This is a genomic window from Mumia sp. zg.B17, assembly GCF_019550915.1.
Classification (GTDB): domain Bacteria; phylum Actinomycetota; class Actinomycetes; order Propionibacteriales; family Nocardioidaceae; genus Mumia.
This window is the reverse complement of sequence record NZ_JAHWCI010000005.1, coordinates 112,732-168,745: the sequence shown is the minus strand read 5'-3', so window position 1 is coordinate 168,745 and position 56,014 is coordinate 112,732. Positions and strand designations below refer to the sequence as shown.

The following is a 56,014-nucleotide window of genomic DNA, read 5'->3' as shown; positions in this document are numbered from 1 at the left end:
GAAGTATGCGGACGTGGTCGCGGTGAGCGACGTGGTCGCTCACTTTCTCGCCCCATCCTTGTCCCGCACCTCAGAAGGAGCCGTACCGTGATCGAGCAGGATCTCTTCGACGATGCGCTGGAATGGGCGAGCTTCGCCCCTGCCGGTGCCGACCAGAAGGCGGAGATGGTGCTGCTGCACCAGTCCGCCGACGCCACCTCCCGCACCGTCCTCGTCCGTTTCCCCGCACGGTGGCAACGGGCCATGACCGGCAACCAGCCCGCCGGCGAGGAGATGCTGGTGCTCGAGGGAGCGCTGTCGATGTCGGGCAGCACGTGCCGTCCGGGGCAGATCCTCGTCGTGGAGCCGCGTGCGACCCGCTCCGAGACGGGCGTCGAGGACGAGACGCGTGCGCTCGTCTGGTTCAGCGGGGCGGCCGGCGGCTGGGTCGAGGGCGTCGCCCCTGAGCCCGGAACGATCGCCGTCACCGACCTCGCGCCGGGCGTCGTACGCCCTGGCGGAGGAGCGCTGTCCGGATCGGTGGAGCTGCGTGACGGCGCCGACCTCGGCGCTTTCCCGACGGACGCCGATGTCTACTGGCCCGCGCTGGGACGGTGGGCGCACCTCGCGGCCGGAGAAGCCGCTCCCTCGGGTGAAGGCACGGCGGTCGTCCGCCACTGGGCCTGACGACGTCCCGAAACGAGCGCGAGCCCCCCACCCGACATCGGGTGGGGGGCTCGTCTGTCGTGTCAGCGTCCTGACAGCGCTCGTGCCGCGTCCTTGTCGTACGTCCGAGCGGCCCACCGCAGGATCAGGACGCTGGTGAACAGCGGCGGCACCAACGCCAGGAACGCGGTGTTGATCGATCCGGTGGCGTCGGAGACGGCGCCGATGAGCAGCGGCCCGCCTGCGCCACCGAGGCTGAGCAGGAACTGCACGACGGCGAAACCGAGGCCTCGTCGTTCGGCGGGTACGACGTCGGCGGAGGCGGCTGTCAGGTTCGGGATGGCTCCCGAGAAGCCCACGCACGCCACCGCGACGAGAGCGATCCGAAGCCCGAGGCCCGGGAGCAGGACGACGCCGGTGATCGACACGGCGCCGACGAGCAGGAACCACATGCTCACGCGGATGCGCCACCCCGACCGCGTGCCGTGGTGCCGGTCGCCGATCCGGCTGCCGAGGACGATGCCGACCACGATGCCGACGCCGCCGATCCCTCCGGTGATGGCCGCCGCGGAGTCGTTCGCCAGTCCCTCGGTGCGCTCGAGCAGCGTCGGGAGCCAGTAGAAGAGGCCTCCCAGACCGAGGTAGAGGAACGCGAGGCTGATGGTGATCCCCCGCAGCGACGCGATGGCGAGGACCGCGCGCGCCTCCCTGAACATCGAGGTCGTGAGGCTCGGCGGCGACGCCTCACCGTCGGGATCGGCAGCCGCGCCCGCCACCGTCGCGGCGCGGAGGCGGTCGATGCGGTCGCCGATCCCGCGGATCGGCTCGCGGACCGTGAGGACGAGCGCCGCGACGAGGACCCCGGGGACCGCGACCAGGAAGAACACGGACCGCCAGTCGAGCGCCTCGGAGATCGCGCCACCGACGGCGACGCCGATGGGGAGGCCCATGTAGTAGCCGGCCCGCTCCAGGCCGAATGCCTTCCCGCGGGAGGTCCCCGGGTAGAAGTCGGCGAGGAGACTGGACGACGGGGGGTTGTAGAGCTGACCCGCGGCACCGAGCATGATGCGCGTCATGAAGAACAGCGCGAACGTCGTCGCGAGGCCGCTCAGCACGGAGCAGACCGCCCAGACGAGCACGACGAGAGCGACGATGCTCGTCCGGCGACCCTTGTCCGCGAGCCGACCGGCAGGGAGGAGGAGCACGACGCCGGCCAGGGCGGCTGCGGTCGGGATGGCGCCGGCCATGGTGTCGCTGAACCCGAACTCCTCCTGGATGGCGGGCAGGGCGCCGGCGATGAGGTTGACCTCCACGCGGTCGATGAACGCCACGAGGGCGATCACGATGGCCGGCCACCACCCGAAGGGAGCGGGACGGGCCAGGTCGACGTCGACCGGGGGGCGTCCCACGAACACGTCGAGCGGGACAGTGGTCTTCGCGCCGGCCGGGGGAGGCACCGCGTCCTGCTCGAGCGCCGGCGGCTCTTTCGGCTCGCTCACGTCCGGGTCCTCTCGTCGGCATTCAGGTTCGTGAAAGTCTAGGGGACGATCGTAGAAGGATATATGGTTTACGCATGACAGTCGTACGCGTCGCCGCGATCCAGCTGGCCGTGACCGAGGACACCCAGGCCAATCTCGCCGGTGCCGTCCGCCTCGTCGAGGCCGCCGCCGGCCAGGGCGCGCAGATCGTCGTGCTCCCGGAGTTCGGCAATCACGTCTCCTGGTACGCCGACCGTGACCACGCGCGCCGGATGGCGCAGACGCTGGACGGCCCCTTCGTCGGGACTCTCGCCGCGACCGCTGCCGAGCACGAGCTCTATCTCCTCGTCAACTGCACGCTCGCCCAGGAGGACGGCCGGACGACCGGCAGCAACGTCCTCCTCGGGCCCGACGGTTCGGTCCTCGCCACCAGCGACAAACAGGTCCTCATGGGGAGCGAGCGTGACCACCTCGACCCGGCCACCGAGGCGTCGCCGGTCGTCGAGACACCGCTCGGCAGGATCGGCCTCTACTCCTGCATGGACGGCGTCATCAACGAGACGCCGCGCATGCTCGCCGTCGGCGGGGCGCAGATCCTGCTCAACAGTCTCAACTCCTTCGCGCTCGACGAGGCGTCGTTGCACGTCCCGGTGCGCGCCGTCGAGAACCGGGTGTGGGTGGTCGCGGCCAACAAGGTCGGTCCGCTGGTGCCCGGGCACAGCATCGACGCGGTCGCGACCGCGGTGGGCGTGCCGACCGAGCTGCTCCACGGGGCGGGGGAGAGCCAGATCGTGGCCCCCGACGGGACCGTCGTCGCTCGCGGGCCCCGGACCGGTGAGGCGGTCGTGATCGCCGACATCGACGTCGCCGAGGCTGACGACAAGCGACGGCCCGACGGCACCGACCTCCTCGCCTCACGTCGGCCGGAGCTGTACGGCGCGATCGTCGAGGCGCCGCGAGGTCGTCGCGCGCCCGCCGGGAGGGCGACGCTCGAGGCCGCCGTGCTGGCCCCGCGCGAGGGCGACGACGTCCTCGCCCTCGTCCGCGAGGCGGCCTCCGGCGGCGCCGAGCTGGTGGTCCTCCCCGAGCTCGCCGGGTGGGCGCACGGTGTGGCCACTCCCGGTGCGTCTCCGCAGCTCACCACGGAGGCGCTCCGAGACGCCCTTGCCGGTACGACGACGCTGGCCGTCACCTCGGTCGTCGACGACGACCGGCACGTCGGCCTGGTGGTGGGTGCCGGTGGCGTGGTGCACTCGCAACCGCAGCTGCACACCTGCGCGCGGCACGCCGCCTGGGCGACAAGGCTCAGCGAGGGTCTCGACGTGATCGACCTCCCCTGGGGCCGACTGGCCGTGGTGGTGGGCGACGACGCCCTCTATCCCGAGACCTTCCGACTCGCGGCACTGCAGGATGCCGACGTGGTCGCGGTCCCGTTCACCACGGCTGCCGCGCACGACCTTGATCTCCTGCTGCTCGAGCGGGCCGCTGAGAACCGGCTCAATCTCGCTGTCGCCTCCCGACCGGGCACGCACGGTGCGGGCATGCTCGTCCCGCTGTCGGCCGACTTCACCCTGTGGAGCGGCGGATGGCAGTTCGACGGCGTCATCAGCAGGTCCGAGCCTGTCTTCTCGGCCGGCTCGGTGACGACCGCGACGTTGAGACCCGAGCAAGCGGTCAACCGCTTCGTCTCTCGCGGCACCGACGTCGTCGACGGTCGCCCGTGGGCCCTGGCCGACGCGCTCGTCCGCCCGCACGACCTGGCTGAGGCCTCCGCGTGAGCGGCGCGTCAGCCTGAGCGAGGACGCCGGCGCCAGATCGGGCGCGGCAGATCAGGCGGGGTCGATCAGGCGCTGTCGGCCACGTCGCGGCTGCCGAGAGCGGCCATCAGCGACCGCTCACTGGCGTCGAGATGGGCGATCCACGACTTCTTGAAGGCGGCAGCCTTGCCGTCTCGCGCGAGCTCGAGGAGCTCGCGGTGCTCGTCGATGCGCTGCTCCTTGGTCTCGGGAGCGTGGTCGAGGTCCTTCATGAGCAGGTGCAGGTAGCGGTCGGCCGAGTGCCAGAGGAGCTCGAGGACGTTCCTGTCGACGTTGCCCATCACATCGAGCAGGAGCGTCTCGTGGAAGGCGTGGTGGGCGGCCGCGAGAGTCGCGGGCTCGCGCTCGATCGCGGCGTACTCCTCGAGGGCCTGCTCGGCGTCGGCGAGGCGTTCCTCGGTCATGCTGCGGGCCGCCTTGACCGCGAGGTCGCCCTCGATCAGGCGGCGGAGGCGGTAGATGTCTGCCAGGTCCTCCGGGCTCAGCGCTGCCACGAGGGCGGACCGTCCGGGACGCAGGCTGACGATGCCCTCGCTCTCGAGGCGGCGCAGTGCCTCGCGGACGGGGATGTGGCTCACGTCGTACAGCTCGCAGAGCTCGACGATCGACACCGACGACCCGGGCTGGATCTCCCCCGTGAGGATCGATGCCCTCAGCTCGCTCGTCACACGGTCGACGAGCGACACGTGGGCGATCGGGCGGGTGGCCCGGTCGGACCGGCTTCGTCGTGCCATGCGGGTGCTCCTCGGATCCGGGTACGGCGCTGTCCCTACATCATAGATTCTTGCGCATCTCACGCCGACTGGCGAGCAGCCGAACTGTCGTGTTGTAAAGATGGCGCAGGCGCAAGTTGATATTGTATATTCTCTACCACCTGAGGAGGTGGTTCGGTGGTGGAGTCGTCGACGTTCCGCGACGTGCTGGCCCAGTGGCCGAGCGGTGTCACCGTCGTCACGACCGTCGTCGACGGTGTGCGCCACGGCATGACGGCGAGCTCGTTCTCGAGCGTCAGCCTCGACCCGCCGCTCGTCTCCATCTGTCTTGACCGTCGGCTCTACACCCACGGTCTCCTCACCTCGAGCGGCGTGTTCGGCATCAGCGTGCTCGCGAAGGACCAGGGCGAGGTGGCGCGTCGGTTCGCCGGCATGGCGGGTGACGTGGGCGACCGCTTCGACGGTGAGACGTGGTCCACCGCGGCGACCGGGGTCCCGCTGCTGGACTCCGCGCTCGGCTGGCTGGACTGCCGCATCGTCCATGCCTATCCGGGCGGCGATCACACGATCTTCGTCGGCGAGGTGCTCGCAGGGCACGCGGCCCGCCGTACGGCGCCGTTGCTGTTCCACTCGCGAGGATGGGGGCAGTTCGCCGACGTGCTCCCCGACGTCGCGACGCTCGCGGACAGCGGACTCGTCTCGTCGTTGATCAGCCGCGGCGAGAGTGGTGACACCGTCCGCCAGACTGCGCACCACGTCGGCAGGTCCGGCATCCGCGTGCGCGTCGCCGATCTCACCGCGGACGCGCCGCTCGAGGCTCTGCCGTGGACGGGCCGTCAGCCGGAGGCCGGTGCCCGGGCTCCCCAGGAGCACAGTGCGCTCGTCGAGTCGCTCGTCCAGGCTCGTCAGGCGGTCGAGCGGGGGATCCCCGTCCTCGAGATCCGTGCCGACTGTCGCGACCTGCGCTCGGTCGAGGACGCCGCGGTGCTGCTGCGAGAGCTCGAAGCCATGCCCGACGTCCACGGCCGGGTGGTGATCCTCGAAGACGTCTTCGCGGAGCCGGGGGGCGACCACCCGCTCGCCGCGATCGACCTGCTCGCCAGCGCCGGCGCGACCGAGATCTGCCTCGACGACACCGAGGGTGCCGCGACCCCGCTCCAGGTCCGCGCCCTCCTCCAGGACGCCGTCGGCCTCGCGCGGCCCGTCCCGCTACGGCTGCGGCTGCGAGACAACGACCGGCTCGGCCTGGTGAACGTGCTGACCGCCTTGAAGTCCGGCGTCCACCACTTCGACACGACGCTGGGCGGTCTCGACGGCGCAGTCGCCACCGAGGACCTCATCCGTCTGCTCGGCACGCTCGACGTCACCACGCCGGCCGACGCCGTGGCGCTGGATCGTCTCGCACGCCGTGTCCGCGGTCGCACCGCGGTTCCTGCCGTCGCTCCGAACGGTTCTCTTCCGAACGGCTCCACCGCGAGCACCTCTCCCGAACCGACCCCCCTCCCCACTCTCTAGGAGCTGATGACGGCCATGCTGACCGCCGAACACCTCTTGACCGATCTCACTCCCGACGAGCGCGAGCGGGCGGCGCGGGTCGAGGCGATCCTCCCCGCCGTCCGAGACGCGGCCCAGGAGGCCGACGCCCGCGGCCAGTTCCCCGAGGGCCACGTGAAGCTCCTCGCCGAGGCCGGCCTGCTGGGGCTCGTCGTCCCCACCGAGTACGGCGGTCTCGGTGGCGGCCTGCGCGACCTGGTCGCCACGACGTACGCGCTCGGCACGGTCTGCGGATCGACCGCCCTCGCCTTCTTCTTCCACTGTTCGGCGTCCTCGCGTGGGTTGCTGCCGCTGGCCGCGCTCGACGCCGGCCTGTACGAGGACGACGAGGTCGCGGAGGTGCGAGGGTTCGCCGAGCGCGTCCTGCACCTGATGGGAACCGACAAGCGCTGCCTCGCCAACTTCGCGAGCGAGGCTGCGAAGGCCAGCAATGCCAACGTCCTCATCTCGACCACCGCGACCCCGGTCGAGGGCGGTTGGCGCCTCGACGGCGAGAAGTCGTTCGGCTGCCTGTCGGGCACGGCCGACTTCTATCTGGTGACCGCCCGCCGCGCCGACATCGACGGGATCGACGGCATCTCGCTGTTCCTCGTCGCCCGCGACTCCGAGGGCATCCGCCCGCGGCAGGAGTGGAGCGGCCTCGGCATGCGCGCGTCCGACAACTTCGGGCTCGTGATGGAGGACTGCTTCGTCCCTGCCGACCACGCGTTGGCGGTGCCCGCCGGGTTCGCCCGTGCGACGTCGATGTCGCGCGGGTCCTGGGTGGGCAACCAGATCGCGATCGCGGCGATCTACGCCGGGATCGCCCAGGGGGCGTGGGACTACGCCTTCGAGCGCACGATGAAGGCGCGCTTCGCCGACACGGGCAAGCCGATCGCCTCCTCGCCGATGCACCAGGTGCTGATCGGCGAGGCCCAGACCGACCTGACCGACATGCACCTGTGGCTGCGCTACCAGGTGGAGCTCGAGTCCAGCGACCCGCCGATCCTGCCCAAGCCCGAGGTCATCAAGAACTGGAAGCTCGCCAAGGGCTCGATCTGCGAGAAAGCCTTCGCCGTGGCGGTCGGATCGTTGAAGATGTGCGGGACGTCGGGCGCACTGCTCGACAACGTGATCGGTCGTTCCGTACGCGACACCGCGATGGGTCTGGTCCAGGCCTTCCCCGCCGAGCGGGGACGCCTCGACCTCGCGCAGCTGCTCGTCTCCGACGAGTCGTGGAGCGGCCTCACGACCCCCGACGCGGCCGATGCGGCGGCGAAGGCGAAGACGGAGGCGGGACGAGGATGACGAGTACGGCGGACACTGCGGGTCCGGCAGCGGTGACGCTGCCGGAGCTGGTCGAGGTCGTGGCGGGGGAGGTCGCCCCGGCGACCGGCACGCTCGACCTGTACCTGGAGGACCCATCCCGTGCCGTGCGTCTCGGCCCCGCGGTCGAGAGTGCACCGGAGTCGGTGGAGCGAGCCCTTCGCGCCGCCGACGCCGCCCACACCACGGGGACGTGGTCGTCGACCTCGCCGGCCGAGCGGGCCGACCTGCTCGACGCCGTCGCGACCGCGCTCGAGGCGCGTCAGCCCGAGCTCGCCGCTCTCGAGGCCTTCGCCACCGGCGTCCCTGTCCGTCAGACCTCCATCGTCGGCATGATCGTGCCGGGCGCCTTCCGCCTCGCCGCGGAGATGCTCCGCTCGGGCGCGCTGGTCGAGGCGCCGGTCACCGGCGCGAGCGGCCAGCCGGTCGAGGTGCTCCGGCTGCCGGTCGGACCGGCGGTCTGCCTGGTCCCGTGGAACGCGCCGGCACCGATGGCGGCCCACAAGGTGGCGAGCGCCCTGGCGGCCGGGTGCCCGACGATCCTCAAGCCCAGCGAGTACGCGCCGTACGCGACGACTCTGCTCGGGACGACCGTGGCGGAGGTGCTCCGTGACGCCGGCGTCGACGGGGGAGTCTTCCAGCTCCTCCAGGGCGGCCCTCGTGTCGGTGGGTCGGTCGTGACCGACCCCCGTATCCGCGCCGTCTCCTTCACCGGGGGTGCCGCCGGCGGCCGAGCGGTCGCGGTGGCCTGCGCCGAGAACCTCAGTGCGCTCCAGCTCGAGCTGGGCGGCAACAACCCTCTCGTCGTCATGCCCGACGCCGACCCGGAGGTCGCCGCGCGCGCCGCCGTCGACCTGCTCACGACGCTCAACGGTCAGTGGTGCCGCGCGCTGGGCCGCCTCGTGCTGCCCGAGACGTCGGCCGACGCGATCATGGCTCTGGCGCTCGAGCGGCTCGCGGCGCTCAAGGCGGGGGACCCGCTCGACGAGTCGTCCGACCTGGGTCCGATCGTCCACTCGGTCCACCTCGCGCGCCTCGAGGGTGCGCTTGCGAGCCTCCAGGCCGCCGGTGGCGAGATCCACCGCGCGACCACGCTTCCTGACGCCGGCAACTACCTGGCGCCTGCGCTCGTCACGGGCGTGGCGCCCGAGGACGCCGTCGAGGAGGTCTTCGGGCCGATCGCCACGGTCCACACCTACGCCGACGAGGCGGAGGCGCTGGCGATCGCCAACGGCACGGCGTACGGGCTCGAGGGCTACGTCGTCGGGACCGACACCGAGCGCGCGTTGGCCTTCGCACGGCGCGTCCGCGCGGGCGAGGTCAAGGTCAACGGCTCCTCGATCATGAGCCTGCACCTGATGACGCCGCGACCCGCCTGGGGCATGTCCGGGCTCGGCGAGGAAGGCACGATCGAGACGATCCGCTGCTTCACCGGGGCTCGCGTCGTCGGCGTCGAAGGCAGCTTCGCGCTGCACGGCCGATGAGCGCCGAGGGGTCGTCGGCCGAGCGGCTCCGCGAGCTCCTGTCCGGCGACGCGGTCGTCCACCTGCCCGGCGTCCACGACGCGGTCACGGCACGACTGGCCGTCGCGTCCGGCGCACGGGCGGCGTGCCTCTCCGGCGCGGTGGCCTCGGCCGTCGGGCTCGGACTGCCGGACCTCGGCTTCGTCCACGGGAGCCAGATCGCAGCGCGCGCTCGTGACGTCGTCCCCTCGCTGGGGGGTGTGCCGCTGCTCGCCGACGCCGACACGGGCTATGGCAACGCGCTCCAGGCGCGCGAGACGACCCGTGTCTATGCCGCGGCCGGCATCGCGGGCCTCCACCTGGAGGACCAGGTGGCCCCGAAGCGGTGCGGTCACATGAGCGGCAAGGCGGTGATCGGGGTCGCCGAGGCCGCAGGCCGCGTCCGCGCGGCGGTCGACGCCCGCACCGGCATCGTGGTCGTGGCGAGGACCGACGCCCTCTCGGTCGAGGGCATCGGCTCGGTCGTGGAACGGGCGCGCGCGTTCGTCGACGCCGGCGCCGACGCGGTCTTCGTCGAGGGTGCAGCACCTGCCGACCTGGCCGAGGTCCGTGCTGCCCTCGGCACGCCTGTCCCGTTCGTGCTGAACCGTTCGGAGGCAGCGGGTTCCGACGGCGAGGTCCCGGACGACGCGACCCTGGCCGCGCTCGGCGTGCGGCTGGTGATTCATCCGGTCTCGGCCCTGCTCGCGGCGACGCGCGCGGTGGCCGACGTCTATGCGGCGATCGCGCGGTCCGGACGCGCCGGGGAGGCTCCGCGCTGGGCGTGGGACGACCTGACCGCCTTGCTCGGACTCGATGACCAGCTCCTGCTCGAGGAGCGCTATGCAGAGGAGGTGACCGTGCGATGACCGACACGGTCGTTGTCGTGGGTGCAGGCCCGGTCGGACTCACCGCGGCGTTGACGCTGGCTCACGCCGGCCATCCGGTGACGGTGCTCGAGGCGGGGGAGACCCTCTCGGCGGAGTCGCGCGCGAGCACGTACCACCCGCCGACGCTCGAGATGCTCGAGCAGCTCGGTGTGCTCGACGCGCTGATGGAGCGCGGCATCGTCTCCCGGCTCTTCCAGTATCGTGACCGGCACGAGGGTCCGATCGCCGAGCTCGACCTCGGCGCGCTGGCCGGTGACACCCCGTACCCGTTCCGTGTGCAGTGCGAGCAGAGCAAGCTGACTCCCATCCTCCTCGAGCGGCTGCTTCAGCACGAGGGCTGCACGGTCGAGTTCGGCGAGCCGGTGACCGGCGTCGTCCAGGACGACGCCGGAGTGCGCGTGACGAGCGCGACCGGACGGGAGTGGTCGGCCGGCTGGGTCGTCGGAGCGGACGGCGCGAGCTCCGTGGTGCGCAAGGCTGTCGGTGCCGCGTTCGAGGGGATCACCTATCCCGAGCGCTTCCTCGTGGTCTCCACGACGGAGGACCTCACTGCCGCCCTCCCGGGGATCGCGGACGTCAACTACGTGTTCGACCCGTCGGAGTGGTTGGTCCTGCTGCGGACGCCGGAGCACTGGCGCATCCTCTTCCCGACCGACCCCGACAGCCCGGCGGAGGACGAGGTCGCCGCTGCCCGCGTGCAGGAGCGGCTTCGGCGCGTGGCCGACCTGGGGCGCGACTGGGCGGTGCTCCACGCGTCGCTGTACGCCGTGCACCAGCGCGTCGCCGACCGGTTCCGGACCGGTCGTGTGCTCCTGGTCGGAGACGCCGCCCACGTCAACAACCCGCTCGGCGGGATGGGGATGAACAGCGGCGTCCACGACGCGGTGCTCGCCGCGACGGCCCTTGCCGACGTGCTGGCCGGCACCGCCACCGTCGCCGATCTGGACGACGTGATGGAGCGCAGGCGTGACGTCGCCCTCTCGTACGTACGCACCGTCACGCACGACAACTGGAAGCAGCTGCGCGAGCAGGACCCTGCCGCGCGCGCCACCCACCACGCCGAGCTCCGCGCCCTGGCAGCCGACCCGGCCGCAGAGCGGGCCTACCTTCGCCGGACGTCCATGATCGACTCGTTGCGGCCGCTCGACCCGACTCTCGGGGGCGCCCGGTGAGCGGTGCGGCCACCACGCCGCGGGAGAACCCGGCCCGCACCACCGAGATCGTCGGGGAGACGCCGGTCGCCAGCGCTGCTGAGGTCGACGTCGCGGTGGCCCGAGCCCGCACCGCCCAGGCCGGCTGGCTCGTCGTGGCACCTGCCGACCGCGCCGCGACGCTGCGCGCCGCGGCGGACCTGCTCGAGCCTGGCCTCGACGATCTCGCCGTCCTGATGGCGCGGGAGACGGGCAAACCGCTCGCGGACTGCCGCGGCGAGGTCGGGTTCGGCGTGGCCGTCCTGCGGTGGGCCGCAGACCGCGGGGAGGCCCTGCTCGTCGACCACGTCGTCGACGACGCGGAGGGCCGGCTCGTCCGCCGCCACCGGCCGTACGGGGTGGTCGCGGCGGTGACCCCCTGGAACGCACCGGTCGTCCTCACCATGCTCAAGGTCGCCCCGGCCTTGGTCGGCGGCAACGCCGTCGTCGTCAAGCCGTCACCCCTCGCTCCGTTCGCGGTCGAGCGGCTGCTCGCCACGATGGGGGAGGTGCTCCCCGAGGGGCTCCTCCAGACCGTCCACGGTCACGCCGACACCGCGACCGCGCTGGTCGGGCACCCCGGGGTCGATCGGGTGGCCTTCACCGGGGGCGACATCGCCGGACGGGCGATCGCGCGGACCGCCGCCTCGGCGCTGACGCCCTCGTTGCTCGAGCTCGGAGGCAACGACCCGGCGATCCTGCTCCCCGACGTCTCGCTCGACGACGGCGCCATGGACCGTCTCGTGATGGCGTCGTTCGCGACGAGCGGGCAGGTCTGCATGGCGGTGAAGCGCCTCTACGTCCACCGCTCGCGCTACGACGAGGTGGTCGGCGCCTACCGCGAAGCAGCGGCCCGTGTGCTGCGCACAGGCGACCCGCTCCACCCCGGCGTGACGATGGGACCGGTCGTGAGCGCGGCCTCGGCCGAGCGTGTGCGCGGGCTCGTCGCGGGGGCGAGCGCCCGCGGTGCCGAGGTGCTCGAGCTGGGGTCGCTCGACGACGCGACCGCGTTCGAGGGCGGATACTTCGTCCGACCCACCCTGGTCCTCGGTGCTGCCGACGACGACGACGTGGTGGCGACGGAGCAGTTCGGTCCGACGCTTCCCATCCTCGCGTTCGACTCCGAGGACGAGGTGGTCGCGAGGGCGAACGCCGGCGACCTGGGGCTCGGCGCCTCGGTCTGGTCGCGCGACGAGGAGCACGCGTTCGCCGTCGGGGCGCGTGTCGATGCCGGGTTCACCTTCATCAACACGCACAACCGCACCGGCCTGGCGCTGAGGGCGCCGTTCGGTGGCGTGAAGCGCTCGGGGTGGGGGAGGGAGTACGGCGACGAGGGGATCCTCGAGCACGTGCAGACCTGCGTCCTCCACGCGCCGGCCGCGTTCAGGGCCGGCGGCGTCGCGTTGGCGGCGACGGCGTACCCGAGCTGACGCCCTATCAAGTTTCGGTCACGGCTGCCCTCATGGCCGTCCTCGGCCGCCCGCGACGGGCCAAGATTCTCATTCGAACCCTGTCCGCCGCGGGAATAGATCATATATAGTCTGAGCAACGTGACCCACGTCGCACGCCCTAAAGGAGCCCCCGTGAGCCAGAGTCTGAAGTACGTGCAGGAGCACCTCGACGAGTCGGGCCCCACCGACGTCAGCGAGACCTTCGCGACCTGGGCGGCGCTCGTGGAGCGGCTCAAGGCCCGCGTGTCCGAGCGGTTCGCCCTCGAACGCGACCCGTCGTCGGAGGCCCTCGAGGACTTCGGCGGAGAGACCGGGGCCAGGGGCCGCGTCCGCACCTACTCCGGTCCGGAGATCGACTGGATGGTCCACTCGCACATGGAGAACGCGGCTGCCGGCTTCTGCAACGTGCACCTGACGATCTGGCTCGGCCCCCAGGTCAAGGTCCCGCACTTCGGGATGGCGCTGGGCTGCTTCCCGCAGGGATGGGTCTATCTCGACTCCGTCCCCCGCAGCTACCTCGTCACCGACACCGACTCGTTCGACCGCTATTACGAGCCGGTCAACGAGCGGTGGGAGCAGGTCCGCAACGAGAACTCCTTCCTGGAGCCCTTCGTCAGCCGGTCGGCGTTCGTCCGCGCGGGTCTGTCACCGACCGCGTTCTGCTACATGGCGCCCGCCGCCGACGAGATGACGAGCCTCGTCACCGAGCTGGCCGAGGAGCACCTCGATCGCTGGCTCGGCTGGGTCGACCAGGCCGAGACCGTCCCGGTCGAGGAGCAGGCTGCCCTCGCGGCCGACGACGAGGCCATCCGACGCAACATCGCCGAGCGCGACCCGGCCAACGTGATGGGCGACCGCTACTTCGGGGCCGAGACCACCCAGCAGCTCGTCCGCGCGCTGTGGGGCGGCGACCGGGTGCTGCCGCGCGCCCACGAGCACGAGGCACACCGGTCCCGATGAGCCCTGCCGTCCTCGTCCGCGCGGTCCGTACCGCCGTCGGTGTCCCCGGGGCTCCTGCCCCGTACGACACCGCGCACGTCACCGTGCGCTACCCGGCCCTGCCGGCGACGACCACGGCCGAGCGGATGAGCGGCCGCCTCCCGGCGGACCCAGCAGGTGCTCCGTACCCGCTGGCCGTCATCCTCTCCGGCGTCAACGTCGCCGCCGACGCGTACTCGTGGTTGGCGGTGCGGCTCGTCGAGGCCGGCTTCGTCGCGGTCACCTATGACTGGGTCGCGGAGCTCTTCCCCGGCAAGGACGGTCCCGCAGACGTCGGGCTCACCCCCGGCGTCGATCTCGCCACCGTCGGCCCGCAGACCTACGGGAGCGGTCCGACGACCCCGGCGCTGCGTCCGGTGCTCGACGCCGTCGCCGCGCTCGGGGAGGCAGGACCGCTCGCGGGCCTCCTGGACGTCGACACCGTCGCCCTGTTCGGCCACTCGGCCGGTGGCACCGTCGCGCTCCAGTCGGCGAGCCCTCGGTGGTTCCCCGAGGTGCGCGCCGTCGTCACCTACGGCGCGCACACGATGGCGTCGCAGATGCTCGGCCACCCGCCGCGCACCCTGCTGCCGGCACCGGTCGAGGCCCCCGTGATGCTGCTGGCCGGCACGGCGGACGGTGTCGTCGCCGCCAGCGCCGTCCGGTACGGCGAGGAGCCCGGCGCGCCTACGCACGACCCGGTGACCGCCACCTGGGAGCGGGCGCTCCCGTCGACGACCGAGGCGTGGCTCGTCCACCTCGCGGGCGCATCGCACATGCTCGCCGCCCATCCCCACGATCCGACCACCGCACGCGGGTTCCTCGAGGACCCGCCGACCGGCGACGACGCCGCACGACGCGACGCGCTCGCCACCACCGTCACCTCGTTCCTCCGCGCCAGCCTGCGCGGGGATGCCGAGGCGAAGAACGCCCTGGAGCTGCTGGCGGAGCAGCCCTGCCCGGAGATCGCCGAGATCCGGCGACGCTAGGAGGAGACCCGCGATGTTCAAGAATTTCTGGTACGCCGTCGATTTCAGTGAGGACCTCCCGGCGGGGCAGCCCAAGAAGGTGAAGCTCCTCGGGCAGCAGCTCGTCATCTATCGCAAGTCCAGCGACAACAGCGTGGTCGCGATGTCGGACCTCTGCGTGCACCGCGGTGCCGCGCTGTCCGGTGGCGAGATCAAGGACGACTGCCTCGTCTGCCCGTACCACGGCTGGGAGTACGAGCCCGACGGCTCGGTGCGCAAGATCCCCGCGCACCCCGACAAGGGCATCCCTCGCAAGGCGCGCATCGACTCCTACCCCGTTCAGGAGAAGCACCGCTTCATCTGGATCTACATGGGTGACCTGCCCGAGGCCGAGCGTCCGCCGCTGCCCGACTGGTCCGCCATCGACGACACCGAGACCTATCGTGCGGTGACCGGCAGCTTCCTCTGGAAGTCCAACTACGAGCGCATCCTCGAGAACGGCGTCGACGTCGCGCACACGCCGTTCGTGCACGGCGGTGTCTTCGGCAACCGCGAGAAGCCGGAGGTCCCCGACTTCGAGGTCGAGGAGTCCGAGTGGCACTGCAAGGTGTCGGTGAAGCTCAACCCGCCGCGCTCCAAGGGCATCTGGGGGATGATCAACCCCAACAAGCAGGACCTCAAGAACCGCCCGCCGGTCCCGGTGTCGACCACGTGGTGGCTGCCCAACATGATCCTCCTCGAGATCGACACGCCCATGGGTGCGCTCAAGATCTTCGACGTGAACATCCCGATCGACGAGGAGACCACGCTCGTCAAGTTCATCGCCCTGCGCACGTTCTTCAAGGGCAAGTGGGCCGACCGTGACGCCCGACGCCGGGTGTTCAAGGTCCTGTACGAGGACGAGGCCGTCGTCAACGCGGTCCGACCCGAGCTGCTCCCGTTCGACCTGTCGGCCGAGCTGCACGTCAAGAGCGACTACAACGCCGTGCTCTACCGCCGTCGGCGCCAGGAGCTCATCGACAGGGGCTGGTCGGTCGAGGGCAACACGATCGTCGGCGAGGGGCCGGCCCGGGTGGAGGCGCGCGTGATCCCGTCGCCCATCCGCAAGGAGGTCCCCGAGCTGGCGTCGGCGTGGAACTTCAAGGAGGTCCGCAGCAAGGAGCTGCTCGGCAAGCGCGTCGAGCGCGAGGCGCGCGGCGACGTCCCCCGCACCGACACCAACGGCACGACCGAGTCGACCGATCAGACCCGTGGAGAAGAGGTCCCCGCATGAGCACCACCGAGTCCGAGGCCCCGGTCAGCCTGCCCGAAGGCCTGTGCCGCCGTACCTGGGAGCGCATCGTCACCGAGCGCCGCCTGGTCGAGGTCACCGCCGACGACGGGTCGGCCCTGCGGACGCTCACCTCGCCGATGACGCCCGAGCCGGTGGGACAGGTGCGGGTCTTCGTCTCCGAGGACGAGGCCGAGCCGGTCGCCAAGCTCGTCTACGTCGGCCTCGCCGTCGAGATGATCGGTCTCGACAGCCACATGGTGTTCGCGTTCACCCGCGGCGGTTCGCCGATCCCGCACTTCACGCTCGACTCCGTGCAGGGTCAGGGCACGTACGCGTTCCACCTGGACCTCATCCCTCGGGCCGACCTGGGCACCCACCTCCCGTACCTCGACTGGGCCTACGAGCCGCTGACGGAGACGTACGAGGAGGTGTCGACCTGGTCGGGCCTGAGCAAGGCGGCGATCGGCCCCCGGCAGAACGCGATGATGTCGCCGTGGATGCTGGTCAACCGTGCGGATGCGGACGCCTTCGTGGCGATCGAGAGTGCGGTCACCACCTACCTCGAGCACTGGTTCGGGCTGCTCGACGCCGAGGTGCCGTCCGAGGTGCTGGCCGACGTCGAGGACACCGACCTGGTGGCCCGTGACGCCCGCAGCCGGGCCCTGGTCTTCAGCCCCGAGGTCGACAAGGTCTGGGCGCAGATCTCGCGCCTCATCGGCGAGGAGTCGGCCGAGGACGTGCGGACGCACCTGCTCGACAACGAGGTGCGCGCGTGACGGCGACCGCCGATCCCGAGGTAGGAGCCGACACCACCAGCGAGTGGCAGCAGCGCATCGAGGGGGAGTGGCACGGCCGGCCGTCGCTGTTCGACGCCCAGGGCAACCACGTCGGCTACGAGCACGTGGTCCGCGCGAGCGTCGTCGAGGACGGCGTCTCCCGCTACTGGATGCGCACGAACCTCGAGGGCAGCGGCGCGCTGCGCAACCGCTTCGAGCTCGGCGCGGACTTCGACTTCGGCATCGTCGACTCCGACCAGAACCGCGTCTACTGCGGTCCCGACTTCTACGGGACGGGTCAGCCGTACGGCTTCTTCGTCGAGGCGAACTACTACTCGCCCGGCTGGCAGGCGGACCTGCGGACCTGGAACCAGGTGCTGCCCGACGGCGTGACTCAGGTCTACTCGTCGGTCCTCCACGACGGATGGGCCGTCTGTGCGGTCTTCAACGGCGTCTACAAGCGCACGCTGGACCACGAGACGAACCCTGAGACCCAGACGTTCGTCGACGAATGGATCGCCGCCGAGACCCGTCGCGGGTCCATCCCTCAGGTCCTCCCCACCAAGGAGGCGGGCGCCTGGACAGGCAGCCTCTCGGTCGAGGACGCCGCGACGCAGACGACCGTCGGCCAGACCGACGTACGCATCGACCACGAGCCGCTCTCTCTCCTGCGCGCCCGCCAGCGGGTCACGTGGGAGGGCGCGCTCGACCGCTCCTACACCCTGGAGCGCTACCGCGACGGTGCGCGGGTGCAGTACGACGGGCCGGACGTCTTCGGCAACGCGGTCTCGTACGGCCGGGCGCTCTTCACCACGCAGCACCTCATGGGGGCTGACGCGCGCGGGGTCGAGAAGATCCGCGGTCGTGAGTTCCTCCTCGACCCGCAGACGCGAGAGCTCTCGATCGTGTGGCAGCTGCTCAGCGGTGAGCGGACGACGCACTTCGTCCACGGACTGCTGACCTGGGAGCCTGCGACGTGAGCGCCTCCCGGGTGGTCGTCGTGACCGGCGGCACTCGAGGCATCGGCCTCGGGCTCGCCGGCCAGCTCCTCGAGCGGGGCTGCCGTGTGGTCGTCTGCGGCCGGTCGTCGGCAGCGGTCGACACCGCCGTCGCCGAGCTCGGCGCCGTCGGTGGTGACCGCGTGAGCGGGATCGCCGCCGACGTCACCGACCGGGAGTCCCTGCAGAAGCTGTGGGACCACACGACCGAGACGTTCGGCCGGGTGGACGTGTGGATCAACAACGCCGGCGTCTCCGCGCCCCGCCGTCCGTTGCCGGAGATCCCCGCGGCTTCGGTCGAGAGCGTGATCCGTACCAATCTCGTCGGTGCCATCAACGGCAGCGCCGTCGCGCTCGCCGGATTGTCGGCCCAGGCCGGCGGCGGATGGATCTGGAACATGGAGGGCTTCGGCTCCGACGGCCAGCTCCAACCCGGCATGGCGGTCTACGGGGCGAGCAAGCGCGCGGTCACCTACCTCACCGCCGCGATGGTCAAGGAGGCGAAGGGCACCGACGTCCGAGTCGGCTACCTGTCGCCCGGCATCGTCGCGACCGATCTGCTCGTCGACGACTACGACGGCCAGCCCGAGGCGTTCGAGAAGGCGCGCAAGATCTTCAACATCCTCGGTGACCGGGTCGAGACCGTCACCCCGTGGCTGGCCGACCACGTGCTCGCCGCGAGCAAGAACGGGACAAGGGTCGCCTGGCTGACCCGGTCGAAGGCGATGGGCCGGTTCCTCACCGCCGGCTTCCGCTCACGGGACATCTTCGCGACCGACGAGTCCCCGGCCACGAGCACGGGAGCGGTGGCCTGATGGCGATCGATCCGTGCACCGAGTACGGCCTGGCGCTGGCGATCGAGGACTTCGTGCCGGTGCTGCTCGCCGGCGCGGGCCTGGTCGTCCTGGCGAACGCGCTCGGCAAGGCGATTCCCGCCGTACGGGTGGGCGCACTTCTGGGTGGTCTCGTCGTCACTGCGGGCGGCCTCGGCAAGGCGGTCTGGAAGCTGCTCGTCGCAGGCCCCTGCGTGGAGATCCCCTTCCTCGAGCAGATGCTCTTCCCCTGCCTGGCGATCGGGTTCTCCGCGATCGCCTGGGCACTGGCCAGCGTGTACGTCGGCAAGGTCGTGTCCTGGGCGCCGTTCGCCCTCGTGCCCTTCGTCGGTGCATGCATCTCCGGCGCCGCGCGCAACCTCACCCCGATGCTCGCCATCGCCGCCCTCTCCGCGGTCGCGGTCGGAGCCATGGCCTCGGCGCTCGCCCGTCGCCACGACGACCAGCTCGGACGCTGGCTGTTCATCTTCTACCTCGTCGGAACCCTCGTGCTCCCTCCGCTCGCCGCTCGGCCGAACCAGACCGAGGCCTTGCAGTGGATCGAGCAGCTCACGAACTCCGGCGTCCAGCTCTGCTTCCTCATCGGCGCGCTCCGCCTGAGCAGGCGGCTCCCGCACGCCGAGCGTCCCTCCGTCCCCGAAGGAGCCTCCCTCTCATGACCGACCGCCTCGGCTACCGCCGCAAGTTCGGTGTGATCGCCCCGAGCACCAACACGATCGTCCAGCCCGAGTTCGACATGATGCGCGTCCCCGGTGTCACGTCGCACTACGGACGGATCCTCATCCGAGACGGCCGTATCGCCGACGACGAGGGCATGCAGAACCTGCTCGTCCAGATCCGTGCCGCGATGGCCGACTGCGTCGAGGGCGTCGTGACGATGGAGCCCGACTACATGGTCATGGGCATGAGCGCCGAGACCTTCTGGGACGGCGTCGAGGGCAACCGCCAGTTCGTCCAGCAGATCCAGGACCTCTCGGGCGGGCTCGGCGTCGCCACCGGCGCCGAGGCCTGCGAGCGCGCGCTCCAGCTCTACGGTGCCAGGAAGATCGGCATCGTCACGCCGTACACCCCGATCGGTGACGAGAACGTCCGGAAGTTCTTCACCGAACTCGGCTTCGAGGTCGACAAGATCAAGGGCCTCAGCTGCGAGAGCGCCGTCGCGATCGCGCACGTCAGCGAGCAGACGCTGCGTGAGGCGATCATCGAGGTGGACGGACCCGACGTCGACGCGATCGTCCAGTGCGGAACGAACCTCTGCATGACCGAGCTGGCCGACGAGGCCGAGCGTTGGCTGGGCAAGCCGGTCATCGCGATCAACGCCGCCACCTGGTGGATGGCGCTGCGCGAGAACGGCATCGAGGACAAGCTCCACGGCTTCGGGTCGTTGCTGCGCGACCACTGACCACCCCCCGTCTCCGTGCAGGGCCGTGTTCCCCCGGCCCGGCTCTGCACGGTCTGCACCGTCCACGTCTCCGCCGCCCGCGCCTCCGGCCGGGCGGCGGAGACGTGCTGTGCCGGGCGTGCTGTGCCGGGCACTGAGACGGTTCCTGGAATCGCGAGACAGTGTTCCAGTTCGGAGGTTACGGTTCCCCCACCCCGGACTCGCCGCCGACCGTGCCCGCCGTCTGCTCGGGCTCGAGGGTGATCTGGTCGAACGGCAGCAGCGGTTCCACCTCAGGGAACACCACGAGGAACAAGATGAGGACGACCCCCACGAACAGGGCCACGGCGATCAGCGCCTTCACGGCCGTGGGCCCGGGAAGGATCCGCCACAGGGCTGCGTACACGTCAGGCCTCCGATCCGGAGCGGGTCTCGACGAGGTGTCCGTGCACGATGAGGCGCTCGCTGGAGCCCCATCGGGGATGGCAGGTCACGATGGTCAGCCGGGCCTTTCGGGCTCTGGCCGCGGGCTTGCCCGGGACGGGGAGCAGGATGTCGACCGCGGTCGGTGCGACGATCTCGGTGCGGTCGACGACGTAGGTGTAGGTGTCTCCGACCGCCTCGACGACCACGGTGTCGCCCTTGCGGACGCGGTCGATGTGCGCGAACGGCTCACCGTGGGTGGCGCGGTGACCGGCAACGCCGAAGTTGCCGACCTGACCCGGCTGCGCCGTCTCGGGGAAGTGTCCGGGACCACGCGCGAGCTGCTCGTCCGACACGCCTTCCACCACGACCCACGACCAGTCGTCGCCGAGCCGGGGGATCCTCATGACGGCGATACCCGACCCTCGTGGGGGAGCGACCTTGGCCGGCTCGGCGGGCACGTTCGAGCTCGGTGTGGAGGCGGCGGCCTCGACTTGGCTCTCGAAGTCGTCTCGCAGGTCGACCTGTGCGGCCGCGGTCTGCACATCGCTCCAGACCACGAGGTAGACGGCGAAGAGCAGCACGACCACGCCACCGGTGACCAGCAGCTCCGCGCCGGAGCGCACCACGGTGCCGGCCACCCTCGCGGACTGGCTCATCACGGACCTGCGCATCAAAATCCTCTCGGATATATCATTGACAATATCGTCTGCGTGGTTGAGCCTATCCCTACTTGCACTCCCGATGTGTGCAATGCAGTGGACAGGACTGCGACTCAGGTCGGGCCCCTCGGGGCCCCCTACCCGAAGAAGGAGCGCGGGTAGATGAGATCTAAGAAACGCGTCGTGGCCCTGCTGGCTGGAGCCAGCATGCTTGCGACGACAGCAGTCACCGTGGGCGCCACCTCGGCGTCCGCGGCGACCCCGTCAGGCGGGTGTTGGGTCTACTCCGTGGCGGCTGGTGCCGCCCTCGAGGACACCTCGACGACGGGCAACCTCTCCAGCTCGCTGGCGGCGTGGGGCAACAATGCTGACTACACCCTCACCACCAGTGGCGGGAGCACGGTCGGCAGCTCACGCAACTTCACGCTGACCTTCAACACCGGACCGACCAACGGCGGTCCGGCGGCGTCCGGCACGGTCTACTACTACTTCTCGGTCAACGGCGTGAACCTGCCGGTGGTCCAGAAGGGGTTCTCCGCGCCGGGCTTCGGTCCGATCCCCGGGGACACGGTCCAGGGCTCGTTCCCGGTCACCAGCTCGGGGACCAACACCCTGAAGCTTCGCAAGGTGATCTACGACATCCCCGACTACACGCTGCGCGTCCAGTGCAACGGGCAGGCGGGCGGAGTGGCGAACGGGGTCAACCCGGCCACCACGCCGGTCGACACCAACATCAGCGCGAGCTTCTCGGCGGTCGGCCCATCGGCCTCCATCACGGGGATCAGCAACCAGGTCGTCACCAACGCGGCACGCAAGAACGACGTGATCAGCTTCGGCGTCACGAACTTCTCAGCGGCCGGCACCGGTACGGCCGAGCTCTGCAACACCAGCGGGACCAGCTGCGACGCGACGTCCTCGACGCTCTCGATCGCGGGCGACGGCACGGGCTCGGGCACCCTCGCGGTGTCCGCCACGCCGACGACCGGGGCGCGGTCCCTGAAGGTCACCTCCGGCGGTGAGACGAGCCTGACCCCGATCACCATCCTGGGCAACGTCACCGTCTCGACGAACGTCACCGGTGGTGGCGCCGGCACGGTCGTCACCGTCACGGGCTCCAACTGGGACCCGAACCAGCCGGTGAGCGTCAGCGGCACCAAGAGCGGTCCGCCGTTCCCGCCGCCGGCCTCGTCCGACCCGGCTGTCACGACGACCGCCGACTCCGCGGGCAACATCTCGGCCACGTTCATCGTGAACGATTCCGGGACTGCCTACATCGGTGCGAGTCGCATCCACGCGCCCGGCCCCCCGCCGGTCGCCATCTTCGCCTCGCAGGCGTTCACCTTCTCCGGTGACACCTGCACGGCGAAGCAGGGAGCGGCGACCACGGGCAGCTGCTCGCTGCTCGAGACGCTCGACCTGACGGTCGTCGCGGGCGACCTGAAGATGTCGAAGGACGCAGGAAACGTTCTGATGTCGGGCGTCTCGCTCGACGGTACGGACCAGACCTCGACCGGCGATCTCAAGGACGTCACGGTGAAGGACTACCGCGGAGGTTCCCTCGGGTGGTCGCTCGTCGGTCGCTTCTCGGGCCTCAACGGTCCCGCGAAGCCGAGCGGCGGCAACTTCACCATCGCTCCGAACGCCCTGACCTGGACGCCGAAGTGCGCCGCCCAGAGCAACACCGACGACACCGTCGTCGCGGGCGCATCGGCATCGTTCGCCGATGCCTCGACCGACCTGCCGCTGTGCGCGGTGGCGACGTCGGGTCTCGGTGCCGACGGGACCAGCGGAGGCGACGCTGTCGCCGACGCCGGGCTCTCGCTCGAGGTCGGAGCCAGCCAGGCGGCCGGTACCTACACCGGCCTCCTCACGTTGACGCTGTCGTGAGTCCGCTCTCGACACGTCATCTGTCATGACACGCACCACGTAGCACCGGTCCGGGTGGATGCCGCTCTCGCGGCACCCACCCGGATCGCCACGTCCCCCTTCGGCGAGGAGTGCCGACCGATGATCCGAACCAAGCACCTGGCGGGTGCCCTGATCGCCTTCGTCATGCTCGCCGTGGCGACGGCCGTCGTGCCGTCGCCGGTGCATGCTGCGGACAACGGCGCCTGGTCGGTCACGCCCACCCCCGGCTCCGAGTCGTCGCCGACGCCTCGCAGCTACTTCGTTCTCGAAGGCGCTCCCGGCGCGACGCTCACCGACAAGGTGCGGATCCGCAACTACACGAAGCGGGCGCTGACCTTCTCGCTCTACGGAGCCGACGGCTACAACACCGAGCAGGGCGGTTTCTTCGCGCTGCGGACGCTCGACCGTCCGCAGGTCGACGTCGGTGCCTGGGTGAAGCTTCCCGTCCAACAGGTCAAAGTCGCGCGCCGGACCCAGGTGGACGTCCCGATCACCATCCAGATCCCTGCCAACGCGACCCCCGGCGACCACGTGGGTGGCATCGTCGCCCTCAACGGTGCCATCGAGGGCTCGGCCGAGTCCGGCGGACTCGACGTCGGCATCAAGCGCGCGGTCGCCGCACGCCTCTACCTCCGCGTGAGTGGTCCGACGACCCCCGCACTCGAGGTCAGTGACGTCCAGCTCGACCACGACCGTGGACTCTTCCCCTGGTCGGGGTCCGGCAAGGGCCGCGTGACCTACACCGTCGAGAACACCGGCAACCTGCGGCTGTCGCCGGCGAGCGTGATCACTGTCTCCGGCCTGGGGGGCCGCGAGCTCGACGAGGTGGAGACCGCAGCCGTGGTCGATCTCCTCCCGGGTCAGACCGCGAAGCTGAGCGCCGACGTCGCGGGCATCGGCTCTGCCGACCGGGTGTCGGTCGACGTCACCCTCGCGACGCCGGAGGGCGTCCGCGACGAGAGGTCGACCAACGCCTGGATCGTCCCCTGGCCGCTCGTCGTGATTCTCCTGCTCGCCCTCGCCGGCGCCCTGTGGTGGTGGCTGAGACGACGGGCCGAGCGACGGCGAGCCTTCGAAGCCGTCGCGACCGCCCCCACGCTTACGATCGGGAGCAGCCGGTGAGGACAGCACGAAAGCTCGGGATCCTGCTGGCACTGCTGGCGACGCTGACGTTCGCCGGTGGTTTCTGGGCGCCGACCCAGGCCGCGGACGAGCCGGCGAGCGGTCTCTCCGCCACGGTCTCTCCGGGCACCGCCGGGTACGCCGACCGGGTGAAGGTCAAGGGCGTCGGCTGGCCGGCGATGACGCAGGTGCAGGCCGTGGTCTGCGGCGACCTCGCGATCGGCGGGTCGTCTGCCTGTGACCAGGGCACCGCCGTCCTCGGGGTCGCCAACGTCGACGGTGAGGTGGATCTCGACCTCGTCGTCGGCAACCCGCCGCGACCCTGCCCGTGCGTCGTCCGGCTCGCCTCGTACACCGGGCCGGCGCTCGCCGTGGACTCGCCGCTCGTGATCACCGGACACCCGACGGGGACGCCCCCGACACCCGTGCTGCCGTTGCCGAACCTCCACGTGAAGGAGGTCAGGCTCGAGGGCAGCGGCGGGTTCTGGGGCCTCTTCGGGGCCGCTCCCGCCCGCAAGCTGGTCGTGACCATCGAGAACCGCGGCACCGCGCCGGCCGTCAACCCGCCGATCAAGATCGGCGTCGGCCAGTCGGCGGAGACCGAGCCGACCGTGGGGGTCGGCCGTGACCTGACGATCCAGCCCCTCCAGAGCAGTCGTCTGGAGATGAACGTCGAGCTGCCGTTCGCCGCGTTCGGCACCTACCACGTGGTCGGGTCCGTCGGCGAGGGCGATCTCGGGACGACGTTCGAGACCACGTGGGGCGCCTACCCCTGGGCACTGATCGCCTTCACCATCATGTGCGCGGCACTGCTCGCCCTCGGGATCTACGTGCGCCTGAAGGCGGCTCAGGAACGCAGGAAGGCCCGGATGCCGGGGGAGTCCGCCGCGGCGCTGGCGAGCAAGCCGTACGGCCTCCCGGACGTGGTGTACGTGGAGTCGCTGGGCGGCTTCCTCGTGAGCCCGAAGGCCGTCGGCAAGACGCGTCTCATCAACCGCCTCGACGGCCGCCTCGAGGGTCCTGACCTGGTGGCGCTGCTCGGCGACCCCGGCTTGGCCTCGCAGACCCACGTCCTCTCCGGCACGGCTGCCGACGGGGGAGGGGGCGGTGCAGCGGTGGTGGACCTGCCGTCGCTGGACGCGTGGCTGACTCGACGTGACCCGTCGGGGGCGCCTTCCGGTGACGATCCGGCGGCTCCGGTCTCCGCGGACGCCGTCGTCGACGTCGACGCGGTCGATACCTGGCTGGCGCACCGAGAGGGCAAACGCTCTTCTCAGACCACCTAATATCGTATATTCTAGCGACTCAACGTAGGCGGGCTGGAGGGCTGATGCGGCACCAGAAAGACCCTGTGGGCGGACCGGATCGATCGTTGGTGATCCGGGCCAGCGCGGCATTCGCGTGCTTCGCGCTCGCCCTCGTCGGCTGCGGAAGCATGATGCCTGGAGCGGTGGTCGGAGACGGCGCCGGAGGCACCTCGGTGTCTGCCGAGGGAGTCGGTCCGGGCGTCACCGACGATGCGGTCAAGGTCGTGTTCGTCGGTGTGGACCTCGAGGGTGTCAAGGACATCACGGGCTTCAAGACGGCCAACGCCGGCGATCCCGAGAAGCAGGTCGAGGCCCTCGAGGCCTGGGTCAACGCCAACGGTGGAGTCGCTGGGCGCAAGCTCGACGCCGTCTTCCGGATGTACGACGCGGCGGTCGACTCCCCGGCGGCCGAGGAGCAGCTCTGCAACAAGGTGACGCAGGACGACAAGGCGTTCGCCGTCGTGCTCACCGGCCAGTTCCAGAGCAACGCGCGCCCGTGCTACGCCCAGCGCAAGACCCTGGTGCTGGACGCGACGCTCGTCGCCACCGACGACGCGACGTACGAGAAGCTCTCGCCCTACCTCTGGTCGCCCAGCTACCCGTCGTACGACGGCTTCGTCCGTGCGTACGTCTCGACACTGAAGGAGAACGGCTTCTTCAAGGGGCGCAAGCGCGTCGGTGTCATCGCCGCCGACAACCCGATCAACCGCTCGACGATGGAGAAGCTGGCCGTCCCCCTGCTCGAGGACGCCGGTGTCAAGCCCGAGATCGCGTGGGTCGACACCACCGACCAGGGCAGCCTCTTCCAGGGCAACGACCAGGGGGCGGTGACCTTCCGGAGCGGCGGCATCGACCGCGTCATGTTCCTCGGTGGCGCGCGACTGGCCTCGATCTTCGCGTCCGTGGCCAGCGCGCAGAGCTTCTCGGCGCGCTACGCGATCTCCTCGTTCGACAACCCCAGCTTCTTCGTCAACAACCCCGAGACAGTCCCGTCCGACGTCCTCAAGGGGATGGTCGGAGTCGGCTTCGCCGCCGGCCAGGACGTCACCGACGACCAGCTTCCGTTCCCCGGCACCGAACCGGAGAAGCGCTGCATCGACATCTACGCCGATGCCGGCATCACGTTCTCCTCCCGCGAGGCGGCACGCGTCGCCCTCCCGTACTGCGACGCCGCCATGCTGCTGCAGGCGGGAGCCACCGAGCTCACCGACAACCTCAACGCGGCTGCGTGGGGCGCGGCGGTGGAGGACCTCGGGTCGGCGTTCGTGCCGGCCACCGGGTTCACGGGGACCCTCGGGCCGGGCCGCCACGCGGCCTCTGGCGCCTACCGGGTGCTCTCGTTCGACCGCGACTGTCGCTGCTTCGTCTACAAGGGGGGCGACGTTGACTTCCCGACGTCGTAGCCCGGCCTCGTACGCGCCTCGCTCCGGAGCCCCTGCCCTGGCGGTGGAGGGCATCCAGTGCTCGTACGGCCAGGTCCAGGTGCTCTTCGACGCGGGACTGGTCGTCGAGGAGGGCGAGATGGTCGCGCTCCTCGGCCCGAACGGCGTCGGCAAGAGCACGATGCTGAAGGTCATCGCCGGCCTGCTGCGCCCCGATGCAGGCAGCGTCCAGCTCGGCGGGGTCGACGTCACGTCGGCACCGACCCGCGAGCGCATCGCTCGCGGGCTCGGTCAGGTCGTCGGCCAGGCGACGTTCAGCTCGCTGACCGTCACCGAGAACCTCCGGATGCACGCCTACACGATCCAGGACCGTGCCTGGGCTGAGGAGGCCGTCGAGGCGGCCCTCGCGGTGTTCCCCCGGCTTCGGGCGCGTCAGGACCAGCCGGCGTCGACGCTCTCCGGTGGCGAGCGGCAGATGCTGGCGCTCTCGAAGGCGATCGTCCAGGACCCGCGCATCCTCGTCATCGACGAGTTCTCGCTCGGACTCGCGCCGGTCGTCGTGGGCGGCCTGCTCGAGCTCGTCCGCCGCCTCAACGAGCGCGGCACCGCGGTGCTCCTCGTCGAGCAGTCCGTGAACGTCGCGCTGTCGCTGGTCGACCGCGCCTACTTCATGGAGAAGGGCCAGATCGTGGCCTGCGAGACCGCGGCCGAGCTGAGCGCCGATCCCGAGCGGGTGCGTGAGCTGATGCTCGGCGGACACGTGGCGGTGGCCCGATGATGGGATTCGAGATCGGCATCGACCGGATCCTCATCGGTGTCTTCACCGGCCTCACGTATGGGCTGCTGGCCGTCGGCCTGGTCCTCGTCTACCGCTCGAGCCGCTTCGTCAACTTCGCGCACGGCTCGATCGGTGCGTTCGGCGCCTCGGTGCTCGGACTCCTCGTCGTCGACTGGGGCGCTCCGTACTACCTCGCGTTCCCGGTCGCCATCGCGGTCGCCGCGGGGCTCGCCGCCGGCATCGAGATCGGCGTCGTCCGCAGGCTCGCCGGACGGCCCAGCCTCATCGGCATGATCGCGACGCTCGGACTCTCGCAGTTCATCCTCATCATGGCGCTGCTGCTCAACAGCGACGGCGTCAGCGGATTCACGTTCCCCATGCCCCCGCTGCTGCCGTCGTTCACCATCGGGCAGCTGCCGGTGACCCCGGCCCACGTCGCCATGATCGTTGTCGCACCGACGGTCCTGGTGGCGCTCGCGCTGTTCCTGCGCAAGGCGCGGCAGGGCCTCGCGATCCGTGCCGCCGCCGACGCGCCGGACACCGCCGCCCTCGAGGGCATCCGGGCGCCACGGATGTCGTCGTACGCCTGGGCGATCGCCGGCGGCATCGCGGCACTGTCGGCGATCCTCGTCACCCCGACGACGGCGGGCCAGTCGATCGACACCCTGGGGCCCGACCTGCTGCTCAAGGGTCTGGCCGGTGCCGTGATCGCGCGCATGACGTCGATCCCGATCGCCTTCGGCGCGTCCATCGGCATCGGCGTGCTCGAGCAGGTCCTGCTGTCCAACCCCGACACCCGCGGTCTCGTGCCCGTGGTGCTCGGCCTGGTCATCGTCATCGCGTTGCTTCGTCAGCCGACCCTCGGTCGTGCCGACGCCGAGCGAGGCAGCTGGCGCCGGGTCGGCGCCCCCCCGGTCCCTGCCGCGTACGCCGCCCTGCGCGGCGTCCGCGTCACGCCGTACCTCCTCGTCGGAGGCTGCGCGACGATCGCCGTCGCCCTGGCGTACGTCGTCAGCAACGAGACCGCGTCGGTCCTCACCAGCGTGGCGGGCTTCGCGCTGGTCGGCCTCAGCGTCGGTCTCATCACCGGGGTCGCGGGACAGCTGTCCCTCGGACAGTTCGCCTACGCCGGCATCGCCGCGGCGGTCTCGGTCCACCTGGTCGACTCGTGGGGGAGCTTCGTGCTCGGCACGCTCGGTGGTGTGCTGGCCGCCGCGCTCGTGTCGGTGCTGGTCGGGATCCCCGCGCTACGTCTCAAAGGTCTCGCGCTGGCGGTGTCGACGCTCGCCTTCGCCCTGGCGACGACGGCCTGGGTGCTGCGGCTCGACATCTTCCTGGGAGACGGCGTCTCACCGGCGAAGCCGCAGTGGTGGGGCTACTCGATGGACGTCGCCCGCGACTACTACCTGTTCGCGCTGCTCATGCTCGCCCTCGGCATGTTCGTGTCGGCGAACCTCTGGCGCAGCGGCTTCGGTCGGACGCTGCAGGCGCTGCGTGACAACGAGGACGCGGCCCGTGCCTTCACGGTGCCGCGCACCTTGCGCAAGCTCCAGCTCTACGCAGTCTCGGGAGCGCTCGCCGGCCTCGGTGGCGTCGTGATCGGCCACGGTCAGACGCAGCTGACGGTCAACTCGTTCCCGGCCTCGGCGAGCATCGACGTCGTCGCCCTCACCGTCGTCGGTGGCCTGGGACTCGTCGCGGGGCCAATGGTGGGTGCGCTGATCATCGTGGGCCTCCCGGGCCTGGTGGCTCTCGGCATCCCCGGCCAGGCCCTCCTGGCGCTCGGGTGGTTGCTGGTCGTCGTCCTGCTCCCCGACGGTCTCGGTGGGATCGCGATGCGGATGCGGGACCGGTGGTACGACCGGCTCGCCGTGCGTGCCGGCATCGACCCCGCTGTCGCGCGCGCCGAGCCGGACGTCACCCAGCGCTCGCCGCTGCAGAGCTCCGCGGCGCTGGACGGCCTGTTCGCCGTCGACGTCGAAGACCTGGAGGCCGGGCCGCAGGCCGCGCCGTTGCTGGTCGTCAACGACGTGAGCAGGCACTTCGGCGGCGTCGTCGCCGTGGACCACGTCGACCTCGAGGTGCACCCGGCGGAGATCGTCGGAGTCATCGGCCCCAACGGCGCAGGCAAGACCACGCTCTTCGAGATCGTCGCCGGATTCACCAAGCCCGACACGGGGTCGGTGATCTTCGCCGGTCACGACGTGACGACCGCGACCCCGGAACGCCGTGCCACCCGCGGACTAGTCCGCTCCTTCCAGGATGCGGCGCTCTTCCCGACGATGACCGTCCGCGAGACGGTCATGGTGGCCGGTGAGCGGACGGAGCCGAGCAGTCTGTTCGCCGCGTCGCTCGGGACCCCCCGACCCGACCGGATGAAGGCGCGTCGTGCCGACGAGCTGATCGACCGCATGGGTCTCGGACCGTTCGCCGGCAGGACCATCTCGGAGCTCTCCACCGGCACGAGGCGCGTCGTCGAGCTCACCTGCCTGCTCGCGCTCGAGCCGCGGGTGCTCCTGCTCGACGAGCCGTCGGCCGGCATCGCCCAGAACGAGTGCGACGCCCTCGGCGACCTGCTCCTCGACGTCCGGCGCGAGCTCGGGACGGCGATGGTCGTCATCGAGCACGACCTCCCGTTGCTGGCTCGACTCAGCGACCGGATGGTCGCGATGAACCTCGGTCGGTTGATCGCCTCGGGCACCCCCGACGAGGTCCGCAACCACCCCGACGTCGTCAGCTCCTACCTCGGGTCCGACCACTCGGCCATCGCCCGGTCGGGTCCCCAGCTGACGAGCGTCGAGCCCCTCCCCGCGGGGACACCATGACTCGTCCGATGCTCGACCGCCGTCCCACCGTCCGCCCGAACCTCACGACTCGGAGAACGAATGCCATGACTCCCAGGATCTCGACCCTCTTCCGTGCGACGGCCCTCGCGGCCGCGCTCGGGCTCGTGATGCTCCTCGGCGCGCCGGCCGCGTCGGCGGCACCGAAGCTGGACATGGGTCCCAGCACCGGAATGAAGGACGGGCAGCAGGTCACCGTCAAGGCGTCCGGCTTCGCGCCCAACCTCAAGAACATCGCCGTCGGACAGTGCAGGGCGGTCCAGAAGGGACCGTCGGACTGCAACCTGAAGGGTGGCGCGACCTTCCGGAACGCCGACGGGAGCGGAGCGATCGCCCCGGTCACCATCACTCTGTCCGAGAAGTTCGGTGCGATCGACTGCACCAAGGAGGCCTGTGTCGTGGCGGCGGCCCCGCTGCCGAACACCAGCCCAGACGACGTGGTCGCTGCCAACACCGTGTCGGTCAAGATCACCTTCGGCGGTGGCGACAAGCAGGCATCCGCCGAGCCTGCGGCGGCGCCGGCGGCGAACCCGGCACCGACCGTCCCTGAGGACGACAACGCGGGTGCGCTGCCCAAGACCGGCGGCACCGACAACCTGCCCGTCCTGCTGATGGCCGCCGCCGCCCTCGTCATGGGTGGCCTCGGCGTGCTCCTGGTGTTCCCGGGTCGTCGTCGTCACGGAGTCAGCGCATGAGGGCGCGCACGCGCCTCGATGCGCTCGCACGGGTCGCGGGCGCCGTCGCGCTGATGGGCGGCTCGCTCGCGCTGGTGTCGAGTCCGGCGGCCGCGGCCGAGGGCACGCCGGCGGCAGGAACGGTCGCGTTCTCGTGCACGATGCCCGACTTCAAGAAGGACTTCGACTACGCGGCGAAGGTCTCGGTCGCGGGCTACCGTGCGGCGGAGGGTGGCCCCGTGACGTTGCGGGCCACGCTCAGCGACCTCCCGGGCGTGGCGCCGGTGGCGATCAACAACGCGTCGATGAGCGCGACGTTGAAGCTGACGATCGACGGTCAGGCGGTCACGCTCAAAGGCACGGGGCCGACCACGGCCGCCCCGAACGGGCCCGTCCCGGTGACCGACGTGTCCGGCACGGTGACCTCGAGCAAGGCCGAGCTGCCGGTGACGGCGACCGCGTTCACGTTCGTGGTCTCCGGCGTCGGTGGCCAGTGCACGGCGTCCACGGCGCTGTCGGTGCTGACGGTGAGCGATGAGCCGCCGCCTACGCCGACTACGCCTACGCCTACGCCTAAGCCGACGAAGGCGCCGACCACCGCTCCGGCGAAGGCGCCGACCTCGGCTCCGCCGGCAGGGAACCCTGGCAAGCCCGCCAAGGGCACGGTGAAGTTCGCGTGCGTCATGTCGATCGGGTCGAAGTTCGACTACAACGCCACGATCTCGGTCTCCGGATACCGCAAGAACGCGGGCGACCCGGTCTCCCTCCAGGCGACGATGAGCAAGCTCCCCGGCATCGCGCCGGTCCCGATCGACGGCTCGATGGAGTACACGCTCAACCTGTCGGTCGGGGGTACGGCGACCACGCTCACGGCGACGGACACGGTCAACGCCGCGCCGAAGGCCGTGGTCCCCGTCCCGACGCTCAAGGGCAGCGTCAAGGCGTCCGGTGACGAGCTCGACGTGAAGGCTTCGGGATTCTCGTTCGACTTCCCTTCTGCGTCCATCGGCGCGAAGTGCACGGGATCGGGGACGCTGTCCAAGATGACGGTCAGCAGCGAGCCTCCGGCCGACAGTGACGGTGGCGGGAGCGGCGGTGGGAGCAGCGACCCGGCCGCCACCCTTCCCAAGACCGGTGGCACGGGCTCGTTGCCCGTGATCGGTCTGGTGGCAGCATCCCTGGTGTTCCTGGGTGCCGCGGGTCTCGTCTGGCTCCCGTCGCGTCGGGGCACAGCGACGCGCGGCTGAGTCGGCATCCCGCCGACCTCACGGACAGCGGGCTCCCTGCGTACCTGTCGACGTCAGGGAGCCCGCTTCGGTGGCTGCCACACGATCACAGCGCACGGTCCCGGCATCTCATCCCTCATGGAGGGCAGATGCCGGGACCGTGTGCTGTGCCGAGGTCAGTGTGCCGTGACGAGCGGGTGCTCGACGTACGAGCGCTTGGCGACGAAGCCTGCGTCACGGAGACGGTCCACCGAGATCGGGACGGCCGGGGCCGCGATCTCGGCGCGGTAGACCAGCGGTGGGAGGCCCTGTGCCGCGCTGATCGCGTCGAAGAGCTCGGCGTTGGTCGGCGGGAGCTCGGGATGGGTGAGGTTGTAGGTCCCGACGATCCGTGTCTCCACCGCGTGGACGATCGCGTCGGCGGCGTCCTCGACGTGCAGACGGTAGAGGAGCGCGTCCGCCCCGAACGGGACCGACCCGCCGAGGTACTGGTGGGCCATCGCGATCTTGGCGTCGATCGGCGGGTCGTCCGCGCCGAAGATGTCTCCGCACCGGAAGATCGTCGACCGGTCGCCGGCCTCGGTCCGGTAGACGTCCTCCATCGCCAGGAAGCGGTCGGGGCTCGGGTCGTCGGAGTCGGTCACGGGGGAGTCCTCGTCGACCATCTCGAGGTGGTTGGCGGCGCCGCCGTAGACCGACAGCGCGGACAGCGCGACGAGGTGCGGCGACCCGGGTGCGCTCGTGACGCTCCCGGCCGTGGCGACCAGGACCTCGTGGTAGGTCTTGGCGCGGTCCTCCGGTGTCATCGAGTGGGCAGCGACCGGTCCGGCGCTGACGACGACGGCATCCGCCTCGGCGACGGCTGCGTGCACCGCCTCACGGTCGGCCCCGCGCAGCACGACGACCTCGTCGAAGCGTGACGCGAGGTCGTCCACCCGCCCGGGGGTGGTGGTGGTGACGGTGACGTGGTGACCACGCTCGCGCAGCGTGGTGGCTGCCGAGGCACCCACGAGGCCGGCACCGATGACGAGGATCTTCACTGGGCGTTCTCCTTGCTCGTACGGATCTGGTCGAGGCCGGCGCGGACGGAGACGAGCTCGTCGACGCGCTCGGCCCCGAGAAACTTCTTCGAGAGCTCGTTCATCGGGTCGAGGGTGTAGCCGTAGGTGCGCAGCAGGTGGTCGCGCTCGCGCAGCGCGGCGCGCTCCTCGAGAGGCACCGGCCGGGCCTCGCGGACCCACCCCAGCCAGGTGTCGACCCGCTGCTCCACCGCCGCGCGCAGCGTCGCGACCACGTCGTCGGTCCGGTCGGCGACGTAGGAGCTCCCGACGGGGGAGAGGAACGCCCGCATGTACGTCCCGTGGCTGACCGACCAGGTGAACCGGTCGTCGCCGCGCAGCGAGAGCCACGAGGCATTCTCGGGCTCGTAGTAGCGCTCGAGGTAGTCGACGTCGACGGCGAGATCACGCCGAGGCACGAGGTCGCTGAAGTAGAAGATGTTGGGGATGGTCCCGAACACGATGATGAGGTGGGGGACGTCGATGTGCGGGCCGAGCCAGACCTGGAGGTTCATGTCCAGGATCGATGCCTTGCGGTTGCCGATCCAGGAGTGCACGAGCCACTCCGCGCCGTTGTCGGCGTCGCCGGCGTAGGTGTTGAGCGATCCCTCGTACGAGTCGTCGGGGGTGCTCCAGGCGGCGAGTCCGTCGCTGTTGGGGTGCGGCTGCACCGGCAGCTCGGCGGTGATCTTGTCCTTGGCCGCGGTGAGGATCTCCCAGAACGCCTGCCACAGCTCTCGGCTGTCGACGTCGGGCGCCTCGGCGAGAAACTCCGGGATGGTCTTGGTCTGGCTACTGGTCATGGGCGAAGCATAATGATATATCATCTATCAGTCGAGAGCATCGAGGCGCCCATGATCGTCGTCGTCAGCCAGGCATGGACCAGACCGGGTGAGGAGCACGCCCAGGCCTACATCGCGCTGTCGGGCGACTTCGGACGGTTCTTCCGCGACCATCCCGCCTATCGCGGCCGTCGCCTGGTCCGTGGGGTGGAGGACCCGACCCACTTCACGCACCTGCGGTTCTTCGACACCGTCGAGGCGTACGAGGAGTGCACCCGACACCCGGACTACGTGGCGCACACCGAGGCGATGTACGCGCACCTGCGCCCGTACGACTCCTATCCCCGTGAGTACCTCGAGGTCGTCCTCGACGAGCCGGACCCGCGATGACCACGTTCCTGCTCGTGCACGGAGCGTTCCGCGGTGGCTGGTCGTGGCGTCGGGTGCGGCCCTACCTGGTCGCCGCGGGTCACGACGTCTACGCCCCGAGCCTGACCGGCGCAGGGGAGCGGGCCGGGTCGGCCGGCGACGTCACCGGGCTGCACGTCTGGGTGGACGAGCTGGCAGCGCTGGTCGAGATCGAGGACCTCGACGACCTCGTCGTCGTCGGCCACAGCCAGGGCGGCGTCGTCGTGCGTGCGCTCGTCGACCGGGTCCCCGACCGGGTGCGACGGGTGGTCTATCTCGACGGGGCGGTCCCGGACCCCGGCGAGCGGGCCGTCGATCTGACGCCCGCTCCCGCGACGGCGCTCCCGCCCCGCGAGACCCTCGTCGCGGCGCGCCCTCCGGTCGCGGGCGGTGACCTCGACGAGGCGACGGCCGCCTGGACGGGAGCACGGCTCACGCACACCCCGTTCGCGCCGTCGCTGGACCCGCTCAGCGTCGCGGCGGAGCACCCCGTCCCGGCCTCGTACGTCTTCTGCGCCGGGACGCCCGAGGGCTATCCCTCGAGCACCACCCGTGCCCGCCTCGACGCTCGAGGCATCCCGTACGAGGTGCTCGACGCCGGGCACGACGCGCCGCTGACCGCTCCCGCGCAGGTCGCCGACCTCCTCGTCCGGGCCGCAGCGCTTCCCGTGTGACCCCGGGGGCGGCACACTCGGCTGAGCACGTCTTGTGCCGAGCCGAGTGGAACGGCGTCTTGATTCGGCGGTGGCTTCGTGAGAGAACTGATCCGCCCCGTGCTGGCCGACCGGCCTGAACGACGACGAAGGAGTCCCTCGATGTCCCCGAGGACGAAGCAGCTCGACCCGCGTGGTCCGGAGAGCACCAGCGCGACGATCGCGACGGTGGAACGCGCCGCGGACGTGCTGCTTCTCTTCACCGAGAGTGTCGGGCCCGATCTGGGCGTGACCGAGATCGCCGACGCGCTCGACCTCTCGAAGGCGGCGGTCCACCGCGTGCTCGCGTCGCTGCGCAGCCGTGACCTGGTCAGCCTCGACGAGAGGACCCGGCGCTACTCGCTCGGGGTCGCCGCGATGCGTCTCGGTCTCACCTACCTGGACCGCATCGACGTCCGCCGTGTCGGTCGGCCGTTCCTCGAGGACCTGTCGGCACGGACCGACGAGACGGCGACGCTGTCGGTGCTGCTGGGCGAGCGGAGCCGGATCTACGTCGACCAGGTCACCCCCGACCGCGAGGTCATCATGTCGGTGACCATCGGCGAGCCGTACCCGCTGCATGCGGGGGCCTCCTCGCGGTCCTTCCTCGCCTTCCTCCCCGACGAGGAGATCGACGACTACCTCGACTCCGTCCCGCTCGTCGCGCTGACCGACAGCACGATCGTCGACGCCGCCGCCCTGCGGGAGGACCTCGCCGAGGTCCGTCGCCAGGGATGGGCGCGCTCGCAGGGCGAGCGGATGGACGGCGCCGCCTCGGTGGCGGCGCCCGTCCGCGGCCACGACGGCCGTCCGGTCGCCGTCGTCAGCGTCTGCGGTCCGGCCGAGCGGTTCGAGCGTGAGCTGGACGCGTGCCGGGACGCGCTGCTGGAGACCACGGCATCGCTGTCGCACCGCTTCGGCTGGACCCCCTGACCGAGGCGGTCAGGCGCTCGGCCGCGCCAGGTAGCGGCCACCACCGGTCGCGGTGACCACACCGTCGGTCAGCACCCGCCGCCCGCGGACGAAGGTGTCGGTGACCTTGGCGGTGAGATCGGCGCCCTCGAAGGGCGTGTACTCCTGCGTGGACTCCGAGTCCGCCGCCCGTACGGTCCATGCGTGGTCCATGTCGACGATCGCGAGGTCGGCGTCCTTGCCGACCTCGATCGCGCCCTTGGTGGCGCCCAGCCCGTAGCGCTCCGCCGGGTTGGTCGCGGTCAGCTGCGCCACCCGGTCCAGCCCGAGGCCGCGCTTGCGGCCCTCGGTGATCATCCCGGCGAGGAGGTACTCGGCGCCGCCGAAGCCTGACTTCGCCAGGAACACGTCGTCACGGTCTGCGCCGAACTTCTTCTCGTCGCGGCAGCAGGCGTGGTCGCTGACGACCCAGTCGATGGTGCCGTCGAGCACGTGCTCCCACAGGGCCTCGACGTCCTCGCGCGGGCGCAGCGGCGGGTTGACCTTGCCGCCGACGCCGTGTGCGGTGTCGCAGTCGGCGAGCAGGTGACCGACCGTGACCTCACGGCGGAAGTCGACGTGCGGGAACGCCGCGGCCATCCGTACCGAGGCGTCGACCGCCTTGCGGGACGTCAGGTGCAGGAGGTTGATCGTGGGCAGGCCGGTCTCGTGCGCCAGGTACGAGGCGATGGTGACCGCCAGGCCCTCGGAGTGCGGTGGGCGTGACGCGCTGTAGGCGGGCAGACCCGAGAGCGAGCCGTCCTCCTCGACCAGCGCGGTGTACGCGCTCATGATCTCCGCGGTCTCGCAGTGCAGCGACAGCGAGATCTGGTCGGCGATCTCGGGGTGCTGCTCGCGGGCCGCCTGCACCCCGCGCATGACGAACTCGAAGTGCGCGTAGTCGTAGCGCTCGCCCTCCGGAGTCATCAGGAACGAGCGCTGGTCGTCGGAGCGGCCGTGCAGCCCGTGGCTCCCGTAGAACATGAAGATCTTGAAGGACGTGACTCCGTGCTCCTTGATCAGGGCCGGGATCTCGTCGATGTGGCCGCGCGACATCGGGGCGAGGTGGAACGCGTAGTCGATGACGGAGCGGTTCTCGGTCTGCGCCAGGACCTCGGGGAAGAACTCGGCGTACGAGCCCCCACGGTTGAGGTAGTACTGACCGGTCCGCATGTAGTTGAGGGCGGTGGTGACACCGCCCTGCGCGCAGGCGCGGCTCTCGGTCGCGGCGTCCTCGGACAGCGGGTTGTAAATGCCCCAGTGCTGGTGGGCGTCGACGACGCCGGGGAAGACGGTCCGGCCGCCGGCGTCGACGAGGTCGACGCCGGGCTCCACCTGCAGGTCGGGTGCGAGGACGGCGATCTTTCCGTCCTTGATGCCGATGTCGAGCTGCTGGGTCAGCTCGGAGCCGGCGACGACGACGTCGGCGTTCGTGATGATCAGGTCGAGGTCGCTCATGCGGACTCCTCCTCGGTGCGGGCGGTGGTCGGGGTGGGGCTGGTGAAGGTCACGAGGCGGCGCAGGACGCCGTCGACGCCGGCGAGCGAGTCGAGGTCGAGGACGTCGGCCCGTACGGCGTCGGCGTCCTCCTCGCTCACCCGTCCGGCGACGTTGTCGCGGAACTTCCGGGCGAGCTCGTCGTCGGACAGCGGGCGCTGCGGGCCGCCCCGGTTGGTGAGGACCTCTTCGACGAGGACCTCGCCCGACGTCGTGCGCAGGGTGACGACGGCGGGGAACTGGTGCGGATAGATCGCGTCGCAGCGCTCGTCCGGGACGACCTCGACCTTCGCCATCAGCGCGCGCCGGACCGGGTCCTGAGCGAGAGCGTCGGTGTAGTCGTCGAGCCCGGTGCCGAGACCGCCGCCGCCCAGCAGGCCGGCGACGACCGCGTACGGCCCGCTGAACTGCGCCTGGTAGCCGGTCTCCGGTGCGCGCTTGGTCTCCAGCGGCGCGCCGATCGTGCGGATCACCGCCGTCGGGGCGCCGATGACGATCGACGCGACGTCCTCCGGCCGGACACCCCGCGCGCGCAGGGCGAGGCCGGCGTCGACGGAGGTGTGCGTGAAGTGGTTGGCAGGGTACGGCTTGAAGAAGATGTCCGGCACCGCCCACGTCTTGCCCAGGCCCTCGGTGACCGCCTCGGGGAAGAAGCGGCCGTGCAGCCACGCCTCGAAGAACCCGAACCGGCCCTCCAGGACGGTAGGCGGTCCGGTGAACCCGCGGCGGACGAGCTGGGCGGCGGTGACGCCGGCCTGAGCGGCGAGACCGCAGTGGAGGCGCTTGACGGTGCCGCCGGTGCGGTTGGCCTCGATGATCCCCGACGCCATGGAGGCGGTCAGGCCGAGAGCGTCGAGGACACCCTTCTCGTCGGCACCGTAGAGGAGCGACGCGGCGACCGAGCTGCCCATCGCCCCGGTGATCGAGGTCGCGTGCTGCCCGTGCTCGAAGAAGACGGAGTTGCCGAGCTCCTGGTCGTACCCGGCCATGCCGAGCCGGACGGCGACCTCGAGCCCGACCGCGATCGCGCGCACGGTCAGCGCGCCGTCGGCACCGGTGTGCTCGGCGGCCGCGAGTGCGGCGGGGACCACGCTGGCGCTCGGGTGGAGCACCGACGGGAGGTGCGTGTCGTCGTAGTCGAGGGAGTGCGCGAGCACGCCGTTGGCGAGCGCGGCCTGAGCTGCCGTCACACGCTGGGGCGAGCCCACGACGGTGGACTGCTCGTGCCCGCCCTGGTCGAGGACGTGCCCGATGATCGCGGCGCTGGTGTCCAGGCGATGGGCGGCGACGCAGAGGCCGAGGACGTCGAGCACGCGCTGGCGCGTGCTCGCGGCGACCTCGTCGGGGAGGCCGTCGCGCGCGACGTCGGCGGCGAACGCGGCGAGGTGGCCGCCGAGGGTTGGATCACTCACCCGCGACCACCGCCAGTGGACGCACGGGCGACCCCGTGGCGCCGAAGAGCGGCAGCGGGGAGAGGACGAACACGAACTCGTGCAGGCCCTCGGCCGCAAGCTCCTCGAGCGCCATCGTCTCGATGATGTAGACGCCGTTCTCGACCAGCAGCACACGGTGGGCGGGCAGGGTGGCGTGACCGGCGCCGGGCGGAAGGCACTCGTATGCAATCGTGTCGGCGCCGGTGGCGTGGACTCCGCGGTCGACCAGCCACTGCGCGCCTGCGGCACCCACTCCGGGCACACCCGACGACTGGCCCATGAAGAGCTGGTCGGCGCCGCTGTCGAAGTGCTGCCCCCAGCCGCTGCGGACCAGGACGACGTCACCCGGTGCGATGGTGCTGCCCTGGCGCTCGAGGGTCAGCTCGAGGTCGGCCACGGTGATCTCGTACCCGGCGTCGAGACGCCCGACGCCGAAGGCGGCGGGCACGTCCAGCAGGACGCCCGGCCGGACCATCGGCTCGATCGTGTGCGCGCCGAGCTGCGCGTAGCGCCCTCCCTCGAGTGCGTCCGCCACGTCGAGCCCGCCGTACAACCGGCCGTCCTGGGACACGTGGGCGAGGGCGTCGACGTGGGTGCCGACGTGCGTGCCCATGGAGATCATGTCGTTGGCCGCGGAGCCGCCGTCGACGCGCACCATGTCGCCGTGGCGGCGGGGGAGGGCGTGCCAGTACGGCGGGTGGTTGGGCGACTGCGGCATGCCGACGGTGAGGCGTCGGCCGAGGTCCACCACCCGGACCCCGGCGCGTACGGCGTCCAGGAGGCTCCGCGGGGGGGACGAGGTGGTCGAGAGGGTGGTCATGCCTTCTTCTTTCGGCTCGGCGTCGTTCACGATCAGCAGATGATGTTGCGGGTACGGAGGTCGGCGAGGGTGTCGGCGTCGACACCCAGGTCGCTCAGCAGCGTGTCGGTGTCGGCGCCGTGGTCGCGACCGGTGAAGCGGATGCGACCGGGGGTCTCCGACATCCGCCACATCACGTTGTGCTGGAGGACGGGTCCGAGGTCCTCGTCCTCGACCTCGAGCAGCATCTCGGTCTCGCGGACGTGGGGGTCGTGCGCGAGGTCGCGCGCGGAGTAGACCGGGGCGACGGCGGCACCGGCGTCGGTGAAAGCGCCGACGACCTCGTCACGCGTGCGGGCGAGGATCCAGTCCCCGACGTAGCCGTCGAGCAGGTCGGCGTGGAGGGCGCGGCTGTGGCCCGCTGCGAACCACGGCTCGTCGATCACCTCGGGGTGACCGACCAGACGCATCACCCGCTCGGCGATGGCCTGGGCACTGGTGGAGATGGCGACCCAGTGGCCGTCGGCGGTGCGGTAGGTGTTGCGTGGCGCGTTGTTGTGCGAGCGGTTGCCGTTGCGAGCCCCGACCTTGCCGAGCTGCTGGAAGACGGTGGGGCCTGGGCCGACGGCGGTCATGATCGGCTCGAGGAGGCTCAGGTCGACGACCTGCCCGTGGCCGCCGTTGCGTTCCCGGGCGAGCAGTGCCATCACCACGGCCGACGAGGCCGCGATCCCGCAGATGGAGTCGGCGAGGCCGAACGCGGGAAGGGTGGGCGGTCCGTCGGGCTGGCCCGTGAGGTGGGCGAACCCGCTCATCGCCTCCGCGAGCGTGCCGAACCCGGCGCGAGCGGCGTACGGGCCGCGCTGGCCGAACCCGGTGATCCGGGCGACGACCAGTCCGGGGTTCGCCTCGAGCAGGCGCTCGGGGGAGAGGCCCCAGCGTTCGAGGGTGCCGGGCCGGAAGTTCTCGACGACCACGTCGGCGGTCGCGGCCAGCCGCGCGAAGAGCTCAGCGCCCTCGGGAGCCGACAGGCTGAGGCCCACCGTCTGCTTGTTGCGGGCGATCTCCTTCCACCACAGTGGTGTGCCGTCCTTGCTCTCGCCGTGGCCGCGCATGCTGTCGCCGGCGGTGGGGTGCTCGATCTTGACCACCTCGGCGCCGAAGTCGCCGAGTATCTGGCAGCACAGGGGCCCCGCGAGGATCGTCGACGCGTCGAGGACGCGGACGCCGGTCAGCGGTCCATCGCTCATCGAGCCGTTGGGGTCTACTTGTTCCATTGTGCGAAACGCCATTCCAGAATCGTAAGCGCGTGCCCGTCATGGGTCAACGTGCCGGTAGCCGTGCGATAGCGTGCTGTGAAACATCGTTCCACTAGGCGGAGTCTCCTGTGATCGCTCGCTCGTACCTGTACGTCCCCGGCAACGCACCCGACAAGCTCGCGAAGGTGCTGGACCGGGGGGCCGACGCCGTGATCGTCGATCTCGAGGACGCGGTGCCGTGGGGGGCGAAGGACTCCGCCCGCGCCACCGTCGCCGAGTGGCTCACGTCGTTGCGCGGCGACTCCTCGGGCGTCGAGGTGTGGGTCCGGATCAACCCGGGGCCCCTCGGGATCGAGGACGTCGAGGCCGTCGTCGCCCCGGGACTCACCGGCGTCATGGTCGCGAAGACCGAGACCTGCGCCGAGCTCGAGATGGTCGACGGAGCGCTGACCCGGGCGGAGAGCGCGGCGGGACTCGAGCCGGGCTCCATCGGAGTGGTCCCGCTGCTCGAGTCGGCAGCCGCCCTCCTCGACGCTCGGGCGATCGCGGCGTCCCCCCGCGTCGTCCGCCTCCAGGTCGGCGAGGCCGACCTGGGTGCTGACCTCGGGCTGGGCGAGGACGCCGACGAGGCCGACTGGGCGCCGATCCGCAGCCAGGTCGTCGTGGTCAGCGCGGCCGCCGGCATCAATGCCCCGGTGGCCCCGGTCTCGACCGACTTCCGCGACCTGGACCGCTTCGCCGCGACGACGCGTGCTCTCGCCCGCCGCGGGTACGTCGGCCGCGCCTGCATCCATCCGGCGCAGGTCGCCGTCGCCAACGAGGTCTTCACTCCCACCGCGGCGACGCTCGACCGGGCCAGGACGCTGGTCGCCGTCTTCGACGAGGCGGTGGCGCAGGGGCGTGGCGTCGTGATCGGACCGGACGGCCGGATGGTGGACGAGGCGGTCGTCCGCCGCGCGCGAGCCGTCATCGCGCTCGCGCGCTGACGGAGGGCCTGTCGCTCCCGCCGCGACCCGGCCCGCGCGCGCAGGGGAGACATGCTCGACGACCATGTCTTCTCCTCCTGGCACGCGGGCTCGGGTGCGCTCTCAGTACGCGGTCGAGCCAGGTTTGATCACGCCGAGCACGGCGGCGAGGAGCACGAATCCCCAGATCGCGAAGACGTACGGCTCGCACCCGCGCAGCGACGCACGAAGGTCACGCTCGACCTCGGGGGTCGACCCGGTCGCCATGAGACGGCCGAAGGCAGGCCCGAACGACCGCAGCTTCCAGCGGATGAGGACACCCGCCAGGATGCAGAGCGCGTAGGCGGCGAGCTTCGCACCCAGCCACTTGGGGTTGGTGTCGACCCCGAACGGCTCGCTGGCGACGATCGTGTAGCCGCCGATCGCGAGCAAGGTCGCGCCCAGGCCGTACCGGACGACCAGGTCCAGCTTCTGGATCACCTGGCCGAAGCGGGTCGCGGTGTCACGGAAGTAGTCGTACACCGCGATCGCCAGCCAGACGAGCGACGCGACCCACAAGAGTGCGAGAAGGACCCCGTTGACGAAGAACTCGTCACCGAGCGGCCCCCACGCCATCAAGGTCACACCGCTGGGCAGGAACAGCACGAGACAGATCCGCGGTGCCAGGTCCACCCCGTGCATGATCTTGAGCGCTGTGGCACGTGACTGCGGGGCGAGGTCCTCGCGCAGGATGTAGCGGCTGGAGTAGAAGACGCCGAGGTCTCCACCCAGCCAGTAGGCGAACAGCACGATGTGGAGGAGGATCGCCGCGCTGTAGCCGTTGAACCCGTGCACCGCTTCGACGGCGGCCAGCGGATCGGTCACATCCCGTCTCCGTCCCAGCGACCGCGCGACCGGCTGCGGACCGGCATGCTCGACAGGATGGGCGCGGGGATCGGGTCGCCCGGCTTCCAGACGCGGCCCGCGCCCCAGTTGTGCGCCTGCGCGTCCGTGCGCTCGTCGGCGTGCTCGGTCGCCCTGCCTGCCCAGCCCCAGTCGAGGTTGATGACCTCGCGGGGGGCCTCGGCGGAGTCGTGGTCGTGCTCGTGCGAGTGCGCGTCGTCGTGGTCGTGGTCGTGGTCGTGGTCGTGCGAGTGCGTGTGGTCGTGTCCGCCGTGGCCGCCCTGCAGGTTGTAGGCGTCCAGCGCCTTCGCGATCGCGATGGCGGACTTGTCCGCGCCCGAGCCGTGGTGCGCGACGGGAGCGTCGTACTGACCCTGGTCCTTCTGGAACTGCCACGACGCGGTCAGCTGACGCATGTCCTCGTCGGTGCGCCACGGCTCCGCCATGTCGTGCGTCGAGTGCGCCCAGCGGGCGGCGGGGTGCGGCTTCTCGTCGAGGCCTTCGGGACCGTAGTTGACTCCTTCGCCGCCCCAGCGCACCCACTCGTTCTGCGTGTACCAGTTGGCGAGCTCGCCGTCGGAGCGCAGCAGCCAGGTGGCGCCGCCCTCCATGGTGGTGAAGTGGCCGTGCTTGACGCGCGCGGGGCGGAAGAAGTAGGTCCCGAGGTCGAGGGTGCCGAAGTTGTACTCCATGTGGCCCTGGGTCGTGTACGCCTCCTCGTAGCAGGGGTGGTGGGCGAGACGGTGGTCCGCCCAGCCCTCCTGCGCGTGCACCAGCCGGGTGTAGAAGCCGGTGACGGGGTCGACATGGAGGTACTTGATGAAGAGGCCCGGCATCGGCCCGGGGTTGGGGACGGCGTCCCACGTCATCGCCTCGGAGTCGACCACGATGACGTCCTCGCGGGCGTCGTCCCAGCGAGGGGCGGCGGGGGGGTCGACCGGGTCGAAGCCGGCGTCGCCGTACTCCCGGTAGTGCAGCATCCTCGTGCCCTCGGCGAAGCGGATGGACTCGACCGGGACGCCGCGCGGCGCATAGACGTACCCGCCCTTGCCGATCACCTGGTCGCCGTAGGTCATCTGGCCCTCGAGCACGTAGTACTCGGTGTTCGCGTGGTGGATCCCCGGACCGCGTCCCCAGTCGGTGTGGAAGTCGACGCGCAGCGAGCAGGAGCCGTCCTCCTCGTCGACGGAGAGACGGCGTTCGCTCGCCCGACCCTCGCCGCCGGGCAGCTCGGCGGCGTGCCAGACGTAGTCGTCCTCTTGGATCAGCTCGACGTGGGGTCGCACGGGTGCCTCCTGGGTGAAGTGGATTTCAGAATATACGATATCTGCCGGCCGGAGCGCTGGATAGAGGGATCGGTGAGACCGCGCGATCCCCTCGATCGGCAGAGCGCCGCGAGCCGTGCCACGCTCGCGGGCAGGAGGTGCACCATGAGCCAGCTGACCCCGCCCCCTCTCGTGGTGGTGATGGGAATCTCCGGCGTCGGGAAGTCGGAGATCGGACACAAGCTCGCTGAGCGTCTGGACGTCCCGTACGAGGACGGCGACGCGTTCCACTCGGAGTCGAACGTCGCCAAGATGTCCGCCGGGACACCGCTCACCGACGAGGACCGGTGGCCGTGGCTGCAGGCGATCGGGGTGTGGCTCCACGAGCACGACAGCCGCGGGGCGGTGGTGAGCTGCTCGGCGCTGCGACGGGCCTACCGCGACGTCATCGTCGACTCGGCGCCGCGTGCGACCTTCCTCCACCTCGCCGGTGACCATGCGCTGATCAGGGAGCGGATGGAGCGCCGTGACCACTTCATGCCGGTCTCCTTGCTGCAGTCGCAGGAGGACACGCTCGAGCCGCTGCAGCCCGACGAGAACGGGGAGGTGCTCGACATCGCGCCGCCGCCGGCCGAGATCGTCGACACGTTCCTCGGCCGCGTCGAGGCGGTGCAGGCGCAGGAGCGACGGCTGTGACCGGCCCCGGGGGACTCTTCGGTCTCGTCGGTGCCCAGGAGGCGGTGACCCCCGCCGCCGGCACCGCCCAGCTCGTCACCGCGGCGCTGATCGGTATCGGGCTGATCGTCGTCCTGATCGTGTGGCTGAAGGTGCACCCGTTCCTCGCGCTCACGCTCGGATCGCTGACGGTCGGTGCCGTCGCGACCATGCCGTTGGCCGACACGCTGGAGAGCTTCACCGCGGGTGTCGGCTCGACCGTCGCCGGTGTCGGCGTGCTGATCGCCCTGGGCGCGATGTTCGGCAAGCTCCTCGCGGACTCCGGTGGTGCCGACCAGATCGTCGACACGATCGTCGGCCGTGCGAGCCCGCGGATGCTGCCGTGGGCGATGGCCACGATCGGCGCCATCATCGGCCTGCCGATGTTCTTCGAGATCGGCCTCGTCCTGCTGATGCCGGTGATCTACCTCGTCGCCAGGCGCACCGGCCTCTCCCTGATCACCGTCGGCCTCCCGACCCTCGCCGGTCTCTCGGCGATGCACGGCTTCGTGCCACCGCACCCCGGTCCGCTCGCCGCGATCGACGTGCTGAGCGCGGAGGTCGGCCTCACGCTCGGCCTCGGGATCCTCGTCGCGATCCCGACGATCGTGGTCGCCGGCCCGCTGTTCACCAGGCTCGCCGAGCGCTGGGTGGGCGAGGTGCACGCCGAGGGCGCCCAGTTCGAGGCGTCCCGCGACACCGAGGGCGCCCGCCGGCCGTCGTTCGCGGTCACGCTCGCCACGGTGCTCCTCCCGGTGGTGCTGATGATGGCCAAGGCGGTCGCCGACCTGCTCCTCGACGAGGACGGGCTGCCGTACGCCTTCATGGACTTCGTCGGCGAGCCGCTCGTCGCGCTGCTCGTCGCCGTGCTGGTGGCGATCTTCACGCTCGGCGTCGGCTCGGGCATGGACCGTGATGGCATCAGCGCGAGCATCGGGGCGTCACTGCCCCCGATCGCCGGGATCATCCTGATCGTCGGTGCGGGCGGCGGCTTCAAGCAGGTGCTGATCGACACCGGGATCGCGGAGGTCATCGCCGACTTCGTCACCGACTCCGGCATCTCCGTGCTGCTGGTGGCGTGGCTGGTCGCGGTCCTGATCCGCCTCGCGACGGGATCCGCGACCGTCGCGACGATCACCGCCGCAGGGATCATGGTCCCGCTGACCGAGGGCATGGCGCAGGGGGACGTGTCGCTGCTGGTGCTGGCGATCGGGGCAGGCTCGGTGTTCTTCTCCCACGTCAACGACGCCGGCTTCTGGCTGATCAAGGAGTACTTCGGCATGTCGGTCGGACAGACGATCAAGTCGTGGTCGTTGATGGAGACGGTTCTGTCCGTCTCCGGCCTCGTCGTCGTCCTGCTCCTCAACGTGGTCGTCTGAGCCGCAGTACGCCGGGAGCGAAACCCGCGTATTTCGGTGTGGGTCGCAACCACGTCGGCGGTACCGTCAAGCCGTGCTCTGGACCCTCGCACGGACGTACCTGCGTCCGTACCGCGGCGCGATCGCGCTCGTGCTCCTCTTCCAGCTGGTCTCCACGCTGGCCAACCTCTATCTGCCGGGCCTCAACGCCGACATCATCGACAAGGGCATCGTCAACGGCGACACCGGCTACATCCTCCGCCTCGGCGGCATCATGCTGCTCGTCACCTGCGTCCAGGTGGTGTGCTCGATCGTCGCCGTCTACTTCGGCGCCCGTACGGCGATGGCCTTCGGTCGCGACCTGCGTGAGTCGGTCTTCCGCAAGGTCGAGTCGTTCGCCGCGCAGGAGGTCTCCCGGTTCGGAGCTCCGACCCTGATCACGCGCAGCACCAACGACGTGCAGCAGATCCAGATGGTCACCTTCATGGTGTTCGTGATGCTGGTCGCCGCGCCCATCATGTGCGTCGGCGGCATCGTGATGGCCCTGCGTCAAGACCTCGGGCTCTCCTGGCTGATCGCGGTCGTGATCCCGCTCCTGGTCGTCGCCGTCGGCATCATCATCGTCAAGATGCGTCCGTACTTCCAGCAGATGCAGGGCAAGATCGACGTCATCAACCGGATCCTGCGCGAGCAGATCATGGGGATCCAGGTCATCCGCGCCTTCGTGAAGGGCGGCTACGAGCGGGAGCGCTTCGCCGTCGCCAACGCCGAGTACCGCGACGTCGCGATCAGGGCCGGTCAGTGGATGGCCCTGATGTTCCCCACCGTCATGCTGGTGATGAACGCCTCCAGCGTGGCCGTGCTGTGGTTCGGCGGGCACCGCGTGGCCGACGGCACGCTCGAGGTCGGGACGCTCACCGCGTACCTCACCTACCTGGTCCAGATCCTGATGGCCGTCATGATGGCGACCTTCATGTTCGTCATGCTGCCGAGAGCCGAGGTCTCGGCCGACCGCGTCCAGGAGGTCCTCAGCACCGATCCCACCGTCGTCAGCGCCCCCGACGCCGACGCGTCGCCCGTCGTCACCGGGCAGGTCGAGCTCGCCGGGGTCGGCTTCAGCTACCCCGAGGCGGAGGAGCCGGTGCTCTGCGACGTCGACCTGGTCGCGCGCCCCGGGGAGACGACGGCGATCATCGGGTCCACCGGCAGCGGCAAGTCGACGCTGCTGAACCTGATCCCGCGGCTCTTCGACGTGACCGACGGGCGGGTGCTGCTCGACGGAGTCGACGTCCGTGACCGCGTCCTCCCGCGGGTCTGGGAGGCGATGGGACTGGTGCCGCAGCGCGCGTTCCTCTTCTCGGGCACCGTGGCGACCAACCTCCGCATGGGCAGCCCCGAGGCCACCGACGAGCAGCTGTGGGAGGCGTTGGAGATCGCGCAGGCCGACGACTTCGTCCGCGCGATGCCCGAGGGGCTGAACGCGCCCATCGCGCAGGGTGGGACCAACGTGTCCGGCGGCCAGCGGCAGCGCCTCGCGATCGCGCGAGCCGTGGTGAGCCGCCCGCTCGTCTATCTCTTCGACGACTCCTTCTCCGCGCTCGACTTCGCCACCGACGCCGCGCTGAGGCGCGCCTTGCGGACGGTCACCGCCGACGCGGCCGTGATCGTGGTCGCGCAGCGAGTCAGCACGATCCGCGACGCCGACCGCATCGTCGTCCTCGACCAGGGCCGGGTCGTGGGGACGGGCACGCACGCCGACCTGATGGACACCTGCGAGACCTATCGCGAGATCGTTCTCTCCCAGCTGACAGCGCAGGAGGCGGCATGAGCGCCCGTGGCCCCGGCCCCATGCTGGGCGCGCGAGCGCCGGAGCGTGCCAAGTCGTTCGGGTCATCGGCCCGTCGTCTGCTCGCGACGCTCGTCCGCGACCGTGTGAGCTCGGGCGCGATCGCCGTCCTCGCCGTCATCGGGGTGGCCCTCAGCGTGATCGGGCCGCGCATCCTCGGGCTCGCCACCGACATCGTGTTCGACGGCTACATCGCCAGCGGTCTCCCGGAGGGCGCCTCCAAAGAGCAGGTCGTCGAGGACCTGAGGGCGAAGGGTGACGACCGCGTCGCCGACATGGTCCAGACCATGGACCTCCAGCCGGGCCAGGGCATCGACTTCGACGCGCTCGGATGGATCCTCGTCGGCCTCCTGGGCATCTATGTGCTGTCCTCGATCTTCATGTACGTCCAGGGCGTGATGACGACCCGGCTCGTGCAGCGGACGGTCGCCGGTATGCGTGGCGAGGTCGAGGACAAGATCGGCCGGCTGCCCCTGTCCTACTTCGACTCGCGTCCGCGAGGGGAGATCCTCTCGCGGGTCACCAACGACCTGGACAACATCGCCCAGTCCCTCCAGCAGACGATCAGCCAGCTGCTCGTCTCGCTCCTCACCGTCGTGGGAGTGCTGGTGATGATGCTGACGATCTCACCGGTGCTGACGCTGGTGGCCGTCGTGACGATCCCGATCGCCGTCGTCGTCGCGGGCGGCGTCGCGAAGCGCTCCCAGCCGCAGTTCGTCGCGCAGTGGGCTGCCACCGGGCGGCTCAACGGTCACGTGGAGGAGAACTTCACCGGCCACGAGGTCGTCAAGGTCTTCGGCCGCCAGGAGCAGGCGCGACTGGAGTTCGACGCCGCCAACGAGCGGGTGTACGACGCCGGCTTCCGCGCGCAGTTCGTCTCCGGCCTCATCCAGCCGGTGATGATGTTCGTGTCCAACGTCAACTACGTCGCGATCGCCGTGATGGGTGCGGTGAAGGTCGGGACGGGGGCGATCACCGTCGGCGACGTCCAGGCGTTCATCCAGTACTCGCGCCAGTTCACCCAGCCGCTCACGCAGGTCGCGTCGATGATCAACCTGCTCCAGTCCGGGGTCGCCTCGGCGGAGCGGGTGTTCGAGCTCCTCGACGAGACCGAGGAGGTCCCCGACGCACCGGAGGCGCTGGCGCCGCAGGCCGTGAGCGGACGGGTCGCCTTCGAGGACGTGTCGTTCTCGTACGACCCCGCGTCTCCCTTGATCGAGCACCTCGACCTGGTCGCCGAGCCGGGTCAGACCGTCGCCATCGTCGGCCCGACCGGTGCCGGCAAGACGACCCTGACCAATCTCGCCCTGCGGTTCTACGACGTCGACGGTGGTCGCATCACGCTGGACGGGATGGACATCCGGGCGATGGACCGCGACGTGCTCCGTGCAAACTTCGGCGTCGTGCTGCAGGACGCGTGGGTCTTCCACGGGACGATCCGCGACAACATCGCCTACGGCGCGGAGGGGGCGACCGAGGACCAGATCGTCGCGGCGGCACAGGCGGCTTACGTCGACCACTTCGTGCGCACGCTGCCCGACGGCTACGACACCGTGATCGACGACGACGGGGGGAACCTCAGCGCGGGCCAGCGGCAGCTGCTCACGATCGCACGCGCGTTCCTCGCCGACCCGTCGATCCTGGTGCTCGACGAGGCGACCAGCTCCGTCGACACCCGGACCGAGGCGTTGGTGCAGCAGGCGATGGAGCAGCTCCGCTCGGGGCGGACCAGCTTCGTGATCGCGCACCGCCTCTCCACCATCCGCGACGCGAGCCGCATCGTGGTGATGGAGCAGGGCCGGATCGTGGAGCAGGGCACGCACGACGAGCTCGTCGCCACGGGCGGCGCCTACGCGCGGCTCTACCAGGCGCAGTTCGCCGGCGCGGAGATCTGACCCCGAGGCGTCGGCGGCGGAGTCAGCCGGCCGACGACACGTCCTCCGGCACGTGGGCGCCCTGTCCCTGGGCGACGAGGCGGGCGCGCAGCCGCTCCGCGGCCTCGTCGAGGGAGGCGGCGGGCGGGTCGGGGTCCACGGCGGCGAAGCTGAAGTCGTCGAGGTCCCACACCGGCCAGACGTGGACGTGGAGGTGGGGGATCTCGAAGCCGGCGATCATCGTGCCGACCCGTGGACTGTCCCACTCCGCCTGCTGGGCAGCGCCGATCCGCTTCGCCACGGAGGTCAGCCGTGCGAGCAGCACGTCCTCGGCGTCGATCCAGTGGTCGACCTCCGTGCGCGGGACCACGAGGGTGTGGCCCTGGCGGATCGGCCCGATGCTGAGGAAGGCGACCACCTCGTCGTCGGCCCACACGAAGCGTCCCGGGATCTCTCCGGCGATGATCTTGGTGAAGAGCGTGCTCATACGGAGCAGTGTGCCGTACGCGCACCGAGCACGGATCGTCTCGACGGTGCCGCGAGTTGGAGCCGTGGGACGCGGTCTGGCACAATGGACGGCGATTCCGTCTCGCGTCTGGACCCTCTCATTCGGACGCGTTCGGATCCACGATCAGGCGGCCCCGTTCCCCACACGGTGGCGGCTGGATCACCACACCACGTTCATTGAGGAGACACCACACCCGTGGCCGTCAAGATTCGTCTTAAGCGGATGGGCAAGATCCGCACGCCGTTCTACCGAGTCGTCGTCGCCGACGCGCGCACCAAGCGCGACGGACGCGTCATCGAGGAGATCGGCACCTACAACCCCAAGGCCGATCCCTCGATCATCACGATCGACTCCGACCGTGCCCAGTACTGGCTCGGCGTCGGCGCTCAGCCGAGCGAGGCCGTGACCGCGCTGCTCAAGCTCACCGGTGACCTCCAGCGGTCCAAGGGCGAGACCGCCGAGTCGACGGTCAAGCTCGCCGAGCCGAAGCGTGACAAGGCCGAGGTCTTCAACGAGGCGCTCAAGGCCGTCCACGGCGAGCCCGGCACCGAGGCCGTGACCAAGAAGGCCGCGGCCAAGAAGGCGCCGGCCAAGAAGGCTGCCAAGGGCGACGAGAAGGCCGCCAAGGGCGACGAGAAGGCCGCCAAGGCCGACGAGTCTGCCAAGAAGGCCGAGGAGCCGGCGGCTGCCGAGTCCACCGAGACCTCCGAGTCCTCGGAGGCCTGATCACCGTGATGGTGGGCGAAGTGATCGAGCACCTGGTCGGCGGCATCGTCGACCACCCGGACGAGGTCGACGTCACCCCGAAGCAGCTTCGCCGCGGCACGCTCTTCGAGGTGCGAGTCCACCCCGAGGACCTCGGCAAGGTCATCGGGCGCCAGGGCCGCACGGCCACGGCGATCCGGACCGTCGCCGGCGCTCTCGCCGGCAGCGGCGGTGCGCGCATCGACTTCGTCGACGTCGACCGGCGTCGCTGATCCGGTGGAGATCGTCGTCGGCCGGATCGGCCGGGCGCACGGCATCCGCGGTGAGGTCAGCATCGACCTGACGACCGACGAGCCCGAGAGGCGTTTCGCCCCGGGCTCGTCGGTCGTGCTGCGTCCGCGGTCCGGTGGTGCCGACCAGAGCATGTCCATCCGGAGCACTCGTCCGCACCAGGGCAGGCTCCTGGTGATGTTCGACGCCGTGCCCGACCGCACGGCCGCTGAGGCGCTCCGGGGGGCGCAGATCATCGCCGACGTGGACGAGACGGAGCGTCCGGACGACCCCGAGGAGTTCTACGACCACCAGCTCGAGGGCCTGCGCGTCCTGTCGGGCGGGGTCGAGCGCGGAACGGTCAACCAGGTGCTGCACCTGCCCGGCCAGGACATGCTCGCCGTGGAGCGCCTCGACGGCACCGAGGTGCTCGTCCCGTTCGTCGCCGCCCTGGTCCCCGAGGTCGACCTCGAGGCAGGGGTCGTCCAGGTGACCGAGGTGGCGGGTCTGCTCGACCCTGAGCAGGCCGAGGACGCCGGCCCGCAATGATGCGCATCGACGTCGTCACGATCTTCCCCGACTACCTCGCGCCGCTGTCGCTGTCGCTGCCGGGCAAGGCGCAGCAGCGTGGCCTGCTCGACCTTCACGTGCACGACCTTCGTGAGCACGCGCACGACCGGCACCGCTCGACCGACGACACGCCGTACGGCGGTGGCGCAGGGATGGTGATGCGACCCGAGCCGTGGGGCGAGGCGCTCGACGGACTCCTGGCCGCCGGATCCGCGGAGGAGGGGCCCGCCAGCACACCCCGCCTTCTCGTCCCGACCCCCTCGGGACGGCCGTTCAAGCAGGCCGACGCCGAACGCCTCGCGCGCGAGCCCTGGCTCGCGTTCGCCTGCGGACGATACGAGGGCATCGACCAGCGGGTGATCGACTGGGCTGCCGACCGGATGCCCGTCGAGGAGATCTCGCTGGGCGACTTCGTCGTCAACGGCGGCGAGGTCGCGGCACTCGCGGTCATCGAGGCCGTCATCCGCCTGCTCCCGGGATTCATGGGCAACCCGGAGTCGCTGGCGGAGGAGTCCCACGGGTCCGACGGTCTGCTCGAGTACCCCGTCTACACCAAGCCCGCGGTGTGGCGCGACCACGAGGTCCCGTCGATCCTGTTGTCCGGCGACCACGCCCGCATCGCCGCGTGGCGGCGCGCGCAGGCAGAGGCGCGCACCACGCTCCGGCGGCCCGACCTGCTCGCCGGCGACGACGGCTGATCCTCAGCCGATGCTGGAGACCTCGCCGCCGCGGGGTGTGCGCTCGCGGATCACCGCGACCGTGCCGGCGCCGGGGAACAGTCCGCGCCGCTGGGCAGCTGTCACGGCGGCCACCCGGTCGCTCACGCCGAGCTTGCGGTAGACGTTCTCGAGGTGCTTGTGCACCGTCCGGACCGAGATCCCCAGGCTTCGTCCGATCGACTCGGCGGTGCGGCTCTCCGCCAGCATCGCCAAGATGGTGCGTTCGCGCGGGGTGAGGCCGGCGTCGTCGCTGGTGGGCTCGGCCACCTCGGGCGCGGCGACCCGGAGCCGAAGGTGCTGGTCGAGCCCGCGGACGAGGGCGTGCAGCGCGCGGGCACGCGGGAGTGACCATCGCGGGAAGGGGTCGTCGCGGACGAGGACGTATGCCTCGATGCCGACTCCCACCTCGTTGCGGAGCGGCAGCACGAGCTGGTGCAGGCCGATGCCGACCGAGTCGAGCAGGTTGACGAGCACGGTGGGGAGGGTCCGCGTGCTCTCGCCTGGCTGCAGGAGAACCTCCGGCTCGAGCGAGCCGGTGCGTACGTAGTGCAGGACGAGAGGGTGTGTGCGCGTCAGCGTCACCAGCCCGTACGGCCAGCGCTCGGTGTCGAAGGCGATGTCTCCGGGGAAGCCGTGGAGCGTCAGTGTGCCGGTCGGCGCGTCGAGCTCGACCCGTGCTCCGGCACTGGCGCCGAACTCGTGGAGGAGGTGGTCGGTGAGCCGCTGCCGCGCAGCGCAGAGGTCGTCGCCGGTCAGGACGTCCGCGGCGACTCCGATCCACTGTGCGGCGTCGGGCATCGCTCCCCGTCCTTCCTCGACTGGGCCTGTGCGGCGAGCCTAGCGAACGGCGATGAGAACGTCGCCCCGTGGTCGAGGACTGAACGTCGCCACCGTGGCGCCGATGTGACACCAGGCTCCGGCGTGTCTCGCCAGAGGCCCGTGCGTACGTACCACTGCGTATTCCGCCGGTCCCCTTCGGAGACCTACGCTCGCAACAGAGCCCAGGACCGCAGTTCGCCGGCGTCGGCGGGGGTGATGCCGAGAGGACGGCGGTCCTGGGCGCTGCCGTCAGCCGATTAACGGACGCTGACGGCGGTGTGGCAGACTGGGAGGTCGGTGCTGGGCTCTGCTGCCACAGGGGTCTCGAGCCGCGAGGACCGTCGCACGCGACGTGTCGCAGCACCGTTCTGAAGCATTCACACCACGCATTCCGTGGGTGACCTGTGGCACCGACGAGGAAGAGTTGAGATGACCAACGTAGTCGATGCTGTCGCGAGCGAGTCGCTCCGTGACGATGTCCCCGCATTCCGTGCCGGGGACACCCTCAAGGTCCACGTCAAGGTGATCGAGGGCAACCGCTCACGCGTGCAGGTGTTCCAGGGAGTGGCGATCCGCGTGCAGGGCTCGGGCGTCGGACGTACGTTCACCGTCCGCAAGGTGAGCTTCGGTGTCGGCGTCGAGCGCACCTTCCCCCTCCACACCCCGATCATCGACCGGATCGAGATCGTGAGCCGCGGCGACGTGCGCCGCGCCAAGCTGTACTACCTGCGCAACCTGCGGGGCAAGGCGGCCAAGATCAAGGAGAAGCGCGAGGCCTGAGCAGTCTCGGGGGGGACTGTGGACCATGCGTGACGAGCCGGTCGTCGGCCGTGCCGACGACGAAGTACGAGGGACGCACCGGGCACTCCGCTCGGCGGGGGGTCCGGCGCGTCGCTGGCTCGGCGCGGCGCGATGGGGCGATCGACGGATCCCACTCTGGATGGAGATCGTCGCGCTGCTCCTCGCCGCGCTCCTGCTGTCGTTGATCGTGAAGTCGCTCTTCCTCCAGACGTTCTACGTCCCGTCGGAGTCGATGGAGCCGACGCTGACCGGGAACGCGGGCGGCGTCCAGGACCGGATCGTCGTCCAGAAGGTGTCGTACTGGGGGCGTGAGGCCCGCCGCGGCGAGGTCGTCGTCTTCGAGGATCCCGGCGGCTGGCTGAGTGCGGGAGAGGTCCACGGATCCTCGAACGCAGCCCAGAAGCTTCTCTCCTCGGCCGGCCTGTTCCCGTCGGGCGGCCACCTCGTCAAGCGCGTGATCGGCGTCGGTGGCGACACCGTCAAGTGCTGTGACACGGCCGGACGGATCGAGGTCAACGGCGTCGCGATCGAGGAGCCGTACGTCAAGGACGTGACGGCGACCGGCCGTACGCCCTTCAGCGTGACCGTGCCCGCGGAGCACCTCTGGGTGATGGGCGACAACCGCGGCAACTCCGCAGACTCGCGCGCCCACGTCGACGAGGCGGGCGGCGGATTCGTGCCTGACGGCAACGTCGTCGGCAAGGTCGCCTTCGTGGTCTGGCCCTGGAAGGACCGGTCCGTCCTCCACGATCCTGAGTCCTTCGCCTCGCTCGACTGAGGCGCCCCGGCACCTCCGTCACGCGAGGGCGCCCGGCTACGCTGTCGGTGTGACATCCCACGATCAGGCCGCGAAGGCCGCCGAACGCCCTGCCCGGCAGAAGCGCAAGCCGCTCCCGCTGTGGCAGGAGACGATCTTGCTGGTCGTCGTGGCGCTGGTGCTGGCCCTGGTCGTCAAGACCTTCCTCGTCCAAGCGTTCTGGATCCCCTCGGGGTCGATGGAGGACACCCTCCAGATCGACGACCGCATCCTCGTCCAGAAGGTCAGCTATTGGACGGGCGAGCCCGAGCGTGGTGACGTGGTCGTGTTCGACGACCCCGGTGACTGGCTCGGTCCCCAGGTCGAGGAGGACCTCGGGCCGGTGCAGAAGGCGCTGTCGATCTTCGGGCTCTATCCGTCGGGCGGCCAGCTCGTGAAGCGCGTCATCGGCGTGGGCGGCGACACGGTCGTCTGCTGCGACGCCCAGGGACGGCTCCAGGTCAACGGCACCTCGATCGATGAGCCTTACGTCAAGAACCCCAAGGCCACCGCGAGCCAGCGCTTCAGGGTGAAGGTGCCCGAGGGGCGGCTGTGGCTGATGGGTGACAACCGCGACAACTCCCAGGACTCGCGTGCCCACATGGGCGGTCCCGGTGGCGGGTTCGTCAAGACCGACGCCGTGGTGGGCAAGTCGTGGGGGATCGTGTGGCCGTTGAGTCGTGCCGGCTCCGGCGGCTCGGACAACGAGCCGTTCAAGAACGTCCCCGACGCCGGCTGAGCCGATGGCCCCAGGGCGACGCGTGAGCTCGGCGGCACCGCCGTCGCTGCGGATCGAGCGACGTATGCTGCGCGGCGGGTTGACCTCTCTGGCGTGCAGCGACGAGGTCGGCCGAGGCGCGCTGTGCGGCCCGGTGACCGTGGCGATGGTCGTCGTGACCGAGTCGACGAAGACCGCTCCTCAGGGCGTGCGCGACAGCAAGCTCCTCACTGCCGAGGCGCGTCGCC

At 70.6% G+C, this 56,014-nt stretch carries 55 protein-coding genes (2 of these 55 running past the window's edge); 41 read left to right on the top strand and 14 right to left on the bottom strand.

The window, feature by feature from the left end; translation table 11 throughout:
- Together KV097_RS06445 and KV097_RS06440 are read left to right on the top strand one after the other, a co-directional pair.
- A protein-coding gene (locus KV097_RS06445) for an isochorismatase family protein (RefSeq protein ID WP_220365407.1) crosses the window boundary here: on the top strand, positions 1 to 91 show its 3' portion. The gene continues 572 nt to the left of window position 1, outside the view; the window shows 91 of its 663 coding nt (coding positions 573–663); its start codon lies off the left edge, out of view; the stop codon is at positions 89 to 91.
- Positions 88 to 666, top strand: coding sequence for a hypothetical protein (locus KV097_RS06440; RefSeq protein WP_220346903.1), 579 nt, complete (start codon positions 88 to 90; stop codon positions 664 to 666). Before KV097_RS06445 ends, KV097_RS06440 begins: the two co-directional genes overlap by 4 nt.
- 62 nt (positions 667 to 728) lie before the next feature.
- Here KV097_RS06440 and KV097_RS06435 read toward each other — a convergent pair whose 3' ends face one another.
- Positions 729 to 2,144: an MFS transporter gene (locus KV097_RS06435; protein ID WP_220365406.1), complete on the bottom strand. Its 1,416-nt coding sequence runs from the start codon at positions 2,142 to 2,144 to the stop codon at positions 729 to 731.
- 74 nt (positions 2,145 to 2,218) lie between these two features.
- Between KV097_RS06435 and KV097_RS06430 the strand changes: the two genes are divergently transcribed.
- Positions 2,219 to 3,901, top strand: a complete 1,683-nt coding sequence (locus tag KV097_RS06430; RefSeq protein ID WP_220365405.1) for a nitrilase-related carbon-nitrogen hydrolase — start codon at positions 2,219 to 2,221, stop codon at positions 3,899 to 3,901.
- 65 nt (positions 3,902 to 3,966) lie between these two features.
- Here KV097_RS06430 and KV097_RS06425 read toward each other — a convergent pair whose 3' ends face one another.
- Positions 3,967 to 4,674, bottom strand: coding sequence for a GntR family transcriptional regulator (locus KV097_RS06425; protein WP_220341245.1), 708 nt, complete (start codon positions 4,672 to 4,674; stop codon positions 3,967 to 3,969).
- A gap of 156 nt (positions 4,675 to 4,830) precedes the next feature.
- Between KV097_RS06425 and KV097_RS06420 the strand changes: the two genes are divergently transcribed.
- The 14 genes from KV097_RS06420 (at position 4,831) to KV097_RS06355 (ending at position 19,773) form a co-directional block, all read left to right on the top strand.
- A complete protein-coding gene (locus KV097_RS06420) occupies positions 4,831 to 6,168 on the top strand; it encodes a flavin reductase (protein ID WP_220365404.1) in 1,338 nt (445 codons plus the stop codon).
- A 6-nt stretch (positions 6,169 to 6,174) separates the two neighbouring features.
- Positions 6,175 to 7,494 carry an acyl-CoA dehydrogenase family protein gene (locus KV097_RS06415; RefSeq protein ID WP_220346907.1) on the top strand — a complete coding sequence of 440 codons (1,320 nt, stop codon included), beginning with the start codon at positions 6,175 to 6,177 and terminating at the stop codon, positions 7,492 to 7,494.
- Entirely contained in the window at positions 7,491 to 8,996 is a 1,506-nt protein-coding gene (locus KV097_RS06410) for an aldehyde dehydrogenase (protein WP_220365403.1), read from the top strand. The genes KV097_RS06415 and KV097_RS06410 overlap by 4 nt, the downstream gene beginning before the upstream one ends.
- Positions 8,993 to 9,883, top strand: coding sequence for an oxaloacetate decarboxylase (locus tag KV097_RS06405; protein WP_220365402.1), 891 nt, complete (start codon positions 8,993 to 8,995; stop codon positions 9,881 to 9,883). The genes KV097_RS06410 and KV097_RS06405 overlap by 4 nt, the downstream gene beginning before the upstream one ends.
- On the top strand, positions 9,880 to 11,076 hold the full coding sequence (locus KV097_RS06400) for an NAD(P)/FAD-dependent oxidoreductase (RefSeq protein WP_220346909.1): 1,197 nt from the start codon (positions 9,880 to 9,882) through the stop codon (positions 11,074 to 11,076). The genes KV097_RS06405 and KV097_RS06400 overlap by 4 nt, the downstream gene beginning before the upstream one ends.
- Positions 11,073 to 12,524 carry an aldehyde dehydrogenase family protein gene (locus KV097_RS06395; RefSeq protein ID WP_220365401.1) on the top strand — a complete coding sequence of 484 codons (1,452 nt, stop codon included), beginning with the start codon at positions 11,073 to 11,075 and terminating at the stop codon, positions 12,522 to 12,524. The genes KV097_RS06400 and KV097_RS06395 overlap by 4 nt, the downstream gene beginning before the upstream one ends.
- Positions 12,525 to 12,677: 153 nt before the next feature.
- Entirely contained in the window at positions 12,678 to 13,505 is an 828-nt protein-coding gene (locus KV097_RS06390) for a hypothetical protein (protein WP_220346911.1), read from the top strand.
- Complete coding sequence (locus tag KV097_RS06385; RefSeq protein ID WP_220341253.1) at positions 13,502 to 14,512, top strand: hypothetical protein; 1,011 nt, start codon at positions 13,502 to 13,504, stop codon at positions 14,510 to 14,512. The genes KV097_RS06390 and KV097_RS06385 overlap by 4 nt, the downstream gene beginning before the upstream one ends.
- A 13-nt stretch (positions 14,513 to 14,525) precedes the next feature.
- The gene (locus KV097_RS06380; protein WP_220341254.1) at positions 14,526 to 15,764 is read left to right on the top strand and encodes an aromatic ring-hydroxylating dioxygenase subunit alpha; all 1,239 of its coding nucleotides are present in this window, start codon (positions 14,526 to 14,528) and stop codon (positions 15,762 to 15,764) included.
- Complete coding sequence (locus tag KV097_RS06375; protein WP_220341255.1) at positions 15,761 to 16,540, top strand: hypothetical protein; 780 nt, start codon at positions 15,761 to 15,763, stop codon at positions 16,538 to 16,540. The genes KV097_RS06380 and KV097_RS06375 overlap by 4 nt, the downstream gene beginning before the upstream one ends.
- Complete coding sequence (locus tag KV097_RS06370; protein WP_220365400.1) at positions 16,537 to 17,520, top strand: hypothetical protein; 984 nt, start codon at positions 16,537 to 16,539, stop codon at positions 17,518 to 17,520. Before KV097_RS06375 ends, KV097_RS06370 begins: the two co-directional genes overlap by 4 nt.
- A complete protein-coding gene (locus KV097_RS06365; RefSeq protein WP_220346913.1) occupies positions 17,517 to 18,353 on the top strand; it encodes an SDR family oxidoreductase in 837 nt (278 codons plus the stop codon). Before KV097_RS06370 ends, KV097_RS06365 begins: the two co-directional genes overlap by 4 nt.
- The gene (locus KV097_RS06360) at positions 18,353 to 19,030 is read left to right on the top strand and encodes a hypothetical protein (RefSeq protein WP_220365399.1); all 678 of its coding nucleotides are present in this window, start codon (positions 18,353 to 18,355) and stop codon (positions 19,028 to 19,030) included. Before KV097_RS06365 ends, KV097_RS06360 begins: the two co-directional genes overlap by 1 nt.
- Positions 19,027 to 19,773 (top strand): hypothetical protein, encoded by a 747-nt coding sequence (locus KV097_RS06355; RefSeq protein WP_220346915.1) that lies wholly within the window; start codon positions 19,027 to 19,029, stop codon positions 19,771 to 19,773. Before KV097_RS06360 ends, KV097_RS06355 begins: the two co-directional genes overlap by 4 nt.
- A 178-nt stretch (positions 19,774 to 19,951) precedes the next feature.
- Here KV097_RS06355 and KV097_RS06350 read toward each other — a convergent pair whose 3' ends face one another.
- Positions 19,952 to 20,158, bottom strand: coding sequence for a hypothetical protein (locus KV097_RS06350; RefSeq protein ID WP_220341260.1), 207 nt, complete (start codon positions 20,156 to 20,158; stop codon positions 19,952 to 19,954).
- 1 nt (position 20,159) lies between these two features.
- Positions 20,160 to 20,849, bottom strand: coding sequence for a class E sortase (locus tag KV097_RS06345; protein WP_220365398.1), 690 nt, complete (start codon positions 20,847 to 20,849; stop codon positions 20,160 to 20,162).
- A 150-nt stretch (positions 20,850 to 20,999) separates the two neighbouring features.
- On the opposite strand from KV097_RS06345, the gene KV097_RS06340 reads away from it, so the two are divergent.
- The 8 genes from KV097_RS06340 (at position 21,000) to KV097_RS06305 (ending at position 32,098) form a co-directional block, all read left to right on the top strand.
- Positions 21,000 to 22,724, top strand: a complete 1,725-nt coding sequence (locus KV097_RS06340) for a hypothetical protein (RefSeq protein WP_220365397.1) — start codon at positions 21,000 to 21,002, stop codon at positions 22,722 to 22,724.
- Between the two features lie 120 nt (positions 22,725 to 22,844).
- Positions 22,845 to 23,867, top strand: a complete 1,023-nt coding sequence (locus KV097_RS06335; RefSeq protein WP_220365396.1) for a WxL protein peptidoglycan domain-containing protein — start codon at positions 22,845 to 22,847, stop codon at positions 23,865 to 23,867.
- A complete protein-coding gene (locus KV097_RS06330) occupies positions 23,864 to 25,153 on the top strand; it encodes a hypothetical protein (RefSeq protein WP_220365395.1) in 1,290 nt (429 codons plus the stop codon). Before KV097_RS06335 ends, KV097_RS06330 begins: the two co-directional genes overlap by 4 nt.
- Positions 25,154 to 25,242: 89 nt before the next feature.
- Positions 25,243 to 26,577, top strand: coding sequence for an ABC transporter substrate-binding protein (locus KV097_RS06325; RefSeq protein WP_220341265.1), 1,335 nt, complete (start codon positions 25,243 to 25,245; stop codon positions 26,575 to 26,577).
- Positions 26,558 to 27,334 carry an ABC transporter ATP-binding protein gene (locus tag KV097_RS06320; protein ID WP_220341266.1) on the top strand — a complete coding sequence of 259 codons (777 nt, stop codon included), beginning with the start codon at positions 26,558 to 26,560 and terminating at the stop codon, positions 27,332 to 27,334. Before KV097_RS06325 ends, KV097_RS06320 begins: the two co-directional genes overlap by 20 nt.
- Entirely contained in the window at positions 27,331 to 30,159 is a 2,829-nt protein-coding gene (locus tag KV097_RS06315) for a branched-chain amino acid ABC transporter permease/ATP-binding protein (protein WP_220346918.1), read from the top strand. Before KV097_RS06320 ends, KV097_RS06315 begins: the two co-directional genes overlap by 4 nt.
- 65 nt (positions 30,160 to 30,224) lie before the next feature.
- Positions 30,225 to 30,872, top strand: coding sequence for a neocarzinostatin apoprotein domain-containing protein (locus KV097_RS06310; RefSeq protein ID WP_220341268.1), 648 nt, complete (start codon positions 30,225 to 30,227; stop codon positions 30,870 to 30,872).
- Positions 30,869 to 32,098, top strand: coding sequence for a hypothetical protein (locus KV097_RS06305; protein WP_220365394.1), 1,230 nt, complete (start codon positions 30,869 to 30,871; stop codon positions 32,096 to 32,098). Before KV097_RS06310 ends, KV097_RS06305 begins: the two co-directional genes overlap by 4 nt.
- A 155-nt stretch (positions 32,099 to 32,253) precedes the next feature.
- On the opposite strand, the gene KV097_RS06300 is transcribed toward KV097_RS06305, so the two are convergent.
- Together KV097_RS06300 and KV097_RS06295 are read right to left on the bottom strand one after the other, a co-directional pair.
- Positions 32,254 to 33,117, bottom strand: coding sequence for an NAD-dependent epimerase/dehydratase family protein (locus KV097_RS06300; RefSeq protein ID WP_220365393.1), 864 nt, complete (start codon positions 33,115 to 33,117; stop codon positions 32,254 to 32,256).
- Positions 33,114 to 33,938: a hypothetical protein gene (locus KV097_RS06295; protein WP_220341271.1), complete on the bottom strand. Its 825-nt coding sequence runs from the start codon at positions 33,936 to 33,938 to the stop codon at positions 33,114 to 33,116. Before KV097_RS06295 ends, KV097_RS06300 begins: the two co-directional genes overlap by 4 nt.
- 51 nt (positions 33,939 to 33,989) lie before the next feature.
- Between KV097_RS06295 and KV097_RS06290 the strand changes: the two genes are divergently transcribed.
- The 3 genes from KV097_RS06290 (at position 33,990) to KV097_RS06280 (ending at position 35,950) form a co-directional block, all read left to right on the top strand.
- On the top strand, positions 33,990 to 34,307 hold the full coding sequence (locus KV097_RS06290; RefSeq protein WP_220365392.1) for an antibiotic biosynthesis monooxygenase: 318 nt from the start codon (positions 33,990 to 33,992) through the stop codon (positions 34,305 to 34,307).
- Positions 34,304 to 34,999: an alpha/beta fold hydrolase gene (locus KV097_RS06285; RefSeq protein WP_220341273.1), complete on the top strand. Its 696-nt coding sequence runs from the start codon at positions 34,304 to 34,306 to the stop codon at positions 34,997 to 34,999. Before KV097_RS06290 ends, KV097_RS06285 begins: the two co-directional genes overlap by 4 nt.
- A gap of 141 nt (positions 35,000 to 35,140) precedes the next feature.
- Positions 35,141 to 35,950: an IclR family transcriptional regulator gene (locus KV097_RS06280; protein ID WP_220341274.1), complete on the top strand. Its 810-nt coding sequence runs from the start codon at positions 35,141 to 35,143 to the stop codon at positions 35,948 to 35,950.
- 9 nt (positions 35,951 to 35,959) lie between these two features.
- On the opposite strand, the gene KV097_RS06275 is transcribed toward KV097_RS06280, so the two are convergent.
- From KV097_RS06275 to KV097_RS06260, 4 genes are read right to left on the bottom strand one after another with little or no spacing between them, the layout of a single operon-like run.
- Positions 35,960 to 37,426, bottom strand: a complete 1,467-nt coding sequence (locus tag KV097_RS06275; RefSeq protein WP_220365391.1) for a dihydroorotase family protein — start codon at positions 37,424 to 37,426, stop codon at positions 35,960 to 35,962.
- Positions 37,423 to 38,877, bottom strand: coding sequence for an MmgE/PrpD family protein (locus KV097_RS06270; RefSeq protein ID WP_220365390.1), 1,455 nt, complete (start codon positions 38,875 to 38,877; stop codon positions 37,423 to 37,425). Before KV097_RS06270 ends, KV097_RS06275 begins: the two co-directional genes overlap by 4 nt.
- Complete coding sequence (locus KV097_RS06265) at positions 38,870 to 39,718, bottom strand: cyclase family protein (RefSeq protein ID WP_220365389.1); 849 nt, start codon at positions 39,716 to 39,718, stop codon at positions 38,870 to 38,872. Before KV097_RS06265 ends, KV097_RS06270 begins: the two co-directional genes overlap by 8 nt.
- A 32-nt stretch (positions 39,719 to 39,750) precedes the next feature.
- On the bottom strand, positions 39,751 to 40,989 hold the full coding sequence (locus tag KV097_RS06260) for a CaiB/BaiF CoA-transferase family protein (protein WP_255559260.1): 1,239 nt from the start codon (positions 40,987 to 40,989) through the stop codon (positions 39,751 to 39,753).
- A 95-nt stretch (positions 40,990 to 41,084) separates the two neighbouring features.
- On the opposite strand from KV097_RS06260, the gene KV097_RS06255 reads away from it, so the two are divergent.
- Entirely contained in the window at positions 41,085 to 41,942 is an 858-nt protein-coding gene (locus tag KV097_RS06255) for a CoA ester lyase (RefSeq protein ID WP_220365388.1), read from the top strand.
- 102 nt (positions 41,943 to 42,044) lie between these two features.
- On the opposite strand, the gene KV097_RS06250 is transcribed toward KV097_RS06255, so the two are convergent.
- Positions 42,045 to 42,785 carry a hypothetical protein gene (locus KV097_RS06250; RefSeq protein WP_220341279.1) on the bottom strand — a complete coding sequence of 247 codons (741 nt, stop codon included), beginning with the start codon at positions 42,783 to 42,785 and terminating at the stop codon, positions 42,045 to 42,047.
- Entirely contained in the window at positions 42,782 to 44,089 is a 1,308-nt protein-coding gene (locus KV097_RS06245) for a DUF4437 domain-containing protein (protein WP_220365387.1), read from the bottom strand. The genes KV097_RS06250 and KV097_RS06245 overlap by 4 nt, the downstream gene beginning before the upstream one ends.
- A gap of 144 nt (positions 44,090 to 44,233) precedes the next feature.
- On the opposite strand from KV097_RS06245, the gene KV097_RS06240 reads away from it, so the two are divergent.
- The 4 genes from KV097_RS06240 (at position 44,234) to KV097_RS06225 (ending at position 49,881) form a co-directional block, all read left to right on the top strand.
- Positions 44,234 to 44,764 carry a gluconokinase gene (locus KV097_RS06240; RefSeq protein ID WP_220341281.1) on the top strand — a complete coding sequence of 177 codons (531 nt, stop codon included), beginning with the start codon at positions 44,234 to 44,236 and terminating at the stop codon, positions 44,762 to 44,764.
- Positions 44,761 to 46,161, top strand: a complete 1,401-nt coding sequence (locus tag KV097_RS06235) for a gluconate:H+ symporter (protein WP_374106981.1) — start codon at positions 44,761 to 44,763, stop codon at positions 46,159 to 46,161. Before KV097_RS06240 ends, KV097_RS06235 begins: the two co-directional genes overlap by 4 nt.
- A gap of 73 nt (positions 46,162 to 46,234) precedes the next feature.
- Positions 46,235 to 47,968: an ABC transporter ATP-binding protein gene (locus KV097_RS06230; RefSeq protein WP_220346924.1), complete on the top strand. Its 1,734-nt coding sequence runs from the start codon at positions 46,235 to 46,237 to the stop codon at positions 47,966 to 47,968.
- Positions 47,965 to 49,881: an ABC transporter ATP-binding protein gene (locus KV097_RS06225; protein WP_220365386.1), complete on the top strand. Its 1,917-nt coding sequence runs from the start codon at positions 47,965 to 47,967 to the stop codon at positions 49,879 to 49,881. The genes KV097_RS06230 and KV097_RS06225 overlap by 4 nt, the downstream gene beginning before the upstream one ends.
- A gap of 22 nt (positions 49,882 to 49,903) precedes the next feature.
- On the opposite strand, the gene KV097_RS06220 is transcribed toward KV097_RS06225, so the two are convergent.
- Entirely contained in the window at positions 49,904 to 50,347 is a 444-nt protein-coding gene (locus tag KV097_RS06220) for an HIT family protein (RefSeq protein ID WP_220365385.1), read from the bottom strand.
- Positions 50,348 to 50,563: 216 nt separating this feature from the next.
- Here KV097_RS06220 and rpsP point away from each other — a divergent pair, with 216 nt between their 5' ends.
- Genes rpsP through trmD form a run of 4 tightly spaced genes read left to right on the top strand, consistent with a single transcriptional unit; the run spans position 50,564 to position 52,611 of the window.
- Positions 50,564 to 51,094 (top strand): 30S ribosomal protein S16, encoded by a 531-nt coding sequence (rpsP, locus tag KV097_RS06215; protein ID WP_220341285.1) that lies wholly within the window; start codon positions 50,564 to 50,566, stop codon positions 51,092 to 51,094.
- 8 nt (positions 51,095 to 51,102) lie between these two features.
- Positions 51,103 to 51,345 carry an RNA-binding protein gene (locus KV097_RS06210; protein ID WP_220342460.1) on the top strand — a complete coding sequence of 81 codons (243 nt, stop codon included), beginning with the start codon at positions 51,103 to 51,105 and terminating at the stop codon, positions 51,343 to 51,345.
- Positions 51,346 to 51,349: 4 nt separating this feature from the next.
- The gene (gene rimM, locus KV097_RS06205; protein ID WP_220341286.1) at positions 51,350 to 51,892 is read left to right on the top strand and encodes a ribosome maturation factor RimM; all 543 of its coding nucleotides are present in this window, start codon (positions 51,350 to 51,352) and stop codon (positions 51,890 to 51,892) included.
- Positions 51,892 to 52,611, top strand: a complete 720-nt coding sequence (trmD, locus tag KV097_RS06200) for a tRNA (guanosine(37)-N1)-methyltransferase TrmD (protein WP_220342461.1) — start codon at positions 51,892 to 51,894, stop codon at positions 52,609 to 52,611. The genes rimM and trmD overlap by 1 nt, the downstream gene beginning before the upstream one ends.
- A gap of 3 nt (positions 52,612 to 52,614) precedes the next feature.
- Here trmD and KV097_RS06195 read toward each other — a convergent pair whose 3' ends face one another.
- Positions 52,615 to 53,430: a LuxR C-terminal-related transcriptional regulator gene (locus KV097_RS06195; protein ID WP_220341287.1), complete on the bottom strand. Its 816-nt coding sequence runs from the start codon at positions 53,428 to 53,430 to the stop codon at positions 52,615 to 52,617.
- A gap of 450 nt (positions 53,431 to 53,880) precedes the next feature.
- On the opposite strand from KV097_RS06195, the gene rplS reads away from it, so the two are divergent.
- The 4 genes in view from rplS to KV097_RS06175 are tightly spaced (at most 49 nt apart) and all read left to right on the top strand, a layout consistent with a single transcriptional unit that may run on beyond the window.
- Complete coding sequence (rplS, locus tag KV097_RS06190; RefSeq protein ID WP_220341288.1) at positions 53,881 to 54,231, top strand: 50S ribosomal protein L19; 351 nt, start codon at positions 53,881 to 53,883, stop codon at positions 54,229 to 54,231.
- 25 nt (positions 54,232 to 54,256) lie between these two features.
- Positions 54,257 to 55,030: a signal peptidase I gene (gene lepB, locus KV097_RS06185; RefSeq protein WP_255559259.1), complete on the top strand. Its 774-nt coding sequence runs from the start codon at positions 54,257 to 54,259 to the stop codon at positions 55,028 to 55,030.
- A 49-nt stretch (positions 55,031 to 55,079) separates the two neighbouring features.
- The gene (lepB, locus tag KV097_RS06180) at positions 55,080 to 55,787 is read left to right on the top strand and encodes a signal peptidase I (RefSeq protein WP_220346927.1); all 708 of its coding nucleotides are present in this window, start codon (positions 55,080 to 55,082) and stop codon (positions 55,785 to 55,787) included.
- 22 nt (positions 55,788 to 55,809) lie between these two features.
- On the top strand, positions 55,810 to 56,014 hold the start of the coding sequence (locus tag KV097_RS06175; RefSeq protein ID WP_308289359.1) for a ribonuclease HII. It continues 662 nt past the right edge of the window; only the first 205 of its 867 coding nucleotides appear in the window; the start codon lies at positions 55,810 to 55,812; its stop codon lies beyond the right edge, outside the window.

Excerpts from the sequence above, each read along its gene's own strand:
- KV097_RS06430 (WP_220365405.1), top strand. The coding sequence starts at position 2,219 with ATGACAGTCGTACGCGTCGCCGCGATCCAGCTGGCCGTGACCGAGGAC.
- KV097_RS06425 (WP_220341245.1), bottom strand. The coding sequence starts at position 4,674 with ATGGCACGACGAAGCCGGTCCGACCGGGCCACCCGCCCGATCGCCCAC.
- KV097_RS06415 (WP_220346907.1), top strand. The coding sequence starts at position 6,175 with ATGACGGCCATGCTGACCGCCGAACACCTCTTGACCGATCTCACTCCC.
- KV097_RS06410 (WP_220365403.1), top strand. The coding sequence starts at position 7,491 with ATGACGAGTACGGCGGACACTGCGGGTCCGGCAGCGGTGACGCTGCCG.
- KV097_RS06405 (WP_220365402.1), top strand. The coding sequence starts at position 8,993 with ATGAGCGCCGAGGGGTCGTCGGCCGAGCGGCTCCGCGAGCTCCTGTCC.
- KV097_RS06400 (WP_220346909.1), top strand. The coding sequence starts at position 9,880 with ATGACCGACACGGTCGTTGTCGTGGGTGCAGGCCCGGTCGGACTCACC.
- KV097_RS06385 (WP_220341253.1), top strand. The coding sequence starts at position 13,502 with ATGAGCCCTGCCGTCCTCGTCCGCGCGGTCCGTACCGCCGTCGGTGTC.
- KV097_RS06380 (WP_220341254.1), top strand. The coding sequence starts at position 14,526 with ATGTTCAAGAATTTCTGGTACGCCGTCGATTTCAGTGAGGACCTCCCG.
- KV097_RS06375 (WP_220341255.1), top strand. The coding sequence starts at position 15,761 with ATGAGCACCACCGAGTCCGAGGCCCCGGTCAGCCTGCCCGAAGGCCTG.
- KV097_RS06360 (WP_220365399.1), top strand. The coding sequence starts at position 18,353 with ATGGCGATCGATCCGTGCACCGAGTACGGCCTGGCGCTGGCGATCGAG.
- KV097_RS06355 (WP_220346915.1), top strand. The coding sequence starts at position 19,027 with ATGACCGACCGCCTCGGCTACCGCCGCAAGTTCGGTGTGATCGCCCCG.
- KV097_RS06345 (WP_220365398.1), bottom strand. The coding sequence starts at position 20,849 with ATGCGCAGGTCCGTGATGAGCCAGTCCGCGAGGGTGGCCGGCACCGTG.
- KV097_RS06340 (WP_220365397.1), top strand. The coding sequence starts at position 21,000 with ATGAGATCTAAGAAACGCGTCGTGGCCCTGCTGGCTGGAGCCAGCATG.
- KV097_RS06335 (WP_220365396.1), top strand. The coding sequence starts at position 22,845 with ATGATCCGAACCAAGCACCTGGCGGGTGCCCTGATCGCCTTCGTCATG.
- KV097_RS06315 (WP_220346918.1), top strand. The coding sequence starts at position 27,331 with ATGATGGGATTCGAGATCGGCATCGACCGGATCCTCATCGGTGTCTTC.
- KV097_RS06310 (WP_220341268.1), top strand. The coding sequence starts at position 30,225 with ATGACTCCCAGGATCTCGACCCTCTTCCGTGCGACGGCCCTCGCGGCC.
- KV097_RS06305 (WP_220365394.1), top strand. The coding sequence starts at position 30,869 with ATGAGGGCGCGCACGCGCCTCGATGCGCTCGCACGGGTCGCGGGCGCC.
- KV097_RS06295 (WP_220341271.1), bottom strand. The coding sequence starts at position 33,938 with ATGACCAGTAGCCAGACCAAGACCATCCCGGAGTTTCTCGCCGAGGCG.
- KV097_RS06290 (WP_220365392.1), top strand. The coding sequence starts at position 33,990 with ATGATCGTCGTCGTCAGCCAGGCATGGACCAGACCGGGTGAGGAGCAC.
- KV097_RS06285 (WP_220341273.1), top strand. The coding sequence starts at position 34,304 with ATGACCACGTTCCTGCTCGTGCACGGAGCGTTCCGCGGTGGCTGGTCG.
- KV097_RS06280 (WP_220341274.1), top strand. The coding sequence starts at position 35,141 with ATGTCCCCGAGGACGAAGCAGCTCGACCCGCGTGGTCCGGAGAGCACC.
- KV097_RS06275 (WP_220365391.1), bottom strand. The coding sequence starts at position 37,426 with ATGAGCGACCTCGACCTGATCATCACGAACGCCGACGTCGTCGTCGCC.
- KV097_RS06265 (WP_220365389.1), bottom strand. The coding sequence starts at position 39,718 with ATGACCACCCTCTCGACCACCTCGTCCCCCCCGCGGAGCCTCCTGGAC.
- KV097_RS06260 (WP_255559260.1), bottom strand. The coding sequence starts at position 40,989 with ATGGCGTTTCGCACAATGGAACAAGTAGACCCCAACGGCTCGATGAGC.
- KV097_RS06240 (WP_220341281.1), top strand. The coding sequence starts at position 44,234 with ATGAGCCAGCTGACCCCGCCCCCTCTCGTGGTGGTGATGGGAATCTCC.
- KV097_RS06225 (WP_220365386.1), top strand. The coding sequence starts at position 47,965 with ATGAGCGCCCGTGGCCCCGGCCCCATGCTGGGCGCGCGAGCGCCGGAG.
- KV097_RS06220 (WP_220365385.1), bottom strand. The coding sequence starts at position 50,347 with ATGAGCACGCTCTTCACCAAGATCATCGCCGGAGAGATCCCGGGACGC.
- KV097_RS06210 (WP_220342460.1), top strand. The coding sequence starts at position 51,103 with ATGGTGGGCGAAGTGATCGAGCACCTGGTCGGCGGCATCGTCGACCAC.
- trmD (WP_220342461.1), top strand. The coding sequence starts at position 51,892 with ATGCGCATCGACGTCGTCACGATCTTCCCCGACTACCTCGCGCCGCTG.
- KV097_RS06195 (WP_220341287.1), bottom strand. The coding sequence starts at position 53,430 with ATGCCCGACGCCGCACAGTGGATCGGAGTCGCCGCGGACGTCCTGACC.
- rplS (WP_220341288.1), top strand. The coding sequence starts at position 53,881 with ATGACCAACGTAGTCGATGCTGTCGCGAGCGAGTCGCTCCGTGACGAT.
- lepB (WP_255559259.1), top strand. The coding sequence starts at position 54,257 with ATGCGTGACGAGCCGGTCGTCGGCCGTGCCGACGACGAAGTACGAGGG.